The 57671-nt window shown below is 56.7% G+C and carries 56 protein-coding genes, 1 tRNA gene, 1 pseudogene and 1 riboswitch (1 of these 59 running past the window's edge); of the genes and pseudogenes, 34 read left to right on the forward strand and 24 right to left on the reverse strand.

The genetic code is table 11. From position 1 onward, the window contains the following. From D9V82_RS06735 to D9V82_RS06820, 18 genes and pseudogenes are all read left to right on the forward strand, one after another. Nucleotides 1–210, forward strand: a pseudogene (locus D9V82_RS06735) (IS256 family transposase); the annotation flags it as partial. 400 nt (nt 211–610) lie between these two features. After that, nucleotides 611–1273 (forward strand): tetratricopeptide repeat protein, encoded by a 663-nt coding sequence (locus D9V82_RS06745; protein ID WP_121911656.1) that lies wholly within the window; start codon nt 611–613, stop codon nt 1271–1273. Next, the gene (locus D9V82_RS06750) at nt 1273–2256 is read left to right on the forward strand and encodes an HAD-IIA family hydrolase (RefSeq protein ID WP_121911657.1); all 984 of its coding nucleotides are present in this window, start codon (nt 1273–1275) and stop codon (nt 2254–2256) included. Before D9V82_RS06745 ends, D9V82_RS06750 begins: the two co-directional genes overlap by 1 nt. Then, entirely contained in the window at nt 2247–2408 is a 162-nt protein-coding gene (locus D9V82_RS12215; RefSeq protein ID WP_167449747.1) for a hypothetical protein, read from the forward strand. The genes D9V82_RS06750 and D9V82_RS12215 overlap by 10 nt, the downstream gene beginning before the upstream one ends. Further along, on the forward strand, nt 2408–3214 hold the full coding sequence (locus D9V82_RS06755) for a TlyA family RNA methyltransferase (protein ID WP_121911658.1): 807 nt from the start codon (nt 2408–2410) through the stop codon (nt 3212–3214). Before D9V82_RS12215 ends, D9V82_RS06755 begins: the two co-directional genes overlap by 1 nt. Then, nucleotides 3214–4095 carry an NAD kinase gene (locus D9V82_RS06760; protein ID WP_121911659.1) on the forward strand — a complete coding sequence of 294 codons (882 nt, stop codon included), beginning with the start codon at nt 3214–3216 and terminating at the stop codon, nt 4093–4095. Before D9V82_RS06755 ends, D9V82_RS06760 begins: the two co-directional genes overlap by 1 nt. Then, nucleotides 4095–5765, forward strand: coding sequence for a DNA repair protein RecN (gene recN / locus D9V82_RS06765; RefSeq protein WP_121911660.1), 1671 nt, complete (start codon nt 4095–4097; stop codon nt 5763–5765). Before D9V82_RS06760 ends, recN begins: the two co-directional genes overlap by 1 nt. A gap of 10 nt (nt 5766–5775) precedes the next feature. Beyond that, nucleotides 5776–6936, forward strand: a complete 1161-nt coding sequence (gene steA, locus D9V82_RS06770) for a putative cytokinetic ring protein SteA (RefSeq protein ID WP_183122434.1) — start codon at nt 5776–5778, stop codon at nt 6934–6936. 13 nt (nt 6937–6949) lie between these two features. Next, nucleotides 6950–7861 carry a copper transporter gene (locus tag D9V82_RS06775; RefSeq protein ID WP_121911662.1) on the forward strand — a complete coding sequence of 304 codons (912 nt, stop codon included), beginning with the start codon at nt 6950–6952 and terminating at the stop codon, nt 7859–7861. Continuing rightward, on the forward strand, nt 7861–8499 hold the full coding sequence (locus D9V82_RS06780) for an NUDIX domain-containing protein (RefSeq protein ID WP_121911663.1): 639 nt from the start codon (nt 7861–7863) through the stop codon (nt 8497–8499). Before D9V82_RS06775 ends, D9V82_RS06780 begins: the two co-directional genes overlap by 1 nt. After that, nucleotides 8496–9386 (forward strand): site-specific tyrosine recombinase XerD, encoded by an 891-nt coding sequence (gene xerD / locus D9V82_RS06785; RefSeq protein ID WP_121911664.1) that lies wholly within the window; start codon nt 8496–8498, stop codon nt 9384–9386. Before D9V82_RS06780 ends, xerD begins: the two co-directional genes overlap by 4 nt. A 164-nt stretch (nt 9387–9550) precedes the next feature. Next, on the forward strand, nt 9551–10423 hold the full coding sequence (locus D9V82_RS06790) for a ParA family protein (protein WP_121911665.1): 873 nt from the start codon (nt 9551–9553) through the stop codon (nt 10421–10423). A gap of 6 nt (nt 10424–10429) precedes the next feature. Next, nucleotides 10430–11227, forward strand: coding sequence for a segregation and condensation protein A (locus D9V82_RS06795; RefSeq protein ID WP_121911666.1), 798 nt, complete (start codon nt 10430–10432; stop codon nt 11225–11227). 37 nt (nt 11228–11264) lie between these two features. Then, nucleotides 11265–11819, forward strand: coding sequence for an SMC-Scp complex subunit ScpB (gene scpB / locus D9V82_RS06800; protein WP_121911667.1), 555 nt, complete (start codon nt 11265–11267; stop codon nt 11817–11819). Nucleotides 11820–11874: 55 nt separating this feature from the next. Next, complete coding sequence (locus tag D9V82_RS06805; protein ID WP_121911668.1) at nt 11875–12786, forward strand: pseudouridine synthase; 912 nt, start codon at nt 11875–11877, stop codon at nt 12784–12786. Further along, a complete protein-coding gene (gene cmk / locus D9V82_RS06810; RefSeq protein WP_121911669.1) occupies nt 12786–13478 on the forward strand; it encodes a (d)CMP kinase in 693 nt (230 codons plus the stop codon). Before D9V82_RS06805 ends, cmk begins: the two co-directional genes overlap by 1 nt. Beyond that, entirely contained in the window at nt 13475–15058 is a 1584-nt protein-coding gene (gene der / locus D9V82_RS06815; RefSeq protein ID WP_121911670.1) for a ribosome biogenesis GTPase Der, read from the forward strand. The genes cmk and der overlap by 4 nt, the downstream gene beginning before the upstream one ends. 265 nt (nt 15059–15323) lie before the next feature. Then, on the forward strand, nt 15324–16709 hold the full coding sequence (locus tag D9V82_RS06820) for an anaerobic C4-dicarboxylate transporter (RefSeq protein WP_121911671.1): 1386 nt from the start codon (nt 15324–15326) through the stop codon (nt 16707–16709). Nucleotides 16710–16715: 6 nt separating this feature from the next. Here the strand turns inward: D9V82_RS06820 and D9V82_RS06825 are convergent, their stop codons facing one another. Further along, nucleotides 16716–17531 carry a class I SAM-dependent methyltransferase gene (locus D9V82_RS06825; protein WP_121911672.1) on the reverse strand — a complete coding sequence of 272 codons (816 nt, stop codon included), beginning with the start codon at nt 17529–17531 and terminating at the stop codon, nt 16716–16718. A gap of 37 nt (nt 17532–17568) precedes the next feature. On the opposite strand from D9V82_RS06825, the gene D9V82_RS06830 reads away from it, so the two are divergent. From D9V82_RS06830 to D9V82_RS06850, 5 genes are all read left to right on the forward strand, one after another. Then, a complete protein-coding gene (locus D9V82_RS06830; RefSeq protein ID WP_121911673.1) occupies nt 17569–19002 on the forward strand; it encodes an ABC transporter transmembrane domain-containing protein in 1434 nt (477 codons plus the stop codon). Further along, nucleotides 19002–20741, forward strand: coding sequence for an ABC transporter ATP-binding protein (locus D9V82_RS06835; protein WP_121911674.1), 1740 nt, complete (start codon nt 19002–19004; stop codon nt 20739–20741). Before D9V82_RS06830 ends, D9V82_RS06835 begins: the two co-directional genes overlap by 1 nt. Next, the gene (locus D9V82_RS06840; RefSeq protein ID WP_234457654.1) at nt 20738–21721 is read left to right on the forward strand and encodes a CE1 family esterase; all 984 of its coding nucleotides are present in this window, start codon (nt 20738–20740) and stop codon (nt 21719–21721) included. The genes D9V82_RS06835 and D9V82_RS06840 overlap by 4 nt, the downstream gene beginning before the upstream one ends. A gap of 340 nt (nt 21722–22061) precedes the next feature. Beyond that, a complete protein-coding gene (locus D9V82_RS06845) occupies nt 22062–22259 on the forward strand; it encodes an antitoxin (RefSeq protein WP_121911675.1) in 198 nt (65 codons plus the stop codon). A gap of 181 nt (nt 22260–22440) precedes the next feature. Continuing rightward, nucleotides 22441–23010 (forward strand): cadmium resistance transporter, encoded by a 570-nt coding sequence (locus tag D9V82_RS06850; RefSeq protein WP_121911676.1) that lies wholly within the window; start codon nt 22441–22443, stop codon nt 23008–23010. Nucleotides 23011–23070: 60 nt separating this feature from the next. On the opposite strand, the gene D9V82_RS06855 is transcribed toward D9V82_RS06850, so the two are convergent. The 3 genes from D9V82_RS06855 to D9V82_RS06865 all read right to left on the reverse strand — a co-directional run bounded on the left by D9V82_RS06855 (nt 23071) and on the right by D9V82_RS06865 (nt 24779). Next, nucleotides 23071–23144, reverse strand: a tRNA-Pro gene (locus D9V82_RS06855). Between the two features lie 76 nt (nt 23145–23220). Beyond that, nucleotides 23221–23619 (reverse strand): YchJ family protein, encoded by a 399-nt coding sequence (locus tag D9V82_RS06860; protein ID WP_121911677.1) that lies wholly within the window; start codon nt 23617–23619, stop codon nt 23221–23223. Beyond that, nucleotides 23619–24779 carry a bifunctional alpha/beta hydrolase/OsmC family protein gene (locus D9V82_RS06865; protein ID WP_121911678.1) on the reverse strand — a complete coding sequence of 387 codons (1161 nt, stop codon included), beginning with the start codon at nt 24777–24779 and terminating at the stop codon, nt 23619–23621. The genes D9V82_RS06860 and D9V82_RS06865 overlap by 1 nt, the downstream gene beginning before the upstream one ends. An 87-nt stretch (nt 24780–24866) precedes the next feature. On the opposite strand from D9V82_RS06865, the gene secA2 reads away from it, so the two are divergent. The 5 genes from secA2 to D9V82_RS06890 all read left to right on the forward strand — a co-directional run bounded on the left by secA2 (nt 24867) and on the right by D9V82_RS06890 (nt 29867). Continuing rightward, complete coding sequence (gene secA2, locus D9V82_RS06870; RefSeq protein WP_121911679.1) at nt 24867–27158, forward strand: accessory Sec system translocase SecA2; 2292 nt, start codon at nt 24867–24869, stop codon at nt 27156–27158. An 85-nt stretch (nt 27159–27243) separates the two neighbouring features. Continuing rightward, a complete protein-coding gene (gene odhI, locus D9V82_RS06875) occupies nt 27244–27678 on the forward strand; it encodes an oxoglutarate dehydrogenase inhibitor Odhl (protein ID WP_121911680.1) in 435 nt (144 codons plus the stop codon). Between the two features lie 100 nt (nt 27679–27778). Then, nucleotides 27779–28525 (forward strand): transcriptional regulator FtsR, encoded by a 747-nt coding sequence (gene ftsR, locus D9V82_RS06880; RefSeq protein WP_167449748.1) that lies wholly within the window; start codon nt 27779–27781, stop codon nt 28523–28525. A 38-nt stretch (nt 28526–28563) separates the two neighbouring features. Beyond that, nucleotides 28564–29157 (forward strand): bifunctional nuclease family protein, encoded by a 594-nt coding sequence (locus D9V82_RS06885; RefSeq protein ID WP_121911681.1) that lies wholly within the window; start codon nt 28564–28566, stop codon nt 29155–29157. A 146-nt stretch (nt 29158–29303) separates the two neighbouring features. Then, on the forward strand, nt 29304–29867 hold the full coding sequence (locus D9V82_RS06890) for a MerR family transcriptional regulator (protein ID WP_121911682.1): 564 nt from the start codon (nt 29304–29306) through the stop codon (nt 29865–29867). Nucleotides 29868–29957: 90 nt separating this feature from the next. On the opposite strand, the gene D9V82_RS06895 is transcribed toward D9V82_RS06890, so the two are convergent. The 3 genes from D9V82_RS06895 to D9V82_RS06905 form a co-directional block, all read right to left on the reverse strand. Beyond that, nucleotides 29958–30809: a vWA domain-containing protein gene (locus tag D9V82_RS06895; RefSeq protein WP_121911683.1), complete on the reverse strand. Its 852-nt coding sequence runs from the start codon at nt 30807–30809 to the stop codon at nt 29958–29960. Nucleotides 30810–30858: 49 nt separating this feature from the next. Further along, a complete protein-coding gene (locus D9V82_RS06900; RefSeq protein ID WP_234456485.1) occupies nt 30859–31671 on the reverse strand; it encodes a 3-methyladenine DNA glycosylase in 813 nt (270 codons plus the stop codon). A gap of 66 nt (nt 31672–31737) precedes the next feature. Continuing rightward, a complete protein-coding gene (locus D9V82_RS06905) occupies nt 31738–33045 on the reverse strand; it encodes a DEAD/DEAH box helicase (RefSeq protein ID WP_121911685.1) in 1308 nt (435 codons plus the stop codon). Between the two features lie 270 nt (nt 33046–33315). On the opposite strand from D9V82_RS06905, the gene D9V82_RS06910 reads away from it, so the two are divergent. Next, nucleotides 33316–34800 (forward strand): SLC13 family permease, encoded by a 1485-nt coding sequence (locus tag D9V82_RS06910; RefSeq protein ID WP_234457655.1) that lies wholly within the window; start codon nt 33316–33318, stop codon nt 34798–34800. A gap of 64 nt (nt 34801–34864) precedes the next feature. Here the strand turns inward: D9V82_RS06910 and gndA are convergent, their stop codons facing one another. Further along, entirely contained in the window at nt 34865–36316 is a 1452-nt protein-coding gene (gene gndA, locus D9V82_RS06915) for an NADP-dependent phosphogluconate dehydrogenase (RefSeq protein WP_121911687.1), read from the reverse strand. A gap of 59 nt (nt 36317–36375) precedes the next feature. Here gndA and D9V82_RS06920 point away from each other — a divergent pair, with 59 nt between their 5' ends. Next, a complete protein-coding gene (locus D9V82_RS06920) occupies nt 36376–36837 on the forward strand; it encodes a PaaI family thioesterase (protein WP_121911688.1) in 462 nt (153 codons plus the stop codon). Nucleotides 36838–36850: 13 nt separating this feature from the next. Here D9V82_RS06920 and corA read toward each other — a convergent pair whose 3' ends face one another. Continuing rightward, a complete protein-coding gene (corA, locus tag D9V82_RS06925; RefSeq protein ID WP_121911689.1) occupies nt 36851–37924 on the reverse strand; it encodes a magnesium/cobalt transporter CorA in 1074 nt (357 codons plus the stop codon). Nucleotides 37925–38040: 116 nt separating this feature from the next. Between corA and D9V82_RS06930 the strand changes: the two genes are divergently transcribed. Beyond that, nucleotides 38041–38643, forward strand: a complete 603-nt coding sequence (locus D9V82_RS06930; RefSeq protein ID WP_121911735.1) for a class I SAM-dependent methyltransferase — start codon at nt 38041–38043, stop codon at nt 38641–38643. A gap of 4 nt (nt 38644–38647) precedes the next feature. Here D9V82_RS06930 and D9V82_RS06935 read toward each other — a convergent pair whose 3' ends face one another. From D9V82_RS06935 to D9V82_RS06950, 4 genes are all read right to left on the reverse strand, one after another. Further along, complete coding sequence (locus D9V82_RS06935) at nt 38648–40183, reverse strand: bifunctional hydroxymethylpyrimidine kinase/phosphomethylpyrimidine kinase (RefSeq protein ID WP_121911690.1); 1536 nt, start codon at nt 40181–40183, stop codon at nt 38648–38650. Beyond that, nucleotides 40176–40805, reverse strand: a complete 630-nt coding sequence (gene thiE / locus D9V82_RS06940; RefSeq protein ID WP_121911691.1) for a thiamine phosphate synthase — start codon at nt 40803–40805, stop codon at nt 40176–40178. Before thiE ends, D9V82_RS06935 begins: the two co-directional genes overlap by 8 nt. Continuing rightward, nucleotides 40802–41626 carry a hydroxyethylthiazole kinase gene (thiM, locus tag D9V82_RS06945; protein WP_121911692.1) on the reverse strand — a complete coding sequence of 275 codons (825 nt, stop codon included), beginning with the start codon at nt 41624–41626 and terminating at the stop codon, nt 40802–40804. Before thiM ends, thiE begins: the two co-directional genes overlap by 4 nt. After that, nucleotides 41614–41709, reverse strand: a riboswitch (TPP riboswitch). Its footprint overlaps the gene before it by 13 nt. Nucleotides 41710–41812: 103 nt before the next feature. Beyond that, complete coding sequence (locus D9V82_RS06950) at nt 41813–43168, reverse strand: NAD(P)/FAD-dependent oxidoreductase (protein WP_121911693.1); 1356 nt, start codon at nt 43166–43168, stop codon at nt 41813–41815. A gap of 223 nt (nt 43169–43391) precedes the next feature. On the opposite strand from D9V82_RS06950, the gene D9V82_RS06955 reads away from it, so the two are divergent. After that, nucleotides 43392–44705, forward strand: coding sequence for a class I SAM-dependent methyltransferase (locus tag D9V82_RS06955; protein WP_121911694.1), 1314 nt, complete (start codon nt 43392–43394; stop codon nt 44703–44705). Between the two features lie 1036 nt (nt 44706–45741). Here the strand turns inward: D9V82_RS06955 and D9V82_RS12220 are convergent. Genes D9V82_RS12220 through D9V82_RS06965 form a run of 3 tightly spaced genes read right to left on the reverse strand, consistent with a single transcriptional unit; the run spans nt 45742 to nt 46956 of the window. After that, a complete protein-coding gene (locus D9V82_RS12220; protein WP_167449749.1) occupies nt 45742–45906 on the reverse strand; it encodes a hypothetical protein in 165 nt (54 codons plus the stop codon). A 3-nt stretch (nt 45907–45909) separates the two neighbouring features. Further along, nucleotides 45910–46611: a YceI family protein gene (locus D9V82_RS06960; protein ID WP_121911695.1), complete on the reverse strand. Its 702-nt coding sequence runs from the start codon at nt 46609–46611 to the stop codon at nt 45910–45912. Between the two features lie 3 nt (nt 46612–46614). Further along, nucleotides 46615–46956, reverse strand: a complete 342-nt coding sequence (locus D9V82_RS06965) for a hypothetical protein (RefSeq protein ID WP_121911696.1) — start codon at nt 46954–46956, stop codon at nt 46615–46617. Nucleotides 46957–47083: 127 nt separating this feature from the next. Here D9V82_RS06965 and D9V82_RS06970 point away from each other — a divergent pair, with 127 nt between their 5' ends. Beyond that, entirely contained in the window at nt 47084–47461 is a 378-nt protein-coding gene (locus D9V82_RS06970; RefSeq protein ID WP_005279221.1) for an RNA polymerase-binding protein RbpA, read from the forward strand. Between the two features lie 89 nt (nt 47462–47550). On the opposite strand, the gene D9V82_RS06975 is transcribed toward D9V82_RS06970, so the two are convergent. Genes D9V82_RS06975 through D9V82_RS06985 form a run of 3 tightly spaced genes read right to left on the reverse strand, consistent with a single transcriptional unit; the run spans nt 47551 to nt 50564 of the window. After that, nucleotides 47551–48450 (reverse strand): polyprenol monophosphomannose synthase, encoded by a 900-nt coding sequence (locus tag D9V82_RS06975; protein ID WP_121911697.1) that lies wholly within the window; start codon nt 48448–48450, stop codon nt 47551–47553. 14 nt (nt 48451–48464) lie between these two features. Continuing rightward, nucleotides 48465–49982: an apolipoprotein N-acyltransferase gene (lnt, locus tag D9V82_RS06980; RefSeq protein WP_121911698.1), complete on the reverse strand. Its 1518-nt coding sequence runs from the start codon at nt 49980–49982 to the stop codon at nt 48465–48467. After that, the gene (locus D9V82_RS06985) at nt 49983–50564 is read right to left on the reverse strand and encodes an FxsA family protein (RefSeq protein ID WP_200440565.1); all 582 of its coding nucleotides are present in this window, start codon (nt 50562–50564) and stop codon (nt 49983–49985) included. An 87-nt stretch (nt 50565–50651) separates the two neighbouring features. Between D9V82_RS06985 and D9V82_RS06990 the strand changes: the two genes are divergently transcribed. Further along, nucleotides 50652–51497, forward strand: coding sequence for a precorrin-3B synthase (locus D9V82_RS06990; RefSeq protein ID WP_121911700.1), 846 nt, complete (start codon nt 50652–50654; stop codon nt 51495–51497). Here the strand turns inward: D9V82_RS06990 and D9V82_RS06995 are convergent. From D9V82_RS06995 to tatA, 5 genes are all read right to left on the reverse strand, one after another. After that, complete coding sequence (locus D9V82_RS06995; protein WP_121911701.1) at nt 51494–52240, reverse strand: SDR family oxidoreductase; 747 nt, start codon at nt 52238–52240, stop codon at nt 51494–51496. The two genes, D9V82_RS06990 and D9V82_RS06995, sit on opposite strands and share 4 nt — an antisense overlap. Continuing rightward, nucleotides 52241–53362 carry a M24 family metallopeptidase gene (locus D9V82_RS07000; protein WP_121911702.1) on the reverse strand — a complete coding sequence of 374 codons (1122 nt, stop codon included), beginning with the start codon at nt 53360–53362 and terminating at the stop codon, nt 52241–52243. A 35-nt stretch (nt 53363–53397) separates the two neighbouring features. Further along, nucleotides 53398–56214 carry a DEAD/DEAH box helicase gene (locus D9V82_RS07005; RefSeq protein WP_121911703.1) on the reverse strand — a complete coding sequence of 939 codons (2817 nt, stop codon included), beginning with the start codon at nt 56212–56214 and terminating at the stop codon, nt 53398–53400. A 21-nt stretch (nt 56215–56235) separates the two neighbouring features. Beyond that, complete coding sequence (tatC, locus tag D9V82_RS07010; RefSeq protein WP_183122437.1) at nt 56236–57360, reverse strand: twin-arginine translocase subunit TatC; 1125 nt, start codon at nt 57358–57360, stop codon at nt 56236–56238. A 123-nt stretch (nt 57361–57483) separates the two neighbouring features. Continuing rightward, nucleotides 57484–57671, reverse strand: partial view of a Sec-independent protein translocase subunit TatA gene (gene tatA, locus D9V82_RS07015; RefSeq protein WP_121911704.1) — the 3' portion only. The gene runs 82 nt beyond the window's last position; the window shows 188 of its 270 coding nt (coding positions 83–270); its start codon lies beyond the right edge, outside the window; it ends in the stop codon at nt 57484–57486.

Below are 57671 nucleotides of genomic sequence, written 5' to 3' on the forward strand. Positions count from 1 at the left end.
CAGTTCACCAACGATGAATCAGCGCTCAAGACGTTATGGTTGATGATCTGCAATATTGAAGACAAACGAGCTATCAAGCGGGCGAAACAAGGCGAACGAGCCTCAGCTACAGCCAGCAGGCTCGTGGCAGGAGCGCGAGTATCCGGCTGGAAACAAGCCATCAACCACATGGCCGTAGCCTTCCCCGACCGCTTCGACAAATACCGATAAACCTAACCCCACACACAAACAACTTGACACGCTCCTCACACACAAAAGAAACAAACACAACAACAAAAAATAAAAACCACCAACCCAGCACCACCACACCAGTGCGCCCAAAAGCAGTGACCGGTTTCATGAAGCGACGGGCAATCGCGGAGGATATTCTAGATTCTTTGAATGTCGTTTAGCACTGTAGAATGGATGCGGTATTCCTGGGCGAGTTCCAACCAAGAAAGAGTAGGACTGAATGTCGGAGCGCAAACAGCACGGCCGTAGTGGCCACGGACAAGACCGACGGGGTCGTAATCCACGCAGTTCGGGAGGCCGGGATTCTCGTGGCGGGGGGAAGAAGAAATCTTACTCCCCACAGCGCTCTGGATATAGGGAAGAACGAATTAACCGTCGTATGACCGATCCAGACATTCCGGAAGAGGTTGACATCAATGACTTGGACCCGTTGGTACTCCAAGACCTGAAATCTCTCTCTAAAGAGAATTCGGAGACCGTCGCCAAGCACATGATTATGGCGGCGACCTGGATGGACGATGATCCTAAACTGGCGCTGCGGCATGCACGCGCGGCTAAGGATCGCGCAGGCCGCGTTGCTATCGCCCGGGAGGTTAACGGTATCGCTGCATACCGCGCTGGCGAGTGGAAAGAAGCGCTGGCTGAGCTGCGCGCGGCCCGCCGCATTTCCGGAGGTCCAGGAATGCTCGCGGTTATGGCTGATTGTGAACGCGGGTTGGGTCGGCCCGAAAAAGCATTGGAGCTGGGGCGCGGCCAAGAGGCTAAGGAGCTAGACCCAGAATCCGCTATCGAATTAGCCATCGTGTTGGCTGGCGCGCGTCTAGACCTCAACCAACCTGAGTCAGCGGTGGTTACTATCCAGCGGGCGCAACCTGACCGCAGTGGTCGGGGAGTAAGTGCTTGTAGGCTGTCGTATGCTTACGCAAACGCACTGCTCGCCGCAGGTCGCAAGGATGAGGCCCGGGAGTGGTTCGAGCACACCATCGCCATTGATGAAGGTGATTGGACCGATGCCGTTGACCGATTGGCGGAAAGTAAGTAATGAGTGTTTTAAGCAAACATGATGCCTTGTTGTTGGACCTGGATGGAACCGTCTGGGAGGGTGGCCGCCCACTGAGCAACGTTGTAGATGTTATCAACACGTGCGGCGTTCCCGCAGTGTACGTAACAAATAATGCGTCGCGCAGCCCAGAAGCCGTTGCCACTATGCTGACAGATATCGGTTTGACTGCGGATTCTAGTGACATCGTCACGTCCGCCCAAGCGGTATTGCAGTTGGCTGCCAAGGAAATCCCGTCGGGTGCGAAGGTACTAATTATTGGCGCCGATTCTTTTCGGGACTTGGCTAAGGGCATGGGCTTTTCCGTGGTCTCGAGCGCGGATGATAAGCCGGCAGCCGTTTTACAAGGATTTGATAAGTCCGTTGGCTGGGAACAGCTAACGGAAGGGGCATTAGCGATCCGGGCAGGAGCGAAGTATTTCGCGTCGAACCTAGATACGTCCCTTCCAATTGAGAGGGGGCTAGGTGTTGGCAATGGCTCCTTGGTCGCGGCCGTTGAGAAGGCGACGGGTGTAGAACCCGTTTCTGCCGGCAAACCTGAACCCGCGATGTTCTTCCTTGCAGCTAAAAAGATCGGTTCCAAGAAGCCTTTGGCGGTGGGCGACAGGCTAGATACCGATATTGTCGGTGGTAATGCCGCAGCGATGAATACTTTTCATGTCTTGACCGGCGTCTCAGGAGAGCTGGAGCTTATCGAGGCCTCAGTGGAGGCGCGGCCCAATTTCATTGGTGCAGGCATGCATGAGCTTTCACTGCCTATTTCCCAGGTACGACCGGGACCACAGGGAGACTTTACCGCGCGGTGCGACGGGTACGACGTTCTTTTGCAGGGCGGAAATGAATCCTCTACCTCTGTGCAGGCGCTGCGGACGGTCTTAGAAGTGGCGTGGTCGATGCCGGCACCACCTCGGTATATTCAACCTCGCAGTGAGTTTGCGGAAAAGGTTGTGTCGAAATGGCGGTAAAGCCGCATGATTTTCGCGCTGTGAAGGAACCCGAAGAAGTAGATACGGAGATCTGGGGAATCCTCGGCGAAGATGCGCCAACACTTGCAGAAGAAGTCGAACAACTGGACAGGGCGCATTCCGTATTACGGAACGCTTTGCAGGAGAACTAATGCCACCACAACGCCGCAGGCTGGATGCAGAACTTGTGCGCCGAAAGATTGCGCGATCTCGTGAGCAAGCCCGTGAGATGATTAAGTCCGGCCGTGTGACCGTGGGTGGGTTTAAGGCGCACAAACCTGCAACTGTCGTGGATCCTGAAGTCTCCATCAAGGTCGAGGAGTCCGAGGAGGACAAATGGGCCTCTCGCGGCGCGCATAAACTTCTGGGAGCACTTGACGCATTTGACGTCGACATGGATGGTCGCATTTTGGATGCCGGGGCATCGACGGGAGGATTTACGGATGTGTGCTTGGCTTCTGGCGCGCGTGAGGTACTCTCCGTTGATGTTGGATACGGGCAATTGTTGTGGCGGCTGCAAAATGACGACCGAGTGAAGGTCTTGGATAGGACGAATATCCGTACTATTAATCCGGAATTGACCGATGGCCTATGCGATGGCATGGTCGGGGATTTATCTTTTATTTCCTTAAAATTGGTGCTGCCAGCGGTCGTGGAGTGTATGAGAGACGGAGCGTGGCTGCTGCCGATGGTCAAGCCGCAGTTTGAAGTAGGCAAGGAGCGCATCGGCAGCGGCGGGGTGGTTCGTTCTCCGGAGATCCGGAAAGAAGTCACGCAGGACGTGGCCCAATTTGCCGTGTCTTTAGGTCTTAGTCTGCATGGCGTAGTGGCTTCACCATTGCCGGGGCCGAGTGGAAATGTGGAGTATTTCCTGTGGTTGAAAAAGGATGGTATGTCCACGGACGTGGTTACAATGAAACAGATGATTGACACCGCCGTTGAAGAAGGTCCGCGGTAATGCGAGAGATATTGTTGGTTCCACACGCCAATCGGGCGGAGAACCTGCAGGCTACCTCCCGTGTAGCCGAGCTATTACAGGCGGCAGGGATAACGGTGCGCGTTTGTGCGGACAAGACCGTCCTGCCAGGGTTACAGCACGTCCCGCATTCGGATACCGCGGCAAAGGGATGTGAACTGGTCCTCGTTCTCGGCGGTGATGGCACCTTTCTGCGCGCAGCTGATATGGCACGCGCAGTAGATATCCCGGTCCTCGGAGTGAATCTGGGCCATGTTGGATTCCTCGCGGAATGGGAGGTGGAGTCATTAGACCGTGCAGTCGCCCGCGTGATTGACAAAAGCTACCGGGTGGAGGATAGGCTGACGGTTGATGTAGCTATTTCAGATGCCAACGGCCAGCTACTGTCCACCAGTTGGGCTTTGAATGAGGCCTCGGTAGAAAACCAGAATAGGTCCGGCGTGCTGGATGCGATTTTGGAGATCGACCGTCGCCCAGTCTCGGCGTTTGGTTGTGACGGTGTCCTGGTTTCGACACCTACGGGCTCTACGGCGTATGCATTTTCTGCCGGCGGTCCGGTGCTATGGCCTTCCCTGGATGCAATCTTGGTTGTTCCGAATAATGCGCATGCTCTCTTTACCAAACCTTTAGTGGTGTCCCCGAATTCTTTGGTCGCGGTGGAATCAACCATGCAAACCACACCGGCCGTCGTTATCTTAGATGGGTGCAGGGAACTTATTATGCCACCTGGTGCCCGCGTCGAGGTTGTACGGGGTGAGCGTCCAGTACGCTGGGTGCGGTTGGATGATCAGCCCTTTACTGATCGATTGGTCTCTAAGTTGCGGTTGCCTGTGGAAGGCTGGCGTGGACCGAAGGAGAAATAGTGCTTGTCGATATTTCTATCAATGACTTAGGAGTCATTCGCCATAGCTCTGCGGAATTGTCAGAGGGTTTGACCGTTCTAACCGGTGAGACCGGTGCCGGCAAAACCATGGTTGTCACGGGTTTGAGGTTGTTGGCAGGAGGGCGTGCCGATGCCTCTCGGGTGCGTGATGGCGCAAAAAAGGCAGTTGTCGAAGGCCACTTTAGTTCCACTAAAGAGAGCATTAGTCAGTTGGTAGAGTCGGTGGGAGGCGAGCCGGATGAAAATGGTGAATTCATCGTCTCCCGCACTGTCTCTGCAGCGGGGCGTTCCCGGGCTTACCTGGGAGGGCGTGCTGTTCCTGCCGCGACGTTGGGAGATTTTGCACGGGAGATTATTACCGTGCATGGTCAGAATGATCAACTGCGCCTCTTGTCCCCAGAGGAGCAGCTCGGGGCCGTGGACCGGGCGGACCCGCGACTTGCTGGCATCCGGGAGGACTATGCGGAGGCCTTTCAAAAATGGCGCAGTTTAGCCAGGGATTATCGTCGGCGCACCGAGTCTCGTAGGGAGCTAGCCCAGGAAGCCGACCGTTTGCAGTATGCCTTAGAAGAAATCGACGGCGTGGCGCCTGAGCCAGGCGAAGACGCTAAGCTGGTGCAGTTGGTGCAGCGTTTGCAAGACGTTGACGGTCTGCGCGAATCTGCGCATACAGCATTGGCAGCTATCGATGGAACGGAGGAACTCGATGAGGCTGCGTCCTCGCTGCTCGGGCGCGCGGGGTCAGCGCTGGGGGGATCACCAGATAATCGGCTGTCGGACTTGGGCGATCGCATCTTCGAAATTACCTCGCAACTAGGTGATATCTCGGCTGAACTCGGTGGATACCTCGCAGGGCTGCCGGCGGATCCGACTCTGCTGGAAAAATCCCTGCAACGCCAGCAGGCTCTTCGAGCGTTGACCCGGAAATACGCCAGCGATATCGATGGAGTCTTGGCGTGGCGCGATGAGGCGGAGTCTAAGCTACAGTCGATGGATACCTCGGCGGAGGTCCTTGAGGAGCTTAAGGTACAGGTCAAAGAGGCCGAAGAAGAGATGATGCGGAAGGCGGCGGAGCTGACAAAAGGCCGCCGGAAAGCCGCACAGGTGCTGGGAAAGTTGGTCACTGAAGAGCTGCATGGTCTGGCTATGCCCAACTCCACTCTAACGGTGAAGCTTTCTACCGCGAAATATTCCAAGACAGGCGCCGATTCTGCGGAACTGCAGCTTAACGGAAAACAGTTGGCTACCGCGGCCTCCGGCGGAGAGCTATCTCGCGTCATGCTTGCCCTCGAGGTGGTGCTCGCCAGCGAGGACGGTGCAACCTTGGTTTTCGATGAGGTTGATGCCGGCGTGGGCGGGCGTGCGGCGGTGGAAATTGGGCGTCGGCTAGCGCGGCTTGCTGCGCACAATCAGGTTATCGTCGTGACCCACCTGCCGCAGGTAGCCGCGTACGCGGATGCGCATTTGCATGTCTCGAAGGATAAATTTACCTCTGGTGTAGCCGAGTTATCGGCGCAGGAGCGTGTGGAGGAATTGGCGCGTATGCTGGCCGGTTTGGATGACACGGACACTGGGCGCGCGCACGCCCAAGAGCTTTTTGATCGCGCCCAAAAGGAAGCGTCCGCGCGCCTTACCCAAGTGGCGGACTAAGCAAGGAAGAATGGGGCCCATGGCTTTGTTTTCCCGTACTTCTGACCAGCCCGGTGGGTATGCCACATTGCGCGATTGTACTCCGGGTGCGAAGGGTCGCAAGAAGTTTTCTGCAGGTGATATCGCCGTTATTGATGCGGCGAATATTTCTCGACCCGAGGCTCTTACCCTCGTGGAATTGCAGCCCTCCGCGGTGGTCAACGTCGCCAAATTTTCTGCCGGTTCCATTCCTAAATGCGGTCCGCACATGCTTCTCGATGCCGATATTGACCTCCTGGAGGGCCTCGGCGAGGAGTTTATCTCGGAGTTTAAGGACGGCAAGAAGGCCCATATTGGTGACGATGGAAAGGTCTACATCGGCGATAAAGTAATTGGAAAGGGGCAAAAGGTATCACGGGAACGTGCAGATAAGAATTTTAAGGCGGCACAAGGTGCGCTCATTGACCACATGGAATCTTATTTTGCGCGGTCCATTGACTTCATCAACTCAGAGGGGCCACTGCTTATCGATGGCCTCGGGGTCCCCGCGTCCGGCGCCGAGATAGTTGGCCGGAAGGCCATCGTCTTATCTCCTGCTGAAGACTACCGTTCCCAGTTGAAAGAATTGCGGAATTTCATCCGCGAATATGAGCCATTGCTCATTGCAGTTGATGAAGCCGCGGATTTTTTGCTGGAGCAGGGTTATAAGCCTGACTTTATTATTGGGGATCTAGACAAGGTGAGCGATGAGGCCCTGCGCTGCGGCGCGCGCATTGTGGTTCCCGCGGATCCAGAAGGTAGCGTGAAGGGTCTTGACCGCATCCAAGAGCTGGGCATTGGAGCCATGACGTTTCCGGCGGCTTCGGAATCAGCCACGGATTTAGCGCTGCTTTTTGCGGATTACCACGGTGCGGGCCTCATTGTGCAGGCAGGCGGCGGCTTTGACCTCGATGATATTTTTGCCAACCGGGTGGCGCCGTCCGCCGTATTGTCACGGCTGAAAGCCGGAGCCAAGGTGGTTGATGCTCAGGCAGTAATTAACCTGTATTCCGTTCCTCCTTCACGTCTTGGTTGGCTCTGGGCACTACTGAGTATCGTGGTGGCGCTTGCAGCGATCATCTTGATCGTGGGCTTTGGCGGTAGCCAGAGTTTCTTAAGTAATTTGAGCCAGACGTGGTCGAACCTATTCTGAGCGGGGTAAAAGCATGGAAAAGACGCAACTAATCACGGGTCTTGGGCTTGGCGCTGCGGTCGGTGTGGCTCTTGGCGCCTTGGTAATCGCGCCTAACTTGACCACCGGTGTGGTCGATGATGATCCGCTCCTTGCCCAACACCACAAGTTAGTGCAAGAAAATAAGGTTTTGCGCAATCAAAACGAGGCGAGCGATGGCATCGTCAGTGATGTGGCACCCGATGTGGTTTCGGGAACGTTATCGCAGCGGCCGGTGCTGGTTATTTCCACCGATGATGCGAATAGCAGGGATCTTTCTGGCATCACGAAGCTTTTAGAAGCCTCTGGCGCCACCGCCGCGGGAGAAATTAAGCTGAGTCACGACTTTCTGCGGCGCGAAAGCAAAGATGATGTCGTAGCAATCCTCAAAGATAAGGCCCCGAAAAAGGCAGACATCAAGGGGCTCGATAAAACTGTGGGAAGCTATGGCGGCGAGGTTTTGGGGGCGGCCTTGTCCATGGATCCGGAAAACACTGAGCCGCTTGCTAGCGTAAAGGAGCGATCTGAGCTCCTGCGTACGCTGCGTGATCAGGGATTTATTGATTATAAAGACGGGACCATTCTTCCCGCCCAGTCCATCATCATTGTCTCCGGCAGGGGAATGCGCGGATATTATTCGGACACCTTGGCAGAGTTTGCGACTGCTTTGGACCGGGTCAATGGCAGCGTGGTGCTTAGCGCGCGAAGCAAACAGACCCACGATGATAAGGCAATAGAGCAGCTGCGTACCAAAGACATAGATCTTTCTACCGTGGATGGCATCGAGCGTGCGGTTGCGCGCATCGCCGTGATTTTTGCCGCCGAAGAACAACTTAATGGAGGCAGGGGAGACTACGGCGCAGCAGAAAGCGCGGATTCCGCCCTACCTGACAAGGAGATAAAATAGTGGCCCATGATTTTCAGGTTTTAAATTCAGAGTTAATTTTTGATGCTCCAATCGTTGCTGTACGCCGCGATACCGTGTCCATGCCGGGAGGAAATACAGCCGATAGGGAAATTATTGAGCACCTGGGCGCAGTCGCGGTGGTCGCCCTAGATGAAGATCGGCGCATCGCGATGGTGCGTCAGTATCGGCATAGCGTCGGCAAGCGGCTGTGGGAACTACCCGCGGGTTTGCTGGATGTGAAAGGCGAGGATGAGCTTTCCGGCGCGCAATGCGAACTGCAAGAGGAAGCGGGCCTCGCCGCGCAAAAGTGGGAAGTTCTTATGGATATGGTGACCTCACCGGGGTTCTGTGAGGAAGCCGTGCGCATCTTTCTCGCTCGCGACCTGAGCGAAGCCTCGGCGCTGGAGGGCACCGGCGATGAAGAAGCAGATATGGACTTTGCCTGGGTGGATTTACACGAGGCTGTTGACAAGGTGTTGGGCGGCGAGATCGTTAACTCCGTTGCGTGCGCGGGTATTTTATCCGCATATGCCACGATTATTGGCGGGAAGCCGACTCGCTCGGTGGATGCCCTGTTTGATCTGCGCCCCACCCACATGGCTGCCCGCCGTAGCGGACCGGACCTGAAAAAGCAGTGACTCCTGCGGAAGAAATAGCTCAGAACTGGTTGAACCACCTCGCTGTCGAACGCGGAGTTTCAGCACATACCCTGAGCAATTACCGGCGGGATATTCACCGTTACATGGACTGGCTGGCAGATAATGGGGTGCAGGACCTGCGGCAGGTAACGCGGCCGATGGTGGAGGCCTATTTGAAGTATCTTCGGCAGGCAATGGCGGTATCTTCTGCCAATCGTGCTCTCATCGTGGCGCGCGGACTGCATAAATTTGCGGTTGCGGAGGGTGAAGTTGATAGCGATGTTGCGGGTGAGGTGAAACCGCCGTCCACGGGACAGCACCTGCCAGAGACCTTGAGCGTGGATGAGGTCACGCAGCTTATTGAATCGACGGCGACGGAAACGCCGGTTGACCTTCGCGATAGGGCGCTACTGGAAGTGCTCTACGGCACTGGGGCGCGCATTTCTGAGGTTATTTCGCTGACTGTCGATGACGCAGCTACAGCTGCTGACGTCTTAGTCCTACACGGTAAAGGCAATAAGGAAAGGCTCGTACCCCTGGGATCACATGCTCGCCAAGCCATTGATGCCTATCTGGTGCGCTCCCGCCCCGTACTGGGAAAAGGGAAGACTGCCGCGCTATTTTTGAACACTCGCGGGGGCGCACTCTCGCGGCAAAGCGCGTGGTCCATTATTAAGAACGCCGCGCAACGCAGTCAGATAGATAAATCTATTTCCCCGCACACGCTGCGTCATTCCTTTGCTACACACCTTCTCGAAGGTGGTGCTGATGTGCGCACAGTGCAAGAGCTTCTAGGGCATTCCTCAGTTACTACCACGCAGATTTACACGCACGTTACCGAAGATTCCTTGCGGGAGGTATGGCGTACAGCGCATCCTCGGGCGTAGCTTCCAGGCGTGTCGCGTGGCCATAAGTCAAACTTAGAGGCTGGACATTGGCGAAGTCTCGGTAGTCACACAAGGTAGCGGGTACGCTATAGTTACAACGTTGTAAGCAACCCTATGCCATATGTCATGCTTCATGATTTGGCATCAAGGAAGAAGGTTTGACTGTGAGCGAAGAGGGTCTCTTTTCAGCCTCTGATATAGAGACGGGGCTAACTGGCCGCCCTGTCCGCGAGCTGCCGGAACCCGCCGCCTTGGAACAACATGGGCCTGCCACCATTATTTCGATGTGTAACCAGAAGGGCGGCGTGGGCAAGACCACGTCTACCATCAATATGGGGGCCTGCCTCGCAGAGTATGGACGCAAGGTCTTACTGGTCGACCTGGACCCGCAGGGCGCCCTTTCCGCTGGCCTGGGATTAAACCATGATGACATTGAGGACTCTATCTATGACGTGATGCTGGATAGCCATACGTCTATCCACTCCGCCATTCATCGCACCAGCGTTTCCGGAATGGACCTCGTTCCGGCCAATATCGACCTTTCCGCGGCAGAGATTCAGATGGTCAATGAGGTAGGCCGCGAGCATACCTTGGCGCGCGCCCTGCGGCCGGTGCACCGGGATTATGACTTCATCATCATTGACTGTCAGCCTTCACTGGGTTTGCTTACAGTAAACGCCCTTGCTTGTTCCCAGGGCGTCATAATCCCCATGGAATGCGAGTTCTTCTCGCTGCGCGGGCTGGCCCTGTTGACGGATACGGTGGAAAAGGTCTCTGACCGCATCAACTTTGACCTCAAAGTCATGGGTATTTTGGTCACCATGTTTGACCGGCGTACTAAGCATGCCCGCGAGGTAATGTCCCGCGTGGTTGATTATTTCGGGGACCAGGTATTCGATACCGTTATTACCCGTACCGTGCGCTTCCCAGAGACGTCCGTGGCAGGCGAGCCGATCACCTCGTGGGCGCCAACTTCGCAGGCCGCACAGCAATACCGCAATCTGGCGAAGGAAGTCATCGAACGCTCGACCGTCTAAGTCACCGTGACACAGCCAGAAATTACGGGGTTTCGCATTGCCCTGCGGAATTTTGAGGGGCCGTTCGATCTGCTTTTGCAGCTCATCCAGGCCAAAAAGATGGATATTACAGACGTGGCCTTGTCTGAGGTAACCGATGAATTTGTGGGTTACACGCGCCAGCTGGGCGACAATGCGGACTTGGATGAGACGACGGATTTCCTCGTCGTAGCGGCAACCCTACTGGATTTGAAAGCCGCGCGGCTATTGCCGCGGGGAGAGGTCGATGATGAGGGGGACTTGGAACTGCTGGAATCGCGCGACCTGCTCTTTGCCCGTCTTTTGCAGTACAAGGCCTATAAGCAGGCCGCGGATCAATTTACCCGCTGGCAGCGTGAGGCGCAGCGCGCTTACCCGCGCGCTGTAAGTATTGAGGAGCAGTTTGCGGAGCTTTTACCTCCCGTTACTTTGGGTCATACGCCAGCGAGCTTTGCGGAGATAGCGGCGGGTGTTTTTCGCCCCAAGCCGCCGGAAGAAGTGGCAACAGGCCATATTCATGGCGTTGCCGTCTCCGTGCCCGAACAGGCGGGAAAGATCCTCGAAACGCTCAAACTCATGGGCGCTGGGCAGTGGACAAGTTTTTCTTTGCTTACGCGGGATTGCACCACAACCATGCATATCGTCGGCAGGTTCTTGGCTCTCTTGGAACTATTTAAAGCCAAGGCAGTCGATGCCCGGCAGGAGGAAGCGCTGGGACAGTTGGACCTTTCCTGGACTGGTTTGGACGTAGATCCCGCGGTCGTTGCCGCAGTAAATTGGGACTAGTGCTTGCATCACTGGCGGTGGTTGTAATCTAAGGGATATGGATCTACCGCTCATCTCGCAATTGCGATCCCGGCTCGAGTCGATCTTGCTGGTGCTTGATTCGCCGGCATCTGTAGAGTCTTTTGCGCGGACACTCAGCGTAGAACCTGCGGTTATTAGTGACTGCTTGCGGGCCATTCAACGCGAATTTGACAGCCGCGGCTCCGGTATTGAACTGCGCGAAATGCCAACGGGCTGGCGGTTATATACGCGCCAAGAAAACGCTAGTGCGGTGGAGGAGTTTTTATTGGATGGGGCGCAAACGAAGCTGTCACGCGCGGCCTTGGAAACCCTCGCCGTTGTGGCCTACCGCCAACCGGTAACACGCCAGCAGGTCTCGGCGGTTCGCGGGGTCAACGTGGACGGCGTGATGCGAACACTTAACCTGCGTGGGCTCATCCGCGAGTTGCCGCAGGAAGAGTTCGAAGGGGCATCCCATAGGTATGAAACCACCGAACTTTTTCTCGAGCTCCTAGGCATAGACTCACTGGAACGCCTTCCAGATTTGGCGCCGCTGCTCCCAGACGTCGATGCAATCGACGAAGAGTACTAAGGTGGGGTAGACTCACGCAGGTAATTTCATATCTTCTAGAGAAAAGGACACTTGAGTGACTCCTCCCGCTCGCCGTGACGGCATACCGGATAAGCAGCAGCGAGACAGTAAAATCGTCGTCTCCAATGCCAAACCGGCCCGCATTCAACACGTATCCAAGAAAAAGCAGAAGGCTACCGCTGAATCCGTGGCACGCGATTTAGGTGCTAACTGGCTGGTCGATGATGAAAAGCCTAAGGGTGAGCGCCTGCAGAAGGTCTTGGCTAAAGCGGGCGTCGCATCACGCCGTCACGCAGAAGTACTCATTGATGCCGGGCGTGTTGAAGTAAATGGCAACGTCATACTCAAGCAGGGCGTTAAGGTCAATCCTGCCGTGGATGTCATTCGCGTCGATGGTGTCCGCGTGAACGTCAATGAGGACCAAGCGTATTTCATTCTTAATAAACCCCGCGGAATGCAGTCGACGATGTCAGATGATCTCGGCCGCCCCTGCGTGGGCGACGTGGTTTCTGAAAAGGTTGCCTCGGGCCAGCGCCTATTTCACGTGGGCCGCTTGGACGCGGATACGGAAGGCTTGCTCATTTTAACTAACGATGGGGAATTAGCTAACCGTCTGATGCACCCCAAGTATGAGGTGAAGAAAACCTACTTGGCCACGGTTTTGGGCGAGGCCGATAATAAATTGGTGCGCCGGCTCAAAGAGGGTATCGAATTAGAAGATGGCCTAGCGAAGGCCGATTATGTGCAGGTAGTGGACAAGAATCAAGGATTTTCTTTAGTACGAGTTGAGCTGCACGAAGGGCGCAAGCACATTGTGCGCCGCCTACTGAAGGAAGCCGGCTATCCCGTGCAGCGTCTGGTGCGCACGAAGTTGCACACGGTCCAGTTGGGCGATATGAAGCCTGGTGGACTGCGCGCGCTGAATGCCAGCGAGTTGACGAGTTTGTACAAGGCGGTGGGGATGTAATGATTTCGAATATGCCTGAAGATGGCCTTCTTCTCGCGGTCGATGGACCCTCCGGAACTGGGAAGTCCACGACATGCCGGACCCTAGCTAAGCAACTGGACGCGAAATACATCGATACCGGCGCCATGTACCGTGTGGCAACTCTGGCGGTATTGCGGCAGGGAGTGGATCCTGCGGATAAGGAGGCGGTGATTGCTGCGACGGCGAACCTGCCTTTGGAGGTGTCCGATGATCCAGATTCCACGCAGGTGCTTTTTGATGGCGCCGATGTTTCCCGCGTCATTAGGGAAGACGAGGTAACCCAGAACGTCTCCGCCGTGTCGGCTATCCCAGAAGTACGGGAAAATTTGGTGGCATTGCAGCGTAGTCTGGCACAGCGCGCCCACCGCGCCATCGTAGAGGGTCGCGATATCGGCACCGTGGTACTGGCAGATGCCCCGGCGAAGGCCTTTATGACGGCCTCTGCGAAAGTTCGCGCACAGCGCCGGCACGATCAAAACGAAAAGGCTGGCATTGCATCCGATTTTGACTCGGTACTGGCGGATGTGCAGCGCCGCGATGCTGCGGATTCTTCCCGCGCTACCTCGCCGCTTCGCCCAGCCGAGGATGCCACTATTGTCGATACTTCCGATATGAGCCCTACGGACGTCGTGCAGGCTCTTATCACCGTGGTTAAGGAGTCTCGCTCATGAGCAAGAACGATTTTGAGTTCTCAGAGAATGAAGTCACGCAGTTCCATTACCCTGCCGGCAAGTTTGACGAGGAAACGATAGAGACTTCGCCGGGTTGGGCTACGGACGAATTCGATGCCGAAGAATTCGACTACGACTTTGATGAGTCGGAGTTCGGCAAAGCCGATTTTGAGGATGAGCAAGACCGAGAACAGCCTCTGAGTGAGGATGAGTGGGAGCAACTCTCGCAATCGCTGGGCTCTGCCGATGCCACCGAAGAAGCCTTATGCACCGTCGCTATTGTGGGTCGGCCAAATGTGGGCAAGTCCTCCTTGGTTAATCGTTTTCTCGGCCGCCGCGAAGCCGTTGTGGAAGATCACCCCGGCGTTACCCGTGACCGGGTCTCCTATGTGGCGGACTGGAATGGGCAGCGTTTTATCGTGCAGGATACCGGCGGCTGGGATCCCAACGTTAAAGGTATGCACGCAGATATTGCACGGCAGGCTGAAATGGCGATGGATACCGCCGATGTCATCGTGATGGTGGTAGATACCAAGGTGGGCATTACCGAGACTGATGAGGTGATGGCGCGCCGTCTGCAAAAATCACCGGTTCCAGTGATTGTGGTATCGAATAAATTCGATTCCGATAACCAATATGCGGATATGGCGCAATTCTACGCCTTGGGCCTCGGGGACCCATGGCCGGTTTCTGCACAGCACGGGCGCGGTGGAGCTGACGTGCTGGACGAAATCCTGCGCAGCTTTCCCGACGAGCCGCGCGAAACCTCGATTACAGCGGGCCCTCGCCGCGTCGCGCTCGTCGGCAGGCCCAACGTGGGCAAGTCCTCGTTGCTCAACAAACTCACCCGCGAGGAGCGCTCGGTGGTTGATAATGTTGCCGGCACCACGGTAGATCCCGTGGATTCGCTGGTGCAGCTGGATGAGCAGTTGTGGAAGTTTATTGATACCGCGGGGCTGCGTAAGAAGGTTAAAAACGCGCAGGGCCACGAGTACTACGCTTCCTTGCGCACCCGCGGCGTAATCGATGCGGCCGAGGTATGCATCATGCTTATCGATGCCTCTGCGGAGATCTCTGAGCAGGACCAGCGCGTGCTCAATATGGTGCTGGAATCGGGCAAGGCCTTGGTCATCGCGTTTAATAAGTGGGACCTGATGAACGAGGACCGCCGCTATTTTCTCGATCGGGAGATTGACGAGCAGCTGCGGCATTTGCCGTGGGTTACACGCGTTAATATTTCGGCTGAGACCGGACGCGCCCTGCAAAAATTGGAGCCGGCCATGATTGAGGCCCTCGAAAGCTGGGACCAGCGTGTCTCTACCGGTCAGCTCAATAACTGGATGCGAGAGGCCATCGCGGCCAACCCCCCGCCGATGAAAAATAACCGCTTGCCACGCGTGCTCTTTGCCACACAGGCATCGACCCAGCCGCCGACAATCGTTCTATTTACCACTGGTTTCCTGGACGCTTCCTATCGGCGCTACCTTGAGCGTAAGTTCCGCGAGCGCTTTGGTTTCCACGGTACCCCCATCCGCATCGCCGTGCGCGTGCGCGAACGCCGGGGCAAAAAGCAGAAATAAGGCGCCTGGCGCCTTGAGCTCAGAGGGTCGTTGCAACACTTTCTCTTAGGAAGGTGTCGTCTCTGAGGTTGTGGGCCAGCTCAGCGGGATGTAGGGCTAGGTGGAAGATAATGGTCCAAACAGCCCGCATTTTACCACTTAGAAGGGCAAAAGTGTCATTGGCCCGGGTGTGACACTTCGCTCTTCTTTTCGCTTCGGTGAAAGTACTATGGCGCCAATAGTATAAAATTTGTCAACCATTTACTTTCTGTTCGAAAGGCATGACATGCTAGCGAATGTGATTGCCCCGGATTCAATCCTGGCGATCGTCCTTCAAGTCGTAATTATTTTAAGTGCTTTGTTACTGGGCACCCGTTACGGCGGGATCGGCCTCGGATTAATTTCCGGCATCGGCTTAATGCTCATGGTCTTCGTGTTTGGTTTGGCACCGGGTGAGCCCCCCGTCTCGGTGATGCTGACGATTGTTGCTGTTATCGGCTGTGCAGCCACACTGCAACAAGCACGAGGTTTGGAAGTTATGATGCAGCATGCGGAGAAGTTTTTGCGGGCTCATCCAGAGCGCATCACCATTTTGGCGCCACTGACTACCTGGTTTCTTACCGTACTGTGCGGCACTGGTCACGTCGTCTACACCATGTTTCCGATTATTGAAGACATCGCGCTCAAAAAGGGAATCCGCCCTGAGCGTCCGATGGCCGTGGCTTCGACTTCGGCGCAGATGGGTATTACTGCTTCACCGGTGTCCGTGGCTACCGTTTCCCTCGCATCAATCCTTGCCGAAAATGTTGGAGCTATCGATAAGGCTTATTCGATTCCGCAGATTCTAACGGTGGCACTACCCGCGTCCTTGTGCGGTGTTCTCCTTGCCGCGTTATGGTCGCTGCGTCGCGGGAAGGATCTGGACAAGGATCCAGTTTTCCAAGAGCGTATGAAAGACCCAGAGTTTGCCGCGCACATCGAGGAAAGCGCCGATTCACTCATTGGCAAGGAATTTTCCCGCGAAGCTAAACGCTCAGTAATCGTTTTCCTTGTCGCTATTGCTTGCGTGGTACTCCTCGGTGCCTTCGAATTCCTGCGCCCATTGGTTCCTGGTGATGACGGCGAGCTTAGCCCAGTATCAATGAACTTAGTGATCCAGATGGTCATGCTCGTTGCTGGTGCCATCATCCTTCTTAGCTGCAAGGTGGATACTAAAAAGATTGCGTCTACTGCAGTATTCAAGGCCGGCATGACAGCCGTATTTTCCGTCTTTGGTGTGGCGTGGATGGCAGATACGTTCTTCCAATCCCACATCGATGCACTGGAGACGAACCTGGGTTCTGTCGTCGAGGCGGCTCCATGGACGTACGCCGTCGTATTGGTAGTTGTGTCCAAGTTGGTAAATTCACAGGCTGCTGCACTGGTAGCAATTGCCCCCATTGGCTTGCAATTGGGCATTGACCCGGCGGTCATCGTTGGTTTTTACGGCGCAGCGTATGGCTACTTCATCTTGCCAACGTATCCTTCCGATTTGGCCTGCATCGGATTCGATCGCACGGGTACGACGCGCATTGGCAAGTACGTTATCAACCACTCGTTCATCATCCCCGGAGCGATATCAGTATGTACCTCGTGCGTTATCGGCTCCCTCTTGGCTCAGGTCCTCCTGTAATCAGCCCTAAGAGATAGAGTCCGCCTCCCGTACTAGCACGAACGCATCCGTGCGGTACGGGATCTGCAGTTTTTCCCCGGCAGAAAAGCCCATGTACTCGTAGAGGTACCAGTCCAGGTTATGGGTCATGCGCTGGTGGATGGCCTCGTTATTTCTTAGCCAGTATGAACGGGTGTGCATCAGCCGGTGGAGCTGTTCTGGGGTGAGCTCGTGGGACCAACTCAGCCGAAGCTCGCGGTCTAAGGTCCAGGGTGCCGTGTATTCAGGATAGAAGCCGGGCCTATGCACGTCGCCAGAGTGCATAATGCGGCTTAGACGGAGGATCCAGGGATCCGCGTGCACGTCGAGGGTATTCCACACTAATAGGACGCGTCCGCCCGGCGCGAGAATACGGTCCAGCTCAGCCGAGGCGGCGGCAACGTCGACCCAGTGCCAAGTTTGGGCGAGGCAGGCGGCATCGAGTGAGGCATCGGCAAGCGCGGTATGCTCGGCCGTAGCGCGGATGATGGGAATGTCTAGGCGGAGTCGGAGAACGTGGGCCATATCCGCCGACGGTTCGACCGCGAGCACGTGGGGGTTGGTGAGGGATTCCGTAAGTTTGCCGGTGCCGGCGCCAATATCGGCAACTCGGTGGGCGCTAGCGATAAGCTCAGCAACCTCAGCCGGGTAATAGGGGCGGACATCCTGATAGGTTTGCGCACCGTGGTGAAAGGCGCGCGCTGCCTGGGTACGCTGAGGGTCGGTGCCAAAGGTAGGTTTCTGCTTCGCAGACGGATTGCGGTAGCTGGGGACATGCTGGGGGTTGGGGTGGCGAGTCGGCATAGGCTATCTAACCTACCGGGAATTAGAATGATTTGTTATGGCAACACTTCCAGAACCATCAGATCCGCGGTGGTTGCTGAAAACCGTCTTCTCTAGGCCCGGGATGACTATCCCCGCCGCTGTGTGCATCGCAATCTCCTTCGTGCTCAATGGAACAATACCGGTCATCGTGGGTCATACCATCGATGAAGCGGTGGTGGAAGGATCAATCGGGCGACTGTCGTGGTGGCTTTCACTTTTGGTCCTGGCCTTCGCGGTTAATACGATCACCGGGTGGTGCGGTCGTGGCCTCAACGCGCGCAGCATGCTCGTTATCGGCCACGACGTGCGTATGGCCATTACGGACCGGATTTTGGACCCCAAGGGGATGGGCGGGCCGAAACGCACACCCGGAGAGTTATTGGCCATTGCGTCAACCGATGCGACCCGCGTACAAAGAGCGGTGTTGATGACGGTATTTCCGGTGGCAGAGATTACGTCCATCATCTATGTTGCGGTGATAACCAGCCGGGTCAATATGCCGCTAGGAGCGGCGATCTTATGCGGCGGCCCCATCGTGGTGTGGGGATCGCTGCGGGCGGCGGGGCCGTTACGCAAGCGTTCTGGTATCAGACAAGCGGCATTGGGCCGCGCTAGCGCGACGGCGACGGATATTGCGCATGGTCTGCGCATTATTAAGGGGATCGGGGCGATCGGTGCGGTGCGCAGGCGCTATGCGGCTGATTCTGATGCCGCCTACGAGCGAACCGTTGAGGCCAATGCGGCGCAGGCAGGATTAAACGCTTCCACCGAGGCACTGGGCTCAATTTATGTCGTCGCCGTCGGTATTGCCGCCGGCTACCTGGCGCTGGAGGGACAGATGAGCATTGGCGAGCTCATTACGGTAATCGGCCTTACCCAATTCATCATTACTCCAATGACCATGCTAGGCCGAAATATCGCTTCCCGGTGGGCCGCGGCGCAGGCGAGTACGCAGCGAATAGTAAGCCTGCTGAAAGCTCCCGGACTGCCCGAAAATACTGCACCGCGCATGCCGGCGCTGCGGGCGGGAGTAACCGCTATTGATGGGCATGCTCCGGAAGAACTGCGGGACTTGCCCCGAGAAAAATTCACGGTCGTGCCACACCAGGTCATGCTGTTTGCTGGGACCGTACAAGACAATATTCATCCGGATGCAGACACGGCCGCACGTGCACTAGAGGTGGCCGCGGGCGAGGATATTCCGGGTGGGCTGAACCGTGCGGTGGGTGAGCGCGGAAACAATCTCTCCGGCGGCCAGCAGCAACGAGTCGCCCTAGCTCGCGCGATTGCTGCGGATCCAGAGGTACTGATTCTTTCTGATCCCACCACAGCGGTTGATTCCGTTACCGAGCAAGAGGTAGCCCACCGCGTTGCGGATTACCGGAAGGATAAACCCACCATCGTCTATACATCGGCGCCGGCGTGGCATGCAGTGGGGGTGGAGTCCTAATGCGTTTTCCCACCGCGACGTGGACACAGGTCCGAGAGGTTATAGCACAGCAGCTTTCAGCTATCCCCCATGCGCGCCGGCGCAGCGTTGTTGCCCTGGTGTTGTTGATAGCCGGGGCAGCGGCCAATGTCACCATTGCGCTCCTGCTTGGCAAGATTGTTGATGCCGTGACGACGCACACCAGTATAGCCCTCCTCGGGGTTCTGCTAGTAGGGGCCGCGGCGGTCTCTGCGGCGTTATCGGCGGCGGGATTCTATGTCTTGTCCCAGCTAACTGAACGCGTTATTGCGTCCTTGCGCGAGAATATGGTCTCTACAGCACTCGGCCTTCCCACACACCGCGTCGAGGACGCTGGAACCGGAGACTTGGTATCGCGTTCTACCGATGATGTAGCGGAGCTATCCGCTGCGGTAACAGAGACGGTCCCCGTGCTGGCAAAGTCGGCTTTTGCCATTGCCTCAACAGCAGTGGCGCTACTTACGGTGGATTGGCAATACCTCGTGGTTATTATCGTCGTGGCGCCGCTGTATTTTTGGGCTAGTTGGTATTACCTGCGGCGTGCCCCGCACAGGTACGCCGAGGAGCGCGCCTCCATGGCCGAGAGAGCCCGCGGGCTTCTGGAGGCAATCCACGGCAGGGATACGGTGTGCGCCTTCCGCATGGAAAATACGATGCGCGATCGAATCGGTGCGGCTTCAACGCGTGTGGTGGAAAAGGGATATGATGCGCGCCGGACGATGATGGTGCTCCAGGCCCACCTTACCGGCATTGAGCTGGTCTTATTGGGCACCGGTTTAGCGGTGAGCTTTTGGGTTGTGCAGACCAGCGCGCTTACTGTTGGCGCGGTCACCGCGGCGATGTTGCTGCTCATTCGCCTGCGCGGGCCGTTAATGGGGCTGATGCACGTGCTCGATACGGTACAATCAGGATATGCCTCGCTGACGCGCATCGTGGGCGTGGTTATCGATCCACCCGAGCCAGTGCTGGATAGCGGTGCGCCGCGAGGCGATGGCAGCGTGGATATGCGGGATATTTCCTTTCGCTATGGCGATAGTTCATGGGCCGTCGAGGGACTCAACCTTGCGATTAAGCCGGGCGAAACGGTTGCCCTTGTGGGGGCGTCTGGGGCGGGGAAGTCTACCGTGGCGGCGTTGCTCGCGGGCTTGCGGGTCCCAGATAAAGGCACCGTGTTTGTTGATGGTGTGGAGGTTGCGCTGCTTTCTGATGCCGAACGTAGCCAACGCCTTGCCCTCGTCTCCCAAGAGGTGCATGTCTTTTCTGGAAGTTTGCGCGAGGATCTTGCGCTCGCGGCGCCACAGGCCACCGATGCGGAAATGATCGACGCGCTGGATCAAGTGCACGCTGAGTGGTTTTTCGATCTGGAGGCAGGCCTCGATACCGTCGTGGGTGCACAGGGCATGCCCTTGGATCCGGTGGCGGCGCAGCAATTGGCCCTTGCCCGAATCGTGTTGCTGGATCCGCGTATCATCATCTTGGACGAGGCTACGGCGGAAGCAGGCTCGGTGGGTGCTGAATCCTTAGAGGCGGCCGCGGAATCGGTGATGGAGGGTAGAACCGTCTTGGTGGTTGCACACCGTTTGGATCAGGCGTCGCGCGCCGATGTCATCGTGGTCATGGATAAAGGCCGGGTGGTAGAACAAGGTAGCCATCCAGAGTTGCTAAATTATGGGGGCCGGTATAAGCAGTTATGGACCGCTTGGCAGGAGGGACGAACATGATAAGCCGGAGGCCGGTGCGCGCCACATTGAGCTTCGCAGTCTTGTGCTGCGTGGTGGTGCTGAGTGTGGCATGCGCACATAACGAGGAAGCCTCGGATGCGGCGGTAGTCAATAAAAGTACGCAGTCGCACGGTTCTGCTGCCTCGCAGCTTGGGATTCCTACTTCGGCGCCGCTTAGTGGCCCAGAACCGGGGTCACATATGACGATCAACCTGTCGTCCGGGCGCTCATTTATTCTTAGCCTGCCGGAAAATTATACGGCGCAAAAAGAGTGGCCCGTGGTGTTGGCTTTTCACGGGTGGGGCCAGTCAGCGGAAAGCTTGCGCGGCTATTCCCGCCTCGATGCCGCACAAGCCATTACCGTCTTTCCCACGGGCGAGAACAAGGCGTGGAGCCCCGCCCCTTACGCGGTAACCAGAGGGAGTGAGGACAAGAAATTCGTCCTCGATATTCTCGATTCCCTGCGTGCAACCTACAACGTTGACGATTCGCGGCTTTTTGCTACCGGCATGTCCAATGGCGGCGGCTTCGCCGCCTACTTGGCCTGCCAGATGCCCGGGATCTTTTACTCAGTCGCCACTATTTCTGCTGCTTATTACGAAGATATTTTGAAAGATTGTGCCCATGAACCGGTAGGGCGCCTTGATATGCACGGCACCGATGACCCCATCGTGAGCTATTACGGCGGTACCCGGCACGAGACTAACTATTTCTCGGTCGAGTTCGTATTAGAGCAGGACCGCAAGCGCAATGAATGCTCCGAGAAGGTAGAAACTCACCGCTTGGTCAATAATGCTCTCGATATGCACTGGACCGGTTGCTCCGCCCCGCTGGAGCATATCCGCATCGGCGGCGGCTCCCATGTGTGGCCGGGCGGTACTGCGGATAACAACAACGAAGTTGGCAAATTCTTTGCTACTGACCGGGTCTTGGATTTCTTCGGTATTCCCGGTAGGCCCGACGGCACTCGAGATACCTAGATCGCGCGGTAGAGCCGGGAAAACCCACGTATCGCGCGCCCTCCCACGGCGATGAGGTGCGTGATTAGGCGCATCGGTTTGGGGGTAATCGAAGATTCCATCTACACCCATGACTTCCTCGGCGTCGCGGCGTCGCCTCCGCAGCGTCAGCAGGCTTTTCGGCTTTTCTACGACCGCATAGGTGGGATCATTTTCCCAGTGCCTGCTTTTGTAAACACGAATCCCCGGTAGAGCAACCTTTGCCTATTCTTGGTGGCGAAGCCCCGGCGGTGTCGTTATCGTGGGTGGTGCTGCCGGGCACGGCAAGCGTTAGATGAAGTAAACAACGAAAGGATTAGCAATGGGCATCTTTGACAAGGCGAAGGAAGCACTGAACTCTGAAAAGGGCGAAGAAGTTACCAAGGAAGGCCTGGACAAGGCCGAGGACTTTGCCAAGGACAAGCTGGGCGAAGACAAGGCAGACCAGGTAGATAAGGCTCGCGACGCCATTGATGACAAGCTCGGCACCAACACCGACGGTGACGACGAGAACAAGTAGTTCGCACCCTACTATCTAAGTAGGAAAACGAATATTACTCAGCCCCGTTCGCCACACGGACGGGGCTGAGCCTTTGCCTACACCGATTAAATCCAGCCCTGAGTTCGGGCTAGAAACAGCAGGCACGGTGTCACGGATTTTCCATGACAATAGTGATCAATGGGTACGTTAAGATGTTTAGGTGCTTACCACTCTCGTATCCGCAATCACGTTGTTCATCGTCACCAATATTGACGATATCGTTATTCTCTCGCTATTCTTTGCCCGCGGTGCGGGCAGGAAAGGTACAACTAAAGCTATTCTATTGGGCCAATACCTGGGATTTTTCGGGATACTCGGGGTCTCCGTGGCACTTGGCCTGGGACTTAGCGCGATTCTCCCCGAACACTGGATACGCTTTTTCGGGCTTATTCCCCTGGCCATTGGACTCAGGGCGGCCTGGGAGGCCTTCCGCGGGGAAGAGGACGATGACGTTTCTGGAAAGAAGCTCAGCATCGCTGCGGTAGCTGGGGTCACCTTTGCCAATGGCGGCGATAATATCGGTGTGTACCTGCCGGTATTTACCACGTCTTCTGCCACGGACATTGTGGTGTACTGCTTCGTATTCCTCGTTTTGGTCGCAGGTCTAGTAGCGGCGGCGAAGTTCGTGGCAACAAGGCCAGCGGTAGCAGAAGCACTAGAGAAGTGGGAGAGCGTTTTATTCCCCACGGTACTTATTTTGTTAGGTCTCGCCATCCTATTCGCGGTGTAGGCGAGGCACACAGGAAATCCCACGGCCGTGGAATTGAGTCCATAGCCATGGGATAATTTGTCGGGCTAACAGGATTTGAACCTGCGACCCCTACACCCCCAGTGTAGTGCGCTACCAAACTGCGCCATAGCCCGGCGTCGCATTATTTGTTGCGACTGCCTTAGATTACATCAGGATAATTCCACAGTGAAATCTAGCCCGTGACCTGCATTAAAATTGTCCGGAGGAATAGACCCATGCGCCATTAAGGCGCCGGAAAGTCGATCGCTCCCGCTGAGAGCCTACCGCTTCGCCCTTGTAGAAAGCCTCAAATTCCACGATGCCTTCATCATCTACCAGGCCACCGCGCTCGGTATCGAGGATATCGAGGCGGTAGAAACGAATGGGGGAGTCGGCCAAGTGCACTGCGCTAGGCCGAGTCACCGGGTCCCAAGTGCGCAGGAGGTAGTCCTCATCGCCGCTGACGAAGGCGCTAAACCGCGACCGCATCAACGCCTCGGCCGTGGGCGCTGAGCTACCTGCGTGGTACTTGCCGCAGCATTCTCCAAAGCTCAGCCCGCTCGTGCAGGGGCAGCGGTAGGAATCGGCAATGGGATGCAGGGCAACCATTACTTGGACTCCACACTATCGGTGATGACCGCGCCGGCGGCCATACGCTCGATGTCGGTATCACGCGCGGCGGAGCGCAGTGCATCGACATCGGAATCGCTCAGGGAACCTGCTAGTTCGATGCGGCGCTCGAAAGAGGCAGTACCGGTTTGGGTGATGGTTACGTGGACATCGTCAAGCGCAAGCTTTTTACCAGCTTCTTTGATGGCCTGGGTGGACGCAGCTGCCAAGGCCGACATGAGCAGGCCGGTTGCGGTAAAATCCTTGCCTTTGCCGCCTTCTTTCCTGGTGCGATCCGCGGTAACACAGTGGTCATTGTGACGGACCACAACGCCGAATTTGGTGCCGGTAGCCGGGCGAGCGACAGCAGCATCCGTGCCCACCTCTTCGGGCTCGTAGTCAGGAACAATAAACTGCCGGGACCACGCACCAATGAGATCAGCGGCGCGGGCCGCCGTTCCCTGCTTGGTGAGTAGGTGATCGGCCTTATCCAGGGAAACGAGGGACTTAGGATAGCGGGTCATGCGGAAAATATTCTGTGCATTGTCAATGCCCACCGTTTGATCAATGGGGGAGTGGAGCGACAAGAGCGGCTTGCGTAACCGCGACAGGTATTCCTCCGGATTCGTTTCTGCCAAATCCTCCAAGAATTTGCGGGAAATGGCTAGCGTCCTGCCACCCAAGACGACCTCGACCTCACCATTAGCGTCGAACTCACCAATCTTATCCGCGTAGTGCAGCACGGAGTGCGCCGGATCGAAGGGGGCGCCAATGGTGGCCACGGCCCGAATCTTTTTCATTTCCGTGGCAGCCTTGAGCACTGCCGCGCCGCCTAGGGAGTGGCCAATGAGCATTTGCGGTGCGCAATAGTGCTTTTCCAGCCACTCCGCCGCGGCGCGAATATCGTCAACATTCTGATTAAAAGTGGTATCTGCAAACTCGCCTTTTGATTGCCCTAAACCGGGAAAATCAAAGCGCAACGTGGCGATCCCAAATGCCGTTAATTGCTTCGAAGTACGGGCTGCGCCAGGGGTATGGCGTGAGCCGGCAAAACAATGCGCGAAGATGGCAAAGGCAAGAGGCGGAGCGTCAGGTAAGTCGATGGTTCCTGCCATTTCGGTTCCTAGGCTCGACGGCAGCTTTACATTGACGGATTGCATGGCACCTACAATAACGGCCCCATAAGTCCCGAACCAGATGAGGTTGACTAGAGTCGTAGGCAGCCAGCCCCTAAAGGAGGAATTGTCGTGGGAGCATTCGATTGGTTCTGGAAAGCGATGGGCTCGCAAAGCGAGCGAAACGATAAGAAATCCAAGGCCATCGTGGATGAAGCTCGCTCCGCTGCGCAGCGATACACGAAGAGTGACGATGCTACTGTGGCCCAAGCAGCCCGCGATGCGGTGCGCGGCGGTGAAGTCGCAGACAAGGCGCAATTCCTGGGCGCTTTGGCTGTAGCGTGCGAGCGCTCCCTGGGGTTGCACCCGTTTGCCGTGCAATCACAGGCGGTGCTGCGCCTGCTTAGCGGTGATGTCATACAGATGGCTACCGGTGAGGGCAAAACACTTGTCGGCGCGATGGCCGCAACGGGTTTTGCGCTGACCGGAAAGCGGGTTCATGTAGTGACGGTCAATGACTATCTGGCCAGTCGCGATGCCGAGTGGATGCGGCCGTTTGTGGAATTTTTTGGGCTGCAGGTAGCCTCCGTCACGGAGGGCATGAGTGCGGATGAGCGCCGATGTGCTTATGCGCAGAATATTATTTATGCCCCCGTCAATGAACTGGGTTTTGACCTGCTGCGCGATAATCAGATCACCGAACGAGCACAGACGGTGCAAGCTCCGGGCGATGTCGCCTTGGTAGACGAGGCCGATTCCGTCTTGGTCGACGAGGCCCTTGTGCCGCTGGTGCTGGCCGGAAATCGTCCCGGTGAAGCGCCCACAGGGCAGATCACCAATGTGGTATCCCGGCTGCGGGACAAACACGAGTACGTCGTTTCGGATGATGGGCGCACGGTGCAGCTTACCGATGTCGGCGCAGCCCGCGTGGAACAAGAACTCGGCATCGATTCCCTCTATTCGGAAGACAATATCGGCACCGTCCTCGTCAAGGTCAACTTGGCGCTACACGCAAAGGCGCTGTTGATTCGCGATATTCATTACATCGTGGTGGAGGGCAAGCTGCAGCTTATCGATGCCTCCCGCGGCCGCGTCGCCGATCTACAACGTTGGCCCGACGGGCTGCAAGCTGCGGTCGAGGCCAAAGAAGGCTTGGAAGTCTCTGAGGGCGGACGCATCCTCGATACGATTACCCTACAAGAACTCATGCGCCGGTACCCGCTGGTCTGCGGCATGACAGGCACTGCGGTAGAAGCCACCGACCAGTTGCGGCAGTTTTATGACCTGCACGTCTCCGTTATCGATCGGAATAAGCCACTGCAGCGGTTTGATGAGCAGGATCGCATTTTTGCCACCATCGGGGAGAAGTCTGCGGCCATCGTCGAAGAGATTGCCCGCCTGCACGATACTGGGCAACCAGTACTAGTGGGAACGCAGGACGTTGCGGAATCAGAGAATTTGGCGGAGGCCTTGCGCAATCGCGATATCGACGTCAACGTGCTCAACGCCAAAAATGACCGCGAAGAGGCGCAGATTGTCGCCGAGGCCGGTGATATAGGACGAGTAACCGTCTCAACACAAATGGCTGGTCGCGGTACAGACATCAAGCTCGGCGGCGCCGATGAGGCCGACCACGATGAGGTGGCTGAGCGCGGCGGCCTTGCCGTCATTGGAACCTCCCGGCACCGCACCGCGCGGCTCGATAACCAGCTGCGCGGACGAGCAGGCCGCCAGGGTGACCCAGGATATGCTCTATTTTTCGTCTCCCTGGAAGACGATGTGGTGAAACAAGGTGGTGCTGGGGAAAAGGTGAGCGCACAACCTGGCCCGGGCGGGATCATAGAATCCAAGCGGGTGCAGGACTTTGTGGCCCATTGCCAGCGGGTAACAGAGGGCCAGCTACTAGAAATTCACTCCCAGACCTGGAAGTATAACCAGCTCTTGGCGGATCAGCGCATCATCATCGATAAGCGTCGTGCGGCGCTGTTGGATACGGACCAGGGGTGGCAGGAACTAGCTAAGCGCGCGCCTGAGCGGGCACGTGGGCTTGCGGATCTCCCAACGCCGACGCTCATTCAGGCGGCACGGGAGATAATGCTGTATCACCTCGATATGGGCTGGGCCGATCACCTCGAGTTACTCGATGATGTGCGCGAATCCATTCACCTGCGCGCCATCGCGCGCGAGACGCCGATCGACGAGTATCATCGCATTGCGGTGCGCGAGTTTAAGGACCTGGCACAGCGGGCGGTTGATAAGGCAGTAGAGACCTTCAGACAAGTGCCTATTGACACCGCAGGGGCACACCTTGCAGACTCTGGATTGAACCGGCCCAGTGCAACCTGGACCTATATGGTCTCTGATAACCCCCTTGCGGGGCAGGGAAATTCAGTGTTGAGCGGCATCGGAAATATTTTCCGGTGAAATAATTGCCCACTGAAAGATCATGGACTCGGAAGAGTCGCTATTATTGGTACAAGTAACTTAAAACTAATCCCCGGAGGTAACAATGAGCGAGAACACCGGAACCCCGGAACCACAGGTAGAGACCACCTCTGTATTCCGCGCTGACCTGCTCAAAGAAATGGAAAATGGAACCAAGGGAACTGAGGCCTCTGCGGTAGGTACGGAACACTTGGAGGATGGCCAGGCGTTGCTCGTCGTCAAGCGTGGCTCCAACGCTGGTGCCCGCTTCCTGCTGGACCAGAACACCACCACGGCGGGGCGCCACCCGGAGGCAGATATCTTCCTGGATGATGTCACGGTCTCCCGCCGTCACGCTGAATTCCGCAAGAATGAGGAGGGACAATTCGAGGTCGTAGATGTGGGTTCCTTGAACGGAACCTATGTGAACCGCGAGCCGCGCAACTCGCAGGCGCTGGAAGTGGGAGATGAGATTCAGATCGGTAAATTCCGCCTCGTATTCATCACCAAGCAGGACTAAAACTGCGGAATACATGCCGTTTAGCCGGAGTTGGTTATGGCAGTTAAGTCTCCTTTTAATATTGAACGACTACTGAGACACCTTTAAAGAGAAAGACACAGTGAGCGCAGCAGAATCCGCGGCGGCGTCCGCTCGCCGCAAGAGCCCGAACACGAAGCAAGCTAAGACCATGTCCATTGGCGTGGTTTTGGAAAAGCTGAATCAGCAATTCCCTGATGTCACTGTGTCCAAAATTCGCTTCCTCGAATCAGAGGGCCTGATTTCTCCGCAACGTACTGCCTCTGGCTACCGCCGGTTTACCCAAGAAGACGTGGATAGACTGCGCTATATCTTGACCACCCAACGGGATAACTACACCCCGCTCAAGGTCATCCGCGATCAGCTGGAAGCAATGGATTCCGGCCAGGTCACCGCCATTGTTTCTACTGGCAATGCAGAGACCCTGCTGTCCCCGCAGCAGTTTAAAGCACCCGCGGTTACGCGTCTGACCGATGCCGATGTAGCAGAGCAGGCGGGGGCATCCGATGAGGAACTCGCTTCCTTCATCAAGGACAAGCTGATCAAGCCAGATGCTGCGGGGTTTTTCAGTACTGACGACGTGGCTATTGCCTCCGCCGCGGTGGCATTGCAGGCTTTCGGGTTTAGCGCCAGCCAGTTGAAGTCCTTGCGCAATAACGCTCGCCGCCAAGCAGATTTGATCTCCCAGGTCGCAGCTCCGGTGGCGCACTCAAAATCCGAAACTGCACACCAACAGGCAGAAGAGCTATCCCAGCAGATGACGGCGCTAGTCGTTTCCTTGCACGCCACCTTGGTAAAGACGGATTTGCGCCAGGAATTTAATGCCTAACTCACCATCGTCGCTTTTCATGTGGGAAAGTGGTAACTATGAGTGATGTAACACTTGAATTTCACGGAATTCACCAGCTTGGGCCAGAAGACGATGTCTGCGGATTGCTGCGTTGGCCCGAGGAAAATCGCCTCATTCCAGTCTGGCTCTCGGCCGTCGACGGGATTCAATTGGCCGCTGTTTTTTCTGACCAGCGCCACAACCGCCCCACTACTCGCGATCTCTTCTGCGAGGTGGTGGAGTCTATAGGTGGCGTAGAATCTATCGAGATTGTCAACCACCATCACGGCATATTCATGGTGGATATACGTACAGCGCACGGTGAGGTTTTCGACGCCCGTTTAAGCGACGCTTTGGCGGTCGCCGAGTACTTTAAGGTACCTATTGTTGCCGAGTCTGCGCTTTTGGCTCAGGTTTCGGTCTATGTTAGCGAGGAGGACCTCAAGGAGTACTTCGGCCTCACACTCCCGGCCCCCATGCAGGATCTGCACGACAGCGATGCCTCCTCTGCTAGGGAGGATACCTCTGCATCTGGAAACGCGCAGGCCGATGCCGATTTCGAAGAGATGATGCGCAGCCTTGGGATGGATGAATCCGATTTCCACACGGGGCACGACGACAACAAAAAATAATGACACGCGTGTGACTAATGGTGATATTGTTGTCTGTAGAGTCTAAAGTTGTACTTGAAGGTGAAGCCAGCACCGCTTGACGAGGGTGCGAGCTTGGCATTTAATTAATCTTTAGAGCTTCCAACAAACACCATTGGAGTAATTACGTGAGCATCACCAAGGACACTCAATCTGAGTCCCAGTATGTCCAAGAATCCCTCTTTGATGTGGGACCGGACGAAGAAGTAGGCTACCGCGTACCCATCGCTTGCCAAGTGGCAGGCATTACCTACCGCCAGTTGGACTATTGGGCACGCACGAACCTGGTAAATCCTTCCGTTCGTACCGCCCGTGGTTCGGGTTCGCAGCGCTTATATTCTTTCAAGGACGTCTTGGTCCTTAAGATTGTCAAACGCCTGCTCGATACAGGAATTTCCCTGCAGAACATCCGCTTGGCCGTGGAATCGTTGCATGACCGCGGCGTCAATGACTTGGCGGAGCTCACCCTCGTCTCCGACGGCTCCACCGTGTACGAGTGCCGCTCTAATGATGAGGTCATTGACCTTCTCGCCGGCGGCCAAGGCGTCTTCGGTATCGCGGTGCCGGGAATCTTGAAAGAATTGTCGGGCACAATTACGTCCTTCCCCGCTGAGCGCATCGAGGAGTTGCCTGATGACAACGTGGTTGGTTTGGACGAGCTCGCCGCGCGCCGCAACCGCAAGAGTTCCTAAGTAGCTTTCCGTAACTTCTCCCTCCAGAAAACTCCAGCTCACGGGGGTGGAGGGAGAATTTTTATGGCAAGGTCTAGCGATTGATTTCGCCTAATCGGCCTGCGGGTAAACCCCGGCAGCCTTATCCGTCGCAGCGTTAAGATGCTCCTGTGTGCCCCCATCGACACTGGTGAAATAGTCTGCAGCGTTCTTCAACTTTTCATCGATTGGGCCTGGGCCCAGGTGGACAACGGATAGCTCGACTTGGTCTGACTTCGCGCCGTTAAGGGCGGCGGTGAAGCGAACATCGTCCATGTCAAGTTCGGTACCGGTAGTGACCAGGACGACGCGCGCTTTTTGGTTGGTACTGGCGGCTTGATCCGCTGCGGTATTCAGCGCAGCTATGGTGGCGGTGCGCGATTGCGGCACGCCACCGGTGCCGAAGGCCGCGAGTGTTTCCGTTACCGCACTGCCATCGCCGAACCCGAGGTTATCGCGGTATCCCACCGTCGCAGCTTCCGAAATGGGAGAAGAATAGTTCCACAATGCAACCTGACCATTGTTGTAGCTTAGCTTTGCCGCGGTGTCAGATAATGCCTGTTGCATTGCCTCAAACAGTGCGGTCATATTCGCGGAAGTATCAACCAGCAGGAGGGTACTGGGCGCCATTTCTACGGTGGAGGAGGCAGCCGGTCCAGAGAGATCCGTACCTTCTTTGGCGCCGTTCCTTGGCGGAGGCTGCGGGGCATCGGCATCCGTAATGGCAGGATCGGGGGAAGGCGCGTTGATCCTTCCCACAGGAGATTCGGATGCTCTATCTGCTGCTTTAGTTGCGCCAGAATCATCTCCACCACGCAGCAGGAACACCAATGGTGCGATGACGGCAAAGAGTGCGATGATGGCGACCGCTATAACCCAGCCGGCTACTGCGAATCTGTTTTTCCCGTTTGAGTGCCGAGCCATGTAGTGCCTTCCTCCAAATGCTGCCGAGCCGACGCGTGATACGTTCAATCTAGTGTAGCTGGGAATAAGCCCTTTCGATTACTGCGACAAGCCGCTCGCGCAGCGGCTGAGCCCGCTGTGCGAGGCCCCGTTGACGCTTGACATACGTCGCCTTTCCCTCGGGTGTTTCGATCGGTACTACCCCAAGGCCCCAGTGACGGCAATCGTACGGAGAAGCCTCCATATCAAGGATGCGGGCATCAATAGCCAGATCCAGGCAGTCGAGGAAGAGATCGCCCGGGGCTAAGGGGCCGAGCTTCCACGCCCATTTATAGAGATCCATGGTCACATGCACACAGCCTGGTTGATCGTTGACCGGTTGGCCCTCTCGGTTGAGTACCGTGAGATTGAGCGCGCGCGCCGGCTGGGTAAAGAAACGAAATGCATCGTAATGCGTGCACTTAAGCGAGTGGGTGTCAACGATCCTGTTGGTCCCTTCCGCGCCTAAGCGCAGAGGTAGATCGTGGCGCGGGGAATCGGTGTGGTAGACCATCGCCCATTCATGCAGGCCAAAGCAATCAAAGCGTACAGGGTTGGTGGAAGAGCGCCGCAACAGGTCCAAAATAAAGTCGATGGAGACACCGCGCCGTCGCATAAAGGACTTCACGTCCACGGTGATGCCATCCCCGGTTTCGTGGTAATCGCGCCAGCTCGCCTGCGGTGCATTACCCTGCAGCGCTGTATCAATGCCCGGATGCCAGCGCTTTAGATGCGACGGCCGGACAGGGTAGTATTCAAAGAGAAAATCAAAGACGGGATGAGAGCTACCGGGATGCCGAAACCTCTCCAGGCGGTCCGCCGCCCGCCGCTCGTGCTCGTTCATGTCAGCGGTCCATTCGGCAATTGATAAAACTTGCACGCGCGTCCTCCTTATCTAATGAGCTAGCGCCTAGTGACTCCGCCCCCTGCCCCGCCTGGCTCTACTAAACTGTCGTTTCTGCTGGTTGGGGGACTGCTTTATTTGTTGTTTCCCCGAGCCGGTAGAACCGTCTTGGCCCGGCGGCGCAAGGGCCGGTCCGTGTGGCTTGCGGGCGCCGGTGACCATGCGCAGCTCTGGAGCACCGGCGGGGTTGTCGCGGTGGGAAATATCGTGTTCGGTAGCTCTCACACCGGCCTTTTTGAGGAGCGTAGCTACTTCTGAGCGCTGTTCATCGGTGGCTAGGGTAACTACCGTTCCTGTGGCGCCGCCGCGTGCCGTACGTCCGGCGCGGTGCAGGTAGGCCTTGTGTTCTGCCGGAGGATCCACGTGGACAACGAGGGAGACTTCTGCGATATCGATGCCACGTGCCGCAATATCGGTGGCAACGAGGACAGGAATGGTGCCGTCGGCAAAGCCAGAAATAGCGCGGGTGCGCGCGCCCTGGCCCTTATCCCCGTGGAGTGGATAGGCATTGATGCCGGCGCGCCTAAGCTTTTTTACCTGCCTATCGACACCGTGTTTTGTTCGCATGAACATGATGGTCTTGCCTGCACGTGCGGCGATGCGCATGACCACCTCGTTGCGGGCAGGCCGATCGCCCACGAGAAACAGGTGGTGCGACATCGATTCCACCGCCGCGGTGACCGCAGCGGTGGAATGGACAACGGGATCGTGCAGGAATTGCTCGACCAACTTATTGACGTCCCCATCGAGGGTTGCAGAAAAGAGCAAACGCTGACCTTTGGGCGGGGTGTAGCCCAGGAGCTTGCGCACCTGAGGAAGAAACCCCATATCGGCCATCTGGTCCGCCTCATCCAGGGTGGTGATCTGTACCTTGTCGAAGGACAACCTGCCTTGCGCAATGAGATCCAGGGCGCGCCCCGGCGTGGCAACGAGGAGGTCCACTGGACGCGCCAACGAACGGATGTGGTGGTTGATATTTACGCCGCCTACCACCGCTAGGACGCGAAGCCCCACAGCGGCGGCGGGCTCATCAAGGCGTTGCTGGATCTGCAACGCCAACTCGCGGGTGGGGGCGAGGACGACCGCACGGGGCCGGCCCGGAGTGGAGGCACCCGAGCCCGCCAACCGAGCCAAGGTGGGAAGCCCGAAGGTGAAGGTCTTTCCGGATCCGGTAGGCCCGCGGCCGAGTACGTCCTTGCCCGCGAGTACATCTGGGATGGCTGCAGCTTGGATGGGAAACGCTTCTGTGATTCCTTGGTTGTGCAAAACGTGCACTACGCGCTGAGGTAAGCCGAGTTGGGCAAAAGTAGTCATCGTTGGGCAATTCTAACGGGTGGGCATGCAAAAACCCGCATCGGTCGGCCCATGATTGGTGAGGTTCGTTACCAGTGAGAAATCCCATAGGAAGAATAGGCCGCTGCTTTAGGTATTTCATTGCTGATTACCTAACGTAGTAGGCAATGCTGGCAAGCACTACAGATTTTTCCTCTACTCACCGGCCCATTCCATAGCCGCAACGAACTGTTAAGGAGTCTTCCCATAATTCGAGCACAAGCATCTGCAGCAAATTCCTCTTCCGGCTCAATGTCGCAGAAGTCCACAGAATCCACTAAGAAGAAAAAGCTTAACCTTGATGCCGTGTGGTTCGCGCTGGCCTTCGCGGCCCTAGCGGCCGTGTTGCTCAGCCCGATTCCGGAGCTCGATTGGCCTGCCAAAGTGGCTTTAGGGATGCTGGCCTTTGCAGTGATCATGTGGGTCACCGAAGCTGTGAGCTATCCGGTGAGCGCCCTGTTGATCGTCGGACTTATTTCCTTGCTATTGGGGCTCGGGCCGGATCCGGAATCCGATGGCATCTATGGCACCTCCACCGCCCTCAAGGTCGCGATGGCAGGATTTTCCTCCTCCGCGGTAGCGCTCGTGGCTGCAGCACTGATCTTGGCCGGAGCGATGCAAGCTACGGGCCTACATAAGCGGATTGCCCTGTACGTACTGAAGGTAGCAGGGGAGAAGACCTCCCACATTGTTATCGGCGCCATTGCTATTGCCATCATTTTGGCGTTTTTCGTTCCCTCTGCCACCGCGCGTGCGGGCGCCGTGGTGCCCATTTTGCTCGGCATGGTAGCGGCCTTCGGCCTGTCCTATGAATCGAAACTAGGTGCCTTGCTCGTCATTACCGCAGCGCAGGCCGTATCGATCTGGAACGTAGGCATTAAAACCGCCGCCGCCCAAAACCTTGTCGCGGTGGGATTTATTGAGGAACAAATGGGGCAGTCGGTCTCTTGGGGGCAATGGTTCGTTTGGGCCGCGCCGTGGTCCATGCTGATGTCGGTGGCGTTGTACTTCATCATGCGCGCCGTCATCAAACCGGAAACGGAACGCATCGAGGGAGGAAAAGAGCTCATCGCCAAGCAGCTAGAGGATCTCGGGCCCACCTCATCCGAAGAGAAAAGGCTCATCGGATTTTCCGTTCTCCTGCTCTTCTTCTGGGCCACTGAGGGACTGCTGCACCCGATTAGCTCGGCCGTTATTACCGCGGTGGCCATTGCCCTGATGCTGTTGCCGAAGATCGGCGTGTTTACCTGGCCAGAGGCGCAAAAGTCCGTGAGCTGGGGGACCCTCATCGTCTTTGCCATTGGCATTTCCCTCGGTTCATTCCTGCTGGATACGGGTGCTGCCACGTGGTTGTCAGAAAAGACCTTCGGGTTGATGGGGTTGGACTCGCTACCCATTCTTGCAACGATTGCGCTGGTATCGCTATTTAATATCCTCATCCACTTGGGCTTTGCCTCAGCTACTTCGCTGGCTTCCGCCCTCATCCCGGTCTTTATTGCCTTGGCGTCCACACTGGATGTGCCCGACGGCGGCATCGGCTTCGTTGTCATTCAGCAGTTCGTCATCTGCTTCGGATTCTTGCTTCCGGTTTCGGCGCCGCAGAATATGCTGGCCTATGGCACCGGTGCCTTTACCACCAAGCAATTCCTTCGCTCCGGTATACCCCTGACCATTGTCGGGTACCTGCTCATCCTGCTGCTTTCGGCCACATACTGGTCCTGGCTCGGTTTAGTCTAAGTCGAGGAAGGTAAAGCAGATTAGGGGGACCTGCACTGAGCAGGTCCCCCTATGTTTAAGGCGCTTAGTCCGTCTGCGTCAGGCTGCGGTCACCGGACCACTCGATGTGGAAGGCACCAGGCTTATCAGTGCGCTTGAAGGTGTGCGCACCAAAGAAGTCGCGCTGGGCCTGGATAAGCGCTGCGGGTAGGCGCGTGGCGCGGAGGCTGTCGTAGTACGACAGCGAAGAGGCAAAGACTGGAGCGGGCAGGCCCATCTGGGTTGCAGCGACGACGACGCGGCGCCACGGTTCGATGAGATCTTCCAATTCGCCCTTGAAGTAGGGATCTAGAATCAGTGCAGGAAGATTCGCGTCTTTATCAAATGCCTCACGGATGCGGTCCAAGAACTTGGCGCGGATGATGCAGCCGCCGCGCCAAATGGTGGCCAGATCGCGCGGATCGACTTCCCAGCCGAATTCCGCGGAACCGGCCTTGATCTCATCGAAGCCCTGAGAGTAGGCGATGAGCTTAGCGGCATAGAGGGCGCGGCGAACGTCTTCGATGAAGGCATCCTTGTCGATGTCGAAGTCCGCGTTCGTGCCGGCCGGAAGTTGGCTCTCTTGGGCTGCGGCGCGCTGCTGGCTGGAAGAAGAAAGTGCACGGGCAAACACGGACTCGGCAATGCCGGTAATCGGCACGCCCAATTCGAGGCCGTTGATGGCGGTCCAGCGGCCGGTGCCTTTTTGGCCGGCGGCGTCTACGATGACATCGACAAGCGGGGCGCCCGTTTCCGGGTCCTTCTGGGCGAGCACCTCAGCTGTGATTTCAATGAGGTAAGAATCCAGGTCGCCGGAGTTCCACTCCTTGAAAACCTCCGCAATCTCGGCAGGCTCCATGCCTGCGCCGTAGCGCAGCAGCTGGTAGGCCTCGCCGATGACCTGCATATCGGCGTACTCAATGCCGTTGTGGACCATCTTGACGAAGTGGCCGGCGCCATCTGGGCCGATGTGGGTTACGCACGGGGTGCCGTCTACCTCGGCAGCGATGGACTCCAAGATGGGGCCCAGGGTCTCCCATGACTCGGACGGTCCACCGGGCATGATGGATGGGCCGTGCAAAGCGCCTTCCTCGCCGCCGGAAATGCCGGCACCCACGAAGTGCTTACCGCGCTCAGCCACTTCCTGTTCGCGGCGAATGGTATCCGTATACAGCGCATTGCCGCCATCGATGATGATATCGCCGTCATCCATGGCACCAGCAAGCTGATCGATGACCGCATCGGTGGCTTTGCCTGCCTGCACCATGATGATGGCCTTGCGGGGGCGTTCTAAGGAAGCTACGAAATCTGCAATGGACTCGGAAGGAATAAAGTGTCCTTCCTCGCCGTGGGCCTCAATGAGAGCATGGGTCTTTTCTGGGCTGCGATTATAGACGGCGACGGTATTGTCATTGCGGGCAAAGTTGCGGGCAAGGTTGGAGCCCATTACCGCTAGGCCGACGACGCCAATGTGCGCAAGTTCGTTCTTTTCAGTCATGCTGCCTATCCTACGTCACCGCCTCACTTTCGCTGTGCTCGCGGCTAAGGTGGGAGACTATGTCGGATACCCAGATACTCAATGACTTGCTCCATACCGCGCATACGCGCCTGCTCAACGATGAGGAGTTAGAGAAACTAAATTCAGTTAACGGCGGCTTTGCAGAGTTTATCGGGCTCACCTTTGAACGCGTAGGTCCGGCTGAGGCTCGCGCGCGGCTCACCGTATCTCCTCAGCACCACCAGCCGTGGGGCGTGGCCAATGGAGGACTATATTGCACCATCGCGGAAACCGTCGCCTCTATCGCCAGCGTCGCGGCTGCTGACGCCCCAGCGATGGGGGTCAATAACTCCACGGACTTTATCAAGGCGACAGCGAAGGGCGAACTTGAAGCGGTAGCCACCCCCATCCAATTGGGTAAGCGCACCCACGTGTGGAACGTAGACATCCGCCAAGACAACACGTTGATCGCGCGCACCACGTTGCGCACGATGATTTTGAGTGAGCACAACAGAGGCTAAAGGTGACAGGGGGCTAGAGCCAGTGGTTTTTCCGAAACCACGCCCACAGGCCGCCGACGACAGCAACCATGATTATGATTGCCATGGGATAGCCAAACGCCCAATGTAACTCCGGCATGATATCGAAGTTCATGCCGTAGATACCGGCAACTAAGGTCGGCGCGGCCCACATGCCGACGACGGCGGAAATGGTGCGCATATCGGAGTTTTGCTGCATCGTGACCTTAGCCACAGAGGCATCAATTAACGAGGTCAGACGTTCATCGAAGCTAGCCACCAAGTCATTGACCACGAGCTCATGATCGTAGACATCGCGCAGGTAGGACCGGATCTGTGTGGAAATGAGATCTTTATGGTCCGAGACCATGGCTTTTAATGCCGCAGATAGCGGATAGATGGCGTGCTTCATCTCCAAGACTTCGCGCTTGAACATATAAATGCGGTCGACGTCGAATTTAAGATTAGGCGTAAAGATTTCTTCTTCAAGTTCATCGACTTCATCACTAATTAACCGTGCTACCTCGGAGTAGCGGTCCACCATCATGTCCAAGATCTTCCAGGCCATGGCGACGGGACCGAGCTCCACCAAGTCCTGCTCGTCTTTTACGGTGTAGGCGAGGTTAGGCAGCTTCGCACCATGGCGAACGGTGATAATGAAGTTCGAGCCCATAATCATCTGGATTTCGCCCGTGGAGATGATTTGGCGCTTATCTTTTACCTCATCGTGGTCGCGGTAATTCACCGAGCGCGCCACCACAAAGAGCTGATCATCGTAGCGTTCCAGCTTTGGGCGCTGGTGGGCCATGACGGCGTCCTCTACGATGAGCTCGTGGATGCCGAATTGTGAAGCAATCTTCGTCATCTGGGATTCATAAGGCTCATGCAGACCCACCCAGACAAAACCACGGCCATATTCCGCCACAGTTTCCAGGGCGGAATGCGCGGAATACTCGCCGGGTAAGGACTCGCCATCAACGAAAACCCGGCAGTGTTCAATAGCGCGCTCCGCCGGAACTGGTGGGAAAGACGGCTGACTCGGAGGCGCGGGTTTCTTACGGCCCCTAAAAGGCGTGGGTACGGACGGCATCGTTTCAGCCTCCTTTGCACGATAGTGCGGGTAATAACGCAGTTGAGTAGTAAGACGAGCCACGTTTTATGTAGCGGCTAAAGCTTACACCGACGGTGGGTAATATAATTGAATCCATGCCTACGTGGAAAGAAGTTACCGAAGCTAATCCGGCCCATTCCCATAATTACGCCCGTAGATGGACGATGCTCAAGGCGCAGGGCAAAGACATCCATGGGGAGGCCCGGCTTATCGATGCCATGGTGGAACGCAATTCCTCCATCCTTGACGCCGGCTGTGGAACCGGCCGCGTTGGTGGAGAGTTGTTGCGCCGCGGACATAGCGTGATGGGCGTTGACATAGATCCCATTTTGATCGAACACGCCGAACATGACTTCCCAGACGGTGAGTGGTTCGTGCGGGATCTGTGCACGGACCAGATTCCTGAAGGACCTTTTGACCTTGCTGTTTCTGCGGGTAACGTCATGGGCTTTTTAGCCGTTGACGGACGCGAGGAAGCCCTGCGAAATATTTTCAATTCGCTCACCCCCGGCGGACGCTTCGTCACCGGTTTTGGCGAAGGCCGCGGCTGGGGCTTCCAGGACTTCCTCGATATGGCGCAGAAGGTGGGCTACCGCGTTGACTTCACGTTCTCTTCCTGGGACATGAAGCTATTTTCGGAGCATTCCGCTTTCCTGGTCGCCGTGCTATCGCGACCAGGCGCGGACCTTTTGGCTTAAAGCCTTAAAAGCGTCGGTCTGCTTGGTCGAAGAAATCGACCTCGTGGATACTGGCGCTGATGAAGGCGCGCTCGGCCCGGGTACGAGTGGTCTCGTCTGCCTTTTCTAAGATTTCTTCCACAATCTTAATGCTCTTGCGCACCCCGTCTAAGAAATTCTCGCTGCCGTAGACCTCCAACCAGGCATGGTAGGGATGCTCGGGCGAGTCGAATTTCGCCAGGTGCAGGCCTACCTCTGCATACAGCCAATAGCAGGGGAGGACCGCCGCGATGCCGACGGCATAATCATCAGTATGCGTGCTGCGGATGAGAAAATCCGTGTAAGCGCTAGTTATCCGCGACGGGGCCGTGGTGGCCGAATCCTTCAGCCACCCACGGTGCAGCTCAGCTTCCTCTGCGAGGCACTCATAGGCGCCCTGCGCCCAGTGCAATTGCTGTGCGGTATCGGGCGCTTGGCTGGCCAAGCGAGCCAAGGCCTTAGAGTAAGACCCCAAGTACTGCGAATTCTGATCGAGGTAGAAACTGAAAGCATCTTTAGCGAGCGCACCGGACCCTAGCTTCTGAATAAAAGGTAGTGCCTTAATCTGCTCCCAGTAGTTTGCCGCGATATTCCACAGGCGCTGCGTATACGGGCCTGCAGCCGCAACGCGCGGCTGTTCTGGATTGTCTACCTCTTCCAAAGGCCCGGCCAAGTGAGGAAGCGGTATCGAGGAGGCGGCCCGCATCAAACGCTGCGAGCGGTGCAGATGGTCTACTGGTCCACTGCCTGTGCCCACGGCCAGCGCATCCGCATTAACGATCGCCTCATGTAACCACTCCGTCGACCACTCTAAAGCGCTGGGGGTATCATCACCTGCACCAAGCCTCGTTGCTAGGGCAGAGGACAGGGAGCAACCAGTGCCGTGGCTGTTCTTAGTTTGCACTCGAGCGGACGCTACCCGATGGACTTTTCCTTCCGGGGTGACCACGGCGTTATCGGCACTCACCGAATCAAGGTGCCCGCCCTTAACGATGACCGTCGTATCGGCCTTAGCGGCCCACCCCTGCGCCACCTCGATGGCGCGTTCTAAATCCGTGGCTTCCTCTGTTTGTGTCAGTACAGCTAGCTCTTTTAAGTTGGGTGTGATGACATCAACCCGGAAGCACAGCTCGCGCACCGCCTTTTCCGCCTCGGGCGCCAAGAGGCGGTCGCCGCTGGTAGCGACCATGACCGGATCCAACACCACGGGGACGGAAGGGTCGATTCGGTCTAGGAACGTGTCTACGCAGTCGGTAATGTGGGCATCGGCAAGCATGCCGATTTTGATCGCATCAATGTCTACGTCCTCGCGGACGGAATCCAGCTGCTCCTGCAAGAAATCCAGCGGCGGGATGTGAACGCTGCGCACACCCTGGGTATTTTGTGCCACCAGTGCGGTGACAACACTCATCCCATATCCGCCTGCGGCGGCGATGGACTTGAGATCGGCCTGAATGCCAGCTCCGCCACTGGGATCGGTTCCAGCAATCGAGAGAATACGGGGGTATGTTCCTTTAGCCACGGTAGGCCTCCTTCAGTTTGTGTGCTGCCGCTGCCGGGTCATCGGCAGCCATGATCTCGCTAACCACGCAGATACCTGCGAAATCGCTTCCCGAAAGTTCGGAAGCATTATGTGCCTTGATGCCACCAATCGCGACGGACTCAATGCCGCGTTCGCGAGCCGCGGTGGCCAGGCGCCCTGCGGCTTTAGCGCCAATTCCTGCGGGGGCATTCTTCTTAGTCATCGTCGAATAAACCGGGCCAATACCAATGACATCGGGGGCCTCATGTGGGTCAATGGCGTCTAGCTGCTGCGCTGTGCCCACCGAAAGCCCGATGAGCTTATCGGGCCCAAGCAGAGCACGGGCACTGTGAAAATCCATATCGCTTTGGCCAATGTGTAAGTGGCAACCCACCTTGGCAGCTACCTCAACGCGGTCGTTGATAAAAAGCGGTATGTCGCCCAAAACTTCCATAAGCTTGCGGGCGGTAGTTTCCACCGCCTCATCGCTGGCTTGCTTATCTCGCAATTGCACAACGGTAGCCCCACCGCGGACTGCTTCTTGAACGATGGGAACTACTTTATCCCGCCCGCCGGCGAGGTCTGGGTCGGTGATGAGATACAGAGTCCAATCTATGCTCATGCCAGTTCCGCAACGTCTGCGATCTCCGAGGCAGAGATCCTTTTCTCGATAGCGGCTGTTGATAACTCATGCAAAGCATCGAGCCAGGCAACCGCAAAGGAACCAGGTGCCGTTGATTTCTCTGCGGCAACGCTGCCTGCAGCGCCCACATGCGCATGCGCGGCGATAATAGCCGCGAAAGGATCCTCCCACGCCGCGAGGTAGGCCGCACAGATAGCGCCGAGCGAACAACCTGTGCCGATGACTTTTTGTAGCATTGGATGCCCCGATTCGAGACTTATAGCGCGTGGGAATTCGCCAGCCTGCACGATGAGATCCGTAGGGCCGGATACGCTGATAACGGCTCCGGTCTCGCGGGAAAGCTTGAGCGCCGGCTCGAGGGCGGCTTCCACACCATCGGTGGATTCCACGCCACGCCCGCCAACTCCAGTTCCTGCCAAGGCGATGATCTCGGAAGCATTGCCCCGAATCGCCGTGGGGCGCTGCGGTAAAATTTCATGCATGAACTCGGTGCGCTCGTGCAGCCCACCCGCGCCGACGGGGTCAAGCACCCACGGGTTTCCAGCAGTGGTCGCACCGGCGATTGCCTCGCGCATGCCGAAGTATTGCTCGGTATCCGGTGTCCCGCAATTGATCAGCACGCCGCTGGCGTTCTGTGCAAAGCCTCGCGATTCGCCTGGAGTATCAACCATTGCTGGGCTGGCACCGATGGCCAAAAGAGCATTGGCAGAGATATTGCTGACAACCTTATTGGTCAAACACTGAATAAGGGGAGCGGTATCGCGTACCGCGCCGTGGCTACGGAGAAATGAAAAATCCACAACTATCCCTTCGCTAGTTCTAACTTAGTGCAGGTTCAATGGGTATATCTCAGCCACCGTGGGTGGCACCCCATGTTGCAGTTTTTAATTTTAACAAAAACACGAAAATAGGAACGAAACCTAAAAGCCGCCGCCCCTAGCCGTCATGGACGGGGTAACGGGACGGCGGTTGAAGCAGAGGAGAATCTAATTCGCTTTCTTTTCTTCTGCTTCATCGATGAGGTTGCGGGCGATTCGCTGCTGGGTCGTAATCTCCAGGTTGCCGCGGTTGCGGGAGAGAATATTAGCTGCCCAGTTGACCAATACGGCCAAGCGGCTACGCAGGCCAATGACGTAGGTCAGGTGCAGGGCCAACCATGCCAGCCAGCCTGGGAAGCCAGAGAATTCGGTCTTTCCTAGCTTCACCACGGCGTTGAAGCGAGTGACGATAGCCATCGAGCCCTTGTCAAAGTACTCGAAAGGTTCCTTTTCATCAGCAGTAGACTCTTCGTCCACCTTGGTCTCGATGAGTTTGGCGACGTGCTCGCCGCCCTGGATTGCCACCTGTGCCAGGCCTGGCAGGCGGTTGAGGGACATCATGTCACCGATAATGTAGACGTTGTTAAAGTCACCAACGGTCATATCATCGTTGACCGCGACGCGGCCCGCGCGATCAGCCTCCACACCGGCCTGGTCTGCAACCATCTTGCCCAGTGGAGAAGCGGCAACACCAGCGGACCAGATCTTGGTCGCGCCCACCAGAGTGACCTCTTCATCGGTCTTCATGTTTTTGTAGGTCACGGAATCTTCGTTGACATCGGTGACCATGGCGTTCAGGCGGACGTTAACGCCTTCCTTTTCCAGGGTGCGCTGAGCACGGCGACCCAAGCGCTTGCCAAACGGCGGGAGTACCTGTGGTGCGCCGTCGAGCAAGTAAATCTTAGCCGCGGAGGTACCGTAGGTGGAGTAGACATCGCTGAGCGTGCGGTTGGCCAATTCCGCAATCTGGCCAGTGAGCTCCACACCGGTCGGGCCGGCGCCGACAATGATAAAAGTGAGAAGGCGCTCGCGCTCAGCGGGGTCATCAGTAAGCTCAGCTTTTTCGAACGCAGAAATGATCCGAGACCGAAGCTCCAGGGCGTCATCCAGGGTCTTCATGCCTGGGGCAAACTCCGCAAAATGGTCATTGCCAAAATACGACTGGCTGGAGCCAGCGGCGACCACGAGGGAGTCGTAGGAGTAGGTGCGCGAGAAATCATCGAGCCCAGCCGTAACCGTCTGGTTTTCTAGGTCAATATCGGTTACGTTGCCGTTGACAAAGTGCACATTATCCTGGTTGCGCAGCAGCTGACGGGTAGAGGGGGCGACCTCACCTGCAGAAATCATGCCCGTTGCCACCTGGTAGAGCATTGGTTGGAACAGGTGGTGGTTCTTCTTATCGATGAGGGTGATCTCAACATCGGCGTTCTTCAACTTCTTTACGGTGTTAAGACCGCCGAATCCACCGCCGACCACGACGACGTGGTGACGGCTTCCGTTTGGACGATAAGGGGTATCAGTCATCGAATTAATGCGACCTTCCTCGATAAAGCTTATTTTAAATACCCACACAGTGTAAACGCTCGTTACATAACGCGCATACTTGATATCCTTTTACATGCTTTTCGGGTTTCCTTGTACGCGGAGCGTCTTGACCGAAACCGCCCGGAAACTAGCTAAAATAAGCCCGCACCGTGACTTTGTCCCACTGCACCGTCTGATTGCACCCAGGAGCGCTCCCCAAACCATGAGTTTTTGCACCCCCGAACATTTACGCTCCATCGACGCAGAGGTATGGCCCAATATCGCGACTGTTCCATCGCAGCGCTGGGCAACGCTAAAATCACGCTGGGCCGAGGCGGAATTTGCCAAAGCCTGTGATAATGCTGGCTTGGAATTGGAGCTCGATGTAGCAGGTGGCCCGGATCTCAAGGTCGGCCACGATGCGTTATTCAAACGGATCGCCGCTACTGGATGGTTAGGCTTTGCCGAAAGCTATATGGCAGGTGAGTGGTCCGTCGAATCCTCCACCCAATTGGTGAAGGTTTTGGCCAAGCTTCTGCAGGTAGGATATCTTCCAAAGCCGCAGGGAGTAAGGGTGCGCGATTCTGAACCAGGGGAGCTGCCACTCGATCTGGTCCGCCTCTATGCCGGTGACGAACTGAGCCACGTCGGCGGAATTTTCTCCAGCGGCGTGCCGACAACGATCCGGGAAACGGTCGAAAGCTTCGGCCCGAGAACCGGCAGCCGGGAACCGAAGAGCCACTTTGTCGATGTCACGACGGTGAGCGAACCCACGAATGTGGACCGGAATGACTTGGGCGAGGCGCAGCGCAGGGCAGCAGATTGGCTTCTCGATGCTACTCGCACCGGCACCGGTACTCATCTTCTGGTTTATCCCGCAGCGGGAATGCAGGCCGCAATACGCGCTACCAAACGTCGCGCCACAGTCGATGTCCTGACCAGTGATGTTGAACAAATCACCCAAATGCGCGAGGCGCTTGTCTTCGCCGGAACAGAAGACTCTATTCGCATAGAGCGTATTCCAGATTCCGTTCCTAGCCCAAAACAGTGGCGCGGTCACTACGATGCGATTATCAGCGTGGAAAAATTTGAACAATCAAGCCCACGGGAACGTAAGGCCTTTGTTCAAGTGCTCGATCGGCTACTTACCGCCAACGGTAGGGCGGCTTTTCAATCGATCGTCGCCACCGAATCCATGTCAGAGGCCGCCCGAGCATCTTTGCAGGCTATGCGGACTTATATTTGGCCAGGGCTTGACTATCCACTGACTATGGATGTGTACCGGCTCGTCGATAAGAACTCCAATCTCCGCATCGTCTCCGAAACGCACGTGGGTAGCCACTATATTGAGTCCCTGCGCCAGCAACGATCCTTTTTCGATGGACACCTTCGCGAGGCCGCCGCCGCTGGCTATGATCAAGTTTTCCGCAGGTTATGGACGTTCCAATTCGCACTCCGCGAGGCGCTTATGACTCTCGGGATGATCGACTCCGTGCAGTTTGGCCTGGCCCACCGCAGTCGCGGCGGGCGCCGCTAAGCCTTTTTCATTCTCTTTTAGTGCGGAAGCTCGTCGAAACCGCCTAGCAGGGCGATAATCGAGACAAAAACCGTACCGGTAAACACTGATGCCGATCTACTTATCCAGATCGCGGGTGTATTTTTGCTCGGTGACGTAGCATCCGCGGGGACAATTGGCATTAACGGTAAGCAGAGCTACCTCAGGTATAAGTCGTGCGGAAACACAGCAGGATTTTGCTGGGCGTGGAGGTTGCTCTGGACCTACGCTCCAGCGGATCGAACTCCTTGATCTTACATCCATCTTACGTCCGGATACTAAGGACCGTATGCAGCTCGCCCTTATTGCCGCGGAAAATGTCGGACTTTAAGATGACGCTCAAAGCCGGGAGCACTGCCCAACTGATGTGCTCGCCGCTCTATGCAATTACAACCCCGGCATTGGAGTGCGTGGGATTGAAGCAAGCGTGCGATGCGCGGACGTCCTCAGCGTGGCGTGTCGGTGTGATGCGTTTTTACAACTAGTGAGCCGTTTTAGGACATCTGAGGGGCGCTATTTGCAAATTTGGAACACTTTGCGGGCTAAATGGCGTGGAAATTCTTAAGAGACGCGTCTCACGACGGCGGGAGGGACTCCCATTGATCTAAAATGACATAATGTACATTATCGGACAATTATGGACATCTTCGGCTCCAACTGAGGGTGGCGCCGCGCGCGCAAAAACTTTGCCTGCGTTAACAATTTTTTACCACGCTTTAGCCTACCTGCCTGTTCCAAAACCTTCGCGCTGAGAGCTGGCTGTTCCATGGCTCATTTATCCCAGATATCTTCCTTATAGGGCCAACGGAGCCGCCTTTAAATCTGCGAAGCAAGTCGGACTTAGAAAATAATTTTGGTCGGTTTGTGTGGAGTGCTACGCGAGCGACCCTACAGCCCTGGAGAGCTTTAAAGAGAAAGGAGCTCATAGGCACGACAAAGCCAGACTTTCCCGCTCCCCCCCTCGTTTCCATTTTTTAGTCACAGTGACCTTATAACGGGGATGAAAGGTATAAACGTTTTAGTGGTTTTTATAAGCGCTCCAGAGCTGCCAGATAGTTACTACCGTCAGCAATGCTGCAATCGCCGTTACTACCCACATTTGTTGAACCGCTACGAAAATTGAGAAGGCTATGACGACGATGAAACGGAACCAGAGCACGGAAATTAAGCGTCGAGGATTCATGGTTTAGTCCTTGCTCAAGGAGATACGCAAGTTAATCTCGCCATCTTCGGCGACCTTAGCCGCCAGCAGGTCTGGCGTTTCCACGTTATAATCCAACCGTTTAATCGGGATGTCGCCGCCAATGATGATGCCGTCACCATCACGCAGGACATCGAACTCGTGGGTAACCTCCTGCGTTTTGTCCTTAATTTTAAGGTCACCGGTGAGCTTAACGGAGCCGATGGTGCCGTCTGCAGGGACATCGGCAAGCGAGGCGGGCTTGGTAAGCGTAAAGGAAGACTCTGGGAAGTCCGAGGTCTTAAAGAGTTTGGACTTCATGTTTTGGTCGCGGACCTTCTTGTCCGTGGTAAGGGCATCCATGTTTACCGTGACGGTGGCGGATTCCAGTATGGAACCGGAAATCTCTGCCTGTCCGGTGACATCCGTGGTAGAGCCGGAGGTAGACGTCCTTTCCGCCGGCAAAACTTCGTCGAAGGTAAAGCCGACCGAGGTGTGGTTTTTGGCACGACCCTTGGCCACCGACCAAGAGCCATCGAGTGGAGTCGAGGCGGGCTTGGCGCCATCGGCAGTCAGGGGCCCAGTCTTGACTCCACCATTGTGAAAAAGGGAGTACACAATCGGGCCGATCGCTACGGCGGTAAACACCAGGATTAAAACCACGAAGATGGAAACGACGAGTTTCCGGTTATAAAAAAGCTTTTTCATCTACTATCGAAGTCCTTCTAAACGCCGAGACAACGAAATAAGCTCCTCACACAGGCTGGAAAGCTCTTCCGCGCTCGCGCCTTCCTCTGCGGCGATTTGAATATCTTCTGCGGAACACCGCAATTCAAAAAGGCCGTCGCGCAAATTTTGCACTTTATCTGGGCTTAAGATTACTGCATCGGCAGGAATTTCCGTGCCACTAACATTGTTTCTTTGTTCATAAGCACGCTGTTTGCACGAGGCGCTACAAAACTTGCGTGGTCGTCCCCTACCGCCTTGGTCAATATCCTTTCCACACCATTGGCAGGAACCGACATTGTTTCTACGACTAGCTGTACGGATCACTCGATACACCTTAGTCGATTAAACAGCGGGCTGGGAACAATAACGCGTGGGCGTTCGTTATAATGAGTAGCTCTTGGGCGAAACTTTCGCCGTTTATCAGGGATGTTTTTGAAAAGGATGATGTTGCATGGCAGATCGCGTACTCCGTGGCAGCCGTATGGGCGCAGTCAGCTACGAAACTGACCGCGACCACGACCTCGCACCGCGCCAGATGGTGAAATACCGCACGGACGACGGTGAGATTTATGAGGTACCCTTCGCGCATGAGGCAGAAATCCCTGAAGAATGGATGTGCAAGAATGGCAAACTGGGTCACCTCGTAGAGGGCGAAGGCGTGGAAGCTAAGCCTATCAAGCCACCGCGCACCCACTGGGACATGTTGCGGGAACGTCGGTCCATCGAGGAACTCGATGAACTTTTGGAAGAGCGAATCAACCACTTGCGCTCCCGCCGTCGAACCGCTGCTCGCCTCCTCAAGGAGCAGGAGCAGCAGAAGAAGTCTTAAAGACGAGCGAAGGCGGAATTAATAAAGCCCGTACACTGACAGCCACATTGGCGTGAGGGTACGGGCTTTAAGCGGCCTTGGCCACTTAATTATTTCTTCTTGGTCAGCTGGCCCACTTGGTGTTTGACCAAGTATCCCAGCTCATTGGCCAAATTAGTGGCCCAGCCCACACCGTTGCGGGCCTTCTGGCTAACATTGTGAACGGCGCCGTATTTGACCTCGTGTTCCGCCAGCTTGGACATCTCGCCGGCAAAATCCTTCACCTGTCCCATACGGTGAGCCATTCCCCACTTGGTTACCTCCAAGAGTGAGTCCTTGACAAAGGAACCATCCAGCTTAGACTCGCCGTATTCGCGCTCGGTGAAGGTGATGGGCACCTCGCGGATATCGTATCCAGCCTTGACCGCGCGGAAGGCTAGGTCCACCTGGAAGATGTAGCCGGCCTTGGACAGCTCGTCAAAGTCGATATCTTCCAAGAGCTCGCGGCGGAAGGCACGGTAACCGGCGGTCATATCGGATAGGTCGGTTCCGAGCGCGAAAGAGATGTAGAGGTTGCCCCAGCGAGACAGGTACTCGCGAGATGCTGGCCAGTTGACGGTCTCGCCGCCCGGTACGTAGCGGGAACCGATGACGAGGTCCGCGCCCTTGTCAATCTCCTCCAGCAGCAGGTGCAGCTGTTCTGGGGCGTGGGAGCCATCAGCATCCATTTCACAAAGAACCTTATAGTCCCGCTCCAGGCCCCATTCGAAGCCAGCGATATAAGCGCCTAAGAGGCCGCCCTTGCCCTCGCGGTGCAGCACGTGAATGTGGTCATCTTCTGTAGCAAAAGCATCAGCCTTCTCGCCGGTGCCGTCGGGAGAATTATCATCCACGACGAGGATATGGACCTCTGGCTGCGCGTCACGAACACGGCCAGTAATCAAGGGAAGGTTTTCAATCTCGTTATACGTAGGGATGATAACCAGCGTCGCAGAGTCAAGAGTGCTCACAGTAATTAATGCTCCTACTTTTCTTTAGCGCCGACACCGCGAGGTGTACGACCCAATCGGTTGGTACGCACAGCAATGAGTGCGCAGACGGTACCAATAATAACCATCAGCCACTGCATGAGCGAACCGTACCGCACCGAAAATGTCTCACCAGTTTTAAGCGGCAGGCTTTCTACCAGTGCTGCAGGCTCAAATAGCTTGGTGGACTGGCTTACGCTACCGTCTGGGTGCACTAGTGCGGAAACACCAGAGGTGGCTGCGACGACAACTGCGCGGTCGGTTTCGAGCGCGCGCAGCCTGCTCATGGCTAGCTGCTGGTAGGTCATATCGGAAAACCCAAACGTAGCGTTATTCGTAGGCGTCGTAAGAAGCTGAGCGCCATTTTGGATGGATTTACGGAACGCATCGTCGAAGGAGACCTCGTAACAGGTCGCTACACCTACCGCGACGGAATTCATGGAGACCACACCGGTCCCGTCCCCTGCCTTGAAATCTCCGGCGAGATCGACGTAGTCCGAGAAACGCGCGAAGAAGTCCCGCATGGGCATTGTCTCGCCGAAGGGTTGCAGGTACTTCTTATGGTGGTGCTCGCCCACACCATGGCCCGGTGTAAAGACTTGCATGGTATTACGCGCACCTACCTCATCGCGGGTGGCGGTACCGACTAGCACGGGCGCGTCAATGGCATCAACGGCCCCGCTAATGGCCTGGGCTGCTGCGCTGTCGCGGAAAGGGTCGATATCGGAAGAGTTTTCCGGCCAGATCACCAGATCTATATCATCTTCGTGTTTAGCCAATTCCTCTGTTTCCTGGATATGGTTATTCAGCACCGCGCGCCGTTGCCCGGCGAAATCCAAGCCGCTGCGCGGCACGTTGCCTTGGATTGCGGCCACCTTTGCCTCGCCAACCTTGGTATCCGTAGGATCAATGCCGCGCCCGGCCGCGAGTCCAGCCATGAGCGGGAGAATAAAGGCGGCCCCAGCGGCTACCTTTACCTTTCCGCCGCGCAGTAATAAACCGGCAAGGCCGCAGGCGCTCAATACGGTTGCCACCGTAATCAGCGAGGTCCCGCCCCACGGGGCCAGACTAGCCAACGGCCCTTCAATTTGTCCCCACGCCAGTTTGACCCAGGGGAAACCGCCAAAGGGCACCGAGGAACGCACAACCTCCACAGCGAGGTACACCAAGGGAAAGACCAGAAATCCAAATCGCCACCGCGCCACCGCGGCCCCAAAAATACCTAAGGCTATCGCATACACTGACAGCCAGATAGAAAGTGCCGCATAAGGAATGATTCCTACCAACTCGCCAATCCAGGGCAGGCTCAGCAAGTACAAAACCAACCCGTGTGCCACAGCCAAGAAGGCACCAGCGGCACCGCACACCTGTCGCCCACGCCACGGCATCAGGGTCATATAAAGCAAAGCGATGCCAATAATCGCACCCCACCAACAACCGTGCGGCTCAACGGCAGTGAAAGTCAGCGCACCAGATAAAGCCGCTACGGTGAGGCGGGCGAGGAATACCTGCACCTATTTTTCCCCACCCTGCGAATTTTCGTCGCCGCTGCGTGGGCCGAAGTCATCAGGTTTCAGGTTTTCGGACCAGTGGCGAAGCTCTTCCTCGTCGATTACCTCGTGAGACTCGTTCTGGCCAGATGGTTGTCCAAAGGAACCGAAATTGCCATAGCTATCGTGCTGTTGTGCCATGGGCGAGGCTTCGTAAATGCGCGCACCCATCTTCTCTACCTTGCGGTAAATGGATACGGCCATAACCTTTCTAAACAAAGACCGCGTTGGGGCGAAAATGAGTAGGATCCCCAAAAGGCTCGTCAAAAAACCGGGCAGGGACAACAACATGCCACCGGCTAGGGTGAGGCCCACATTCCCGGCGGTCAAGCCCATATTGTTATCGCGGACGTAGTAGGTTCCGTCACTAGCCTGTTCTACTTGTTTACTCATCAGTCTGCGCACCTCAATGCCAGCGATGGACATGCCAAAGAACATGGTGATGAACAGAACAATGAGCGTCCAAAAGAGGCCCAAAAACTCGGCGACGGCCCAAAACGCCACTGTTTCTGCCAGCATATAGAGGACGAGATATAAAAACGGCATAGCGCCCAGTTTAACGAGCAAACCTGGCGATACGCTGGCAACACACGAACCCGGCGCAGGGCTTCTTACCGGCTACACTGGCAAGCTATGCAGTATCCCAAATTTTTTCAGCACCCTGAGTCCGGCACCTGCCTGCGCCTGCACGTTGTGGGTGGTCTTACCAGCCCCAATGATTGGATCCATTTGGGGTATTGCGCGACGCATTGGGCCGATGGCAGCGTCTATATTGGCCCTAATTCAACCATCGAGTTGCGGGGAGTCACGGACAAGGCGCAGTTGGCTGCTGAGCTGGATAAATTGGAGTTGCAGAGCTTTCACCTTCCTGTGCTGGCCTCTCCCCTTTCCGCCACGGCGAAGCAGGCGGCCCTGCAGCTTTCCACGCACCTGAATACCGAACGACCTGGCCTGGAGTCGCTTGCGGTTACCGCTCCGACCAACGATCTACCGGCTTCTGCCGCGCAGGTAAGTATGCGGCTGCTTGACGATGCCACCTTAAGCATCACCCATTCCCCCGCCACCGACAGCCCTACCGTGGGTCTTTCGCTTGCCGATGCCGCAGCCCACCTCCAGCGCCTTGGTTCCTTGTGCACCAAGGAGGCGGAAGCAACCGAGGCGGACGGTGCCGAGGCAAAGCGAACTGGCGCGACTGGTGCGGAGCTCACCACGGAACCGGGGCCCATTGGCTGGTTGGATGAGCACCAGGCAGAAGGCGTGGTCGACCTGGGTGCAGGGGTCTACCAAGGAGCCATACCTGCGCAGTTCGCCCAACTTATTGGCCAACTCGAGGTGGATATAACGGTCACTCCTTGGGGAGGCCTCGTCTTTCACGACATCGCAGAGGGAGATGCTGAGGTCGTCCTCCGTGTGCTCGCCCCGCGCGGTTTTATCTTCGACATCAACTCGCCCTTGCTGCGGGAAAGCGAGACGGACTAACGCGGCATGTGCCGCCACACGGGACGGGGCACGATCCGCATGACCCAAGCCAAGGCTTGCAGCGCCTTCGGGATCCACAGGGTGTGGCTGCGCGCTTGGCCGCGGCGATCGTCATTGTCGATGCAGGCGACGACGGCGTCGGCGACATCGCCCGGCCGTACCGATAGCGGTGCCGGCTTCATCCCCTGGGTCATGGACCCAATGACGAAACCGGGGCGCGCGGTAATCACTCCTAGCCCGCTGCCGTGCAACCTGTCCGCCAGACCCTGGCAAAAAGCATCCAGCCCGGCTTTGGTGGAACCATACACATAATTGGCTCGGCGCGCCCGCCACCCAGCGATGGAAGAAAAGGCCACAATATGCCCGCGCGGCATCGACTGCGCGGCCACCGTCAGCACGGAGACCTGGGCGGTGTAGTCGATCGTGGCGATATGTGCTGCGTGGGACGGATCGGTTTCCGCCTTATCTTGATCCCCCAAGATACCGAAGGCGATAACCGTCAGCTCAATTGCGCCGATACGTTCCTTGGCCTCGGCAAAGATCTGGCGGTGCAGGGAAAAGTCATCCGCGTCAAAGAACAGCTGGTGGACGCTGCGCGCACCCGCGGCCTCTAGCTGGGCCGTAATTTCCTGCAGCCTATGCGTCCCGCGCGCGGCGAGGACAATGTCGTTGCCGCGGGCCACGCGCCGTGCGATTTCACCAGCAATATCGCTGCGCCCGCCCAAAATCAGTACGCCAGCCACTTAGCGCACTTCGCGTTCAACGGTATTGAGAGACTCGTAGCCATCCTGGGTCAATACCACGATGTCTTCGAGCCGCATGCCCCACTGGCCTTCCAGGTAAATGCCTGGCTCTATAGAAAAAGCCATGCCCTCTTCCAGCACCAGGTCATTTCCATCCATAATGAAAGGCTCTTCGTGGGTCGATAGCCCAATTCCGTGGCCGGTGCGGTGGACGAATTTGTCGCCCCAGCCGGCATCGGCAATAGCCTTTCTCGCAATCGCATCGACTTCCTCGGCCGTGCTGCCGGGCTTGGCGGCGGCGCGGGCTGCTGCCTGGGCATCGTAAAGCACCGCATAAGCGTCCTGGAAGTCCTGCGGTGCCTGGCTAAGATCGCCGCCTACGACGTAGGTACGGGTGCAATCGGAGTGATAACCAGAGGGCAAGGTGCCCCCGAGATCCACGACGACGGGCTCACCGCCTGCAAGCTTTCGGTCAGAGAAACTGTGGTGCGGATTGGCGCCATTCGGGCCGGAGCCCACGATGACAAAATCAACAATTGAATGCTCTTTGAGGATGAGCTTTTCCAATTCATGCGCCACCTCGGCTTCAGTGCGGCCGGGCTGGAGGAGCTGCGGAACCTGGGCGTGCACGGCGTCGATAGCCTGGCCAGCTTTTCGTAGCTCTGCGATTTCCGCTTTGTCCTTGCGGGTAAAGAGTTCTGCAAGCGCGTAAGTGGCAAGAACGTAGTCCGCCTCGGATATACGCGCCTGCAACTGCAAAACATGATCCGCCGTCAGGGATTGGCCCAGCGCGACCTTCCTGATCGGCCCAGCGCCCTGGAGGGCGAGATCATAGGGATTATCGCCGTCATTCCAACCACGCAATTCAGCATCTAGCTTGTTCACGGGTGCTGATTTAATATCCGTGATGTCCGTATTCGGCGATACAATCCACGGCCTACCATCTCGTGGAATGGCTAGCACTGTGAGGCGTTCGTGGGACGATACCCACGAACCGGTCAGGTAAGCGAAATCGGGGCCGGTGCCGATCAACAATAGGTCAATGCCCTGCTGGGCGGCCGCTTTTTGCGCTGCCGCGAGCCGCCGCGAATACACTTCGGAAGAAAAGGCCTGAGGATTCATGCCCCTTAGTTTACTACCCAGGAGGACTGACTAGACTAAGCACCGGTCGCCACGACTCCGCGCTGGATGGCATCGATTGCACGGCGCGCATTGCGCTGGATCTGGTCGTCATAGCCAGTCTTAGCAATTTGCTGCAGGAGGTCCACAACCTGGCGGCACCACCGCACGAAGTCACCTGGGGTCAGCTCAGCGCCCGCCTCATTGGCCGCCGCCATGCAATAGCCCAGGGGTGCACCCGCCGACCACTGGTGAATAGCCAGCGAAAAACCCGCTTCCGGCTCACGCGTTGGAGGTAGACGGTGTCGTCGTTCATCCGCGCTGAGCTCGGTATAGATGCGCCACGTCGCATTCATAGCATCGGCCATTCGGTCCGTTGCTGCTTCCGGCTGGCCCCCAGTGGCCTTCCTATTTTCAAAACAACACAGAGACGCAACACCTGCCAATTCCGCGGGATCCAGCTCATCCCAAATGCCTCGCTTTAGACATTGAGAAACAAGCAAATCGGATTCGCTATGAATTTTCGCTAGGCGCTCACCTTCCTCAGTGATGAGCGGTATGCGATCGTTGCCAGCACCAGAAAACTCAACATAGTCCATCTCTGCTAGCAGATCCACAATGCGCTCAAAGGTGCGGCCCAAAGTATCGGTCGCCTTATTCACCTTGGCTCGCAGCTTTTCGAGGTCGCGCTCGCGACGCGCCAACTTCTGCGCCACGCCGGCCAACTGCTCCCTATCGGTGGCCGGCCAGTCGTGTGCAGGATGCTCGCGAATGGCATCGCGCAATTCGCCTACCCGCCTATTTGGCCGCACGCGCGGTGTCGACTTCATCCGCTGCGGGCGGTCAAACTTCTCGCGCTGAAGAACATCCTGGATGTACTTGGTATTGCGCCGCGGATTCTTTCGCACAGGCTTTGGGATCTTTATACGGCCCAGTTGAATTGGTGGATTGCTAATGCCGGTGGCATCGATGCGCCCTGACCATCCAGACTCCGTGGTCACCCACGGGCGTGGATCCGCGGTCTGGTTGGCCGGAGTGACCACCGCAGCAAGAGTCGGCCGCTTCTTTCCAGCAATTGCAATGACATCCCCCAACTGCAGGCGCGCTAGCACCGCGATTACTTCTTGAGTGCGTTGGTGTTCCTTATCAATCTTTGATTGCTTCTCTTCCGCCGTTAGCTCGCGGCGCAGCCGAATATAATCCATGAGAACCTCGCCAGGATCCTCGCCGTCCCGAGTAGGTGGAGCGAGGGCATCCACGGCACTATCAAGCTGCTTGCGCAACTCACGCACCCGATGCTCCGCGCGCTCTAATTCACGGTTTTCTTCCACCACGGAACCATCGGCTTGAAACTGTGCGAAGGACTTTTCTAGTAGCCGCAGCGAGTCCTCAAAACCAAGCATGCCCAGCAGATTGATGGCCATGTTATAGCCGGGCGCAAACGTAGAAATCAGCGGATACGTGCGCGTCGACGCCAGACCAGCGACCGAACGCGGATCCATAGCCGGCGCCCACTGCACGACCGCATTGCCCAGGTGGTCGATTCCACGCCGGCCGGCACGCCCGGTCAGCTGCGTGTATTGGCCCGGTGTTAGGTCCACGTGGGCTTCGCCATTGAACTTAATCAACTTCTCAAGCACTACCGTGCGAGCGGGCATATTAATGCCCAGGGCAAGGGTCTCGGTAGCGAATACGGCGCGTACCAAACCACGAACGAAGAGGTCTTCTACGATGTGGCGAAACGCCGGCAACATCCCGGCGTGATGGGCGGCAAAACCGCGGGAGAGCGCTTCGCGCCACCGCCGGAAATCCAAGACCTCCAAGTCTTCCTCCGGGATGCCCTTCACGCCAGCATCGACGAGGTCTTTAATTTGTTTCGCTTCTTCCTGCGTCGTGAGCACCATTTTGCTACGCAGGCACTGATAGAGCGCGCCATCGCACCCGGACCGGGAAAAGATGAAGGTAATCGCGGGCAGCATATCCTGCGCTTGCAGCACCTTCAGCATCTCTGGGCGCCCTATGGGACGGTAGCGGTCCTGCGGCCGGGAAGCACCGGAACGCCCGCCTGCTTTTCCCTGAAATTCGCTGCGCACACCGCCCTTTTGGTGCGCCCTGGCACGAAAACCCTTGCCGGATTTATAGTCCGCGCGCCCATCATCGCTATCACCTGCCTCCAGCCGGTGAATTCGGCGCTCTAACTCGGAATTGACCTGTCCACCGGATTCCGGTTCAAAGAGCGGGTAAATCCTGCGGCCCAACATCATCCATTGGTCGAGCGGGATCGGTCGGTGTTCGGTCACGATAACGGAGGTATCGCCGCGGACCGTAGCGAGCCATTCACCGAATTCCTCGGAATTAGATACGGTGGCGGACAATCCAATGACGGATACGTGGTCCGCCAAATTCAGGATGACTTCTTCCCAGACCGCGCCGCGGGCGGCATCTGCAAGGAAGTGGATTTCATCCATGACCACGTGGGTAAGCCTGTCCAGCGCAGGAGAATCCGCGTAGATCATATTTCGCAGCACCTCAGTGGTCATCACCACGATTTCGGCATCGGCGTTAATGGAAACATCGCCAGTTAGCAGACCGACAGCATCCTCGCCATGCTTAGCAACGAGGTCGTGGTATTTCTGGTTGCTCAGTGCCTTAATAGGGGTAGTATAAAAACACTTCGTGCCGCGGCTTAAGGCCAAAGAAACGGCGAACTCGCCAACGACGGTTTTACCCGCACCAGTAGGGGCGCAAACGAGCACCCCTTGGCCATTTTCTACCGCCTCACACCCCTGTAACTGGAACTCATCCAAGGGGTATGGAAAGCCGGCGGCGAAGGTATCCAGGTGAGTTTCAGTCATATCTCACCAGGCTACCCGTGCTTAAAGCACATCGTCGAAAAAGCCGCCTCGATCAGTAAGCCGCTGCGGCTCCTTGCGATGGTCAACCTGCTGGGAGGCCCTGTCCGGAGCCGGATTTCCCGCCCGGACGGGCTGCGGTGGCGAGCTTGGTGTAGCGGACTTGGGCGAGGCATTAATGCTTGATGAGCTTATGCCCGACGGAGCATCGACAGGCTTGGGCCCACCCACGCCGGATGGGCCTTCGTCCAGTGCGGACGCCGATTCATCATCAAGATCCATCCAATCAGGGCGCTGCCGTTCTTGGCGTTTATCATGCATGCGGCAGAACTGAAAGGCGATCTCGATAAACAGCAAGAGGCAGACGGATAAGACCAGCATGCTGAACGGTTCTTGGCCTGGCGTCACCAAAGCAGCGAAGATCATCACCAAGACGATAATGATGCGGCGCTTATCCTTAACATGGTGATATTCCAAGACTCCGATGAGGTTGAGTGAGACGACCAATAATGGAACCTCGAAGCTGATGCCGAAAATGAGCAGCATCGCTAAAAGATAATAAAAATATCGCTCACCAGTTAAGGCCGCGGTTTGATACTCAGCGCCAGTACTGATGAGGAATTCAAGGCCCACGGACAAGATAAAGTAGGCCAAGATGGCGCCCGTCAAGAAAAGGGAGACAGCAACAGCGACGAAACTTAAAGTATAACGGCGCTCATTCTTATGCAGTCCTGGGACGATGAATGCCCACACCTGGTAGAGCCAGACAGGAGAAGAAATTACCGTACCGGCCAATGCACCGACCTTCAGGCGCAAAATGAGCATCTCGAAGGGGCTGGTAGCAAGCAAACGGCATTCGCCATCGGCGTTAAAATTGGCCCGCTTATCTTCCGGTAATGAGCAATAAGGCTCGCGCAGAATTTCTCCCAGCGGTGGAATCCGGAAGGGCGCCTGTTGGTACCAAATGAAACCGATGATCGCACCGATGACCAAGGCTAACAAGGAGATAATGATCCTTCGCCGCAGCTCTTGGAGGTGCTGCACTAAGGTCATCTCGCCCGTTGGGTTCTTGGGCTTGCGGGAAAAACCTATCCGCTTGCGGCGCACGCGGGAACTTTGTTCACCGGCAGGGTGGGACTGTGAGGGCATCAATATGGCTCTTTCAACGCACGAGAGCGAACACTTCCCTGCCAACTCGTTTCCTCAGGCCGCACTGCAGCACGGATCACGAGTTCACCAGCAGGGTGTTTTCACGTTTGTAACTAGCGGGCATTAATTCTGAGAGGTAGAGTTTCCTTGCTGGTGGCCAGGCTGCATATCCGGGCGGTTCCAGAACTCCTCATCGGACTGCTGGCGCTTCTGGCTCAATTGAGCTTGCGCCTCCGAGCGCTTGGTGTCCTCGGTCTGCATTTCATTTACCTCAGATTTGAAAATGCGCATCGAGCGGCCCATGGAACGAG

This window comes from Corynebacterium macginleyi (assembly GCF_003688935.1).
Classification (GTDB): Bacteria; Actinomycetota; Actinomycetes; order Mycobacteriales; family Mycobacteriaceae; genus Corynebacterium; species Corynebacterium macginleyi.

Bases quoted from the DNA above. Each gene is read 5' to 3' on its own strand.
- D9V82_RS06745 (WP_121911656.1), top strand. From the start codon at position 611: ATGACCGATCCAGACATTCCGGAAGAGGTTGACATCAATGACTTGGAC.
- D9V82_RS06750 (WP_121911657.1), top strand. From the start codon at position 1,273: ATGAGTGTTTTAAGCAAACATGATGCCTTGTTGTTGGACCTGGATGGA.
- D9V82_RS12215 (WP_167449747.1), top strand. From the start codon at position 2,247: ATGGCGGTAAAGCCGCATGATTTTCGCGCTGTGAAGGAACCCGAAGAA.
- D9V82_RS06755 (WP_121911658.1), top strand. From the start codon at position 2,408: ATGCCACCACAACGCCGCAGGCTGGATGCAGAACTTGTGCGCCGAAAG.
- D9V82_RS06760 (WP_121911659.1), top strand. From the start codon at position 3,214: ATGCGAGAGATATTGTTGGTTCCACACGCCAATCGGGCGGAGAACCTG.
- steA (WP_183122434.1), top strand. From the start codon at position 5,776: ATGGGGCCCATGGCTTTGTTTTCCCGTACTTCTGACCAGCCCGGTGGG.
- D9V82_RS06775 (WP_121911662.1), top strand. From the start codon at position 6,950: ATGGAAAAGACGCAACTAATCACGGGTCTTGGGCTTGGCGCTGCGGTC.
- scpB (WP_121911667.1), top strand. From the start codon at position 11,265: ATGGATCTACCGCTCATCTCGCAATTGCGATCCCGGCTCGAGTCGATC.
- cmk (WP_121911669.1), top strand. From the start codon at position 12,786: ATGATTTCGAATATGCCTGAAGATGGCCTTCTTCTCGCGGTCGATGGA.
- der (WP_121911670.1), top strand. From the start codon at position 13,475: ATGAGCAAGAACGATTTTGAGTTCTCAGAGAATGAAGTCACGCAGTTC.
- D9V82_RS06820 (WP_121911671.1), top strand. From the start codon at position 15,324: ATGCTAGCGAATGTGATTGCCCCGGATTCAATCCTGGCGATCGTCCTT.
- D9V82_RS06825 (WP_121911672.1), bottom strand. From the start codon at position 17,531: ATGCCGACTCGCCACCCCAACCCCCAGCATGTCCCCAGCTACCGCAAT.
- D9V82_RS06830 (WP_121911673.1), top strand. From the start codon at position 17,569: ATGGCAACACTTCCAGAACCATCAGATCCGCGGTGGTTGCTGAAAACC.
- D9V82_RS06835 (WP_121911674.1), top strand. From the start codon at position 19,002: ATGCGTTTTCCCACCGCGACGTGGACACAGGTCCGAGAGGTTATAGCA.
- D9V82_RS06840 (WP_234457654.1), top strand. From the start codon at position 20,738: ATGATAAGCCGGAGGCCGGTGCGCGCCACATTGAGCTTCGCAGTCTTG.
- D9V82_RS06845 (WP_121911675.1), top strand. From the start codon at position 22,062: ATGGGCATCTTTGACAAGGCGAAGGAAGCACTGAACTCTGAAAAGGGC.
- D9V82_RS06860 (WP_121911677.1), bottom strand. From the start codon at position 23,619: ATGGTTGCCCTGCATCCCATTGCCGATTCCTACCGCTGCCCCTGCACG.
- D9V82_RS06865 (WP_121911678.1), bottom strand. From the start codon at position 24,779: ATGCAATCCGTCAATGTAAAGCTGCCGTCGAGCCTAGGAACCGAAATG.
- odhI (WP_121911680.1), top strand. From the start codon at position 27,244: ATGAGCGAGAACACCGGAACCCCGGAACCACAGGTAGAGACCACCTCT.
- D9V82_RS06885 (WP_121911681.1), top strand. From the start codon at position 28,564: ATGAGTGATGTAACACTTGAATTTCACGGAATTCACCAGCTTGGGCCA.
- D9V82_RS06895 (WP_121911683.1), bottom strand. From the start codon at position 30,809: ATGGCTCGGCACTCAAACGGGAAAAACAGATTCGCAGTAGCCGGCTGG.
- D9V82_RS06900 (WP_234456485.1), bottom strand. From the start codon at position 31,671: ATGAACGAGCACGAGCGGCGGGCGGCGGACCGCCTGGAGAGGTTTCGG.
- D9V82_RS06905 (WP_121911685.1), bottom strand. From the start codon at position 33,045: ATGACTACTTTTGCCCAACTCGGCTTACCTCAGCGCGTAGTGCACGTT.
- D9V82_RS06910 (WP_234457655.1), top strand. From the start codon at position 33,316: ATGTCGCAGAAGTCCACAGAATCCACTAAGAAGAAAAAGCTTAACCTT.
- gndA (WP_121911687.1), bottom strand. From the start codon at position 36,316: ATGACTGAAAAGAACGAACTTGCGCACATTGGCGTCGTCGGCCTAGCG.
- D9V82_RS06920 (WP_121911688.1), top strand. From the start codon at position 36,376: ATGTCGGATACCCAGATACTCAATGACTTGCTCCATACCGCGCATACG.
- corA (WP_121911689.1), bottom strand. From the start codon at position 37,924: ATGCCGTCCGTACCCACGCCTTTTAGGGGCCGTAAGAAACCCGCGCCT.
- D9V82_RS06930 (WP_121911735.1), top strand. From the start codon at position 38,041: ATGCCTACGTGGAAAGAAGTTACCGAAGCTAATCCGGCCCATTCCCAT.
- thiE (WP_121911691.1), bottom strand. From the start codon at position 40,805: ATGAGCATAGATTGGACTCTGTATCTCATCACCGACCCAGACCTCGCC.
- D9V82_RS06950 (WP_121911693.1), bottom strand. From the start codon at position 43,168: ATGACTGATACCCCTTATCGTCCAAACGGAAGCCGTCACCACGTCGTC.
- D9V82_RS06955 (WP_121911694.1), top strand. From the start codon at position 43,392: ATGAGTTTTTGCACCCCCGAACATTTACGCTCCATCGACGCAGAGGTA.
- D9V82_RS12220 (WP_167449749.1), bottom strand. From the start codon at position 45,906: ATGAATCCTCGACGCTTAATTTCCGTGCTCTGGTTCCGTTTCATCGTC.
- D9V82_RS06960 (WP_121911695.1), bottom strand. From the start codon at position 46,611: ATGAAAAAGCTTTTTTATAACCGGAAACTCGTCGTTTCCATCTTCGTG.
- D9V82_RS06970 (WP_005279221.1), top strand. From the start codon at position 47,084: ATGGCAGATCGCGTACTCCGTGGCAGCCGTATGGGCGCAGTCAGCTAC.
- D9V82_RS06985 (WP_200440565.1), bottom strand. From the start codon at position 50,564: ATGCCGTTTTTATATCTCGTCCTCTATATGCTGGCAGAAACAGTGGCG.
- D9V82_RS06990 (WP_121911700.1), top strand. From the start codon at position 50,652: ATGCAGTATCCCAAATTTTTTCAGCACCCTGAGTCCGGCACCTGCCTG.
- D9V82_RS07000 (WP_121911702.1), bottom strand. From the start codon at position 53,362: ATGAATCCTCAGGCCTTTTCTTCCGAAGTGTATTCGCGGCGGCTCGCG.
- D9V82_RS07005 (WP_121911703.1), bottom strand. From the start codon at position 56,214: ATGACTGAAACTCACCTGGATACCTTCGCCGCCGGCTTTCCATACCCC.
- tatC (WP_183122437.1), bottom strand. From the start codon at position 57,360: ATGCCCTCACAGTCCCACCCTGCCGGTGAACAAAGTTCCCGCGTGCGC.